59 protein-coding genes, 3 tRNA genes, 1 rRNA gene and 2 pseudogenes are annotated in these 55,190 nt (G+C 36.9%); 36 read left to right on the top strand and 29 right to left on the bottom strand.

From position 1 onward, the window contains the following. The 5 genes from G611_RS0109200 to G611_RS0109180 all read left to right on the top strand — a co-directional run. Nucleotides 1-288, top strand: a 23S ribosomal RNA gene (locus G611_RS0109200); the annotation flags it as partial. 128 nt (nucleotides 289-416) lie between these two features. Further along, nucleotides 417-488, top strand: a tRNA-Glu gene (locus G611_RS0109195). A gap of 9 nt (nucleotides 489-497) precedes the next feature. Next, a tRNA-Ser gene (locus G611_RS0109190) sits at nucleotides 498-583 on the top strand. Nucleotides 584-593: 10 nt separating this feature from the next. Continuing rightward, nucleotides 594-667, top strand: a tRNA-Arg gene (locus G611_RS0109185). Between the two features lie 297 nt (nucleotides 668-964). After that, entirely contained in the window at nucleotides 965-1,432 is a 468-nt protein-coding gene (locus tag G611_RS0109180) for a methylglyoxal synthase (RefSeq protein WP_028243372.1), read from the top strand. A gap of 124 nt (nucleotides 1,433-1,556) precedes the next feature. Here G611_RS0109180 and G611_RS0109175 read toward each other — a convergent pair whose 3' ends face one another. Continuing rightward, nucleotides 1,557-2,966 (bottom strand): hypothetical protein, encoded by a 1,410-nt coding sequence (locus G611_RS0109175; protein WP_028243371.1) that lies wholly within the window; start codon nucleotides 2,964-2,966, stop codon nucleotides 1,557-1,559. A gap of 276 nt (nucleotides 2,967-3,242) precedes the next feature. Here G611_RS0109175 and G611_RS0109170 point away from each other — a divergent pair, with 276 nt between their 5' ends. From G611_RS0109170 to G611_RS0109135, 8 genes are all read left to right on the top strand, one after another. Then, nucleotides 3,243-3,830 (top strand): 50S ribosomal protein L25, encoded by a 588-nt coding sequence (locus G611_RS0109170; RefSeq protein ID WP_036948894.1) that lies wholly within the window; start codon nucleotides 3,243-3,245, stop codon nucleotides 3,828-3,830. Between the two features lie 327 nt (nucleotides 3,831-4,157). After that, on the top strand, nucleotides 4,158-4,991 hold the full coding sequence (licT, locus tag G611_RS0109165) for a BglG family transcription antiterminator LicT (RefSeq protein WP_028243369.1): 834 nt from the start codon (nucleotides 4,158-4,160) through the stop codon (nucleotides 4,989-4,991). A 171-nt stretch (nucleotides 4,992-5,162) separates the two neighbouring features. Further along, complete coding sequence (locus tag G611_RS0109160; protein WP_028243368.1) at nucleotides 5,163-7,088, top strand: beta-glucoside-specific PTS transporter subunit IIABC; 1,926 nt, start codon at nucleotides 5,163-5,165, stop codon at nucleotides 7,086-7,088. Between the two features lie 31 nt (nucleotides 7,089-7,119). Continuing rightward, a complete protein-coding gene (locus G611_RS0109155; protein WP_028243367.1) occupies nucleotides 7,120-8,556 on the top strand; it encodes a glycoside hydrolase family 1 protein in 1,437 nt (478 codons plus the stop codon). A gap of 66 nt (nucleotides 8,557-8,622) precedes the next feature. Beyond that, on the top strand, nucleotides 8,623-9,558 hold the full coding sequence (locus G611_RS0109150; protein ID WP_028243366.1) for a DNA/RNA non-specific endonuclease: 936 nt from the start codon (nucleotides 8,623-8,625) through the stop codon (nucleotides 9,556-9,558). Nucleotides 9,559-9,709: 151 nt separating this feature from the next. After that, nucleotides 9,710-11,869, top strand: a complete 2,160-nt coding sequence (locus G611_RS0109145) for an EAL domain-containing protein (RefSeq protein ID WP_028243365.1) — start codon at nucleotides 9,710-9,712, stop codon at nucleotides 11,867-11,869. Between the two features lie 780 nt (nucleotides 11,870-12,649). Further along, on the top strand, nucleotides 12,650-13,270 hold the full coding sequence (locus G611_RS0109140; protein ID WP_028243364.1) for a class I SAM-dependent methyltransferase: 621 nt from the start codon (nucleotides 12,650-12,652) through the stop codon (nucleotides 13,268-13,270). Between the two features lie 14 nt (nucleotides 13,271-13,284). Beyond that, the gene (locus tag G611_RS0109135; protein ID WP_028243363.1) at nucleotides 13,285-14,028 is read left to right on the top strand and encodes an alpha/beta fold hydrolase; all 744 of its coding nucleotides are present in this window, start codon (nucleotides 13,285-13,287) and stop codon (nucleotides 14,026-14,028) included. 43 nt (nucleotides 14,029-14,071) lie between these two features. Here the strand turns inward: G611_RS0109135 and G611_RS0109130 are convergent, their stop codons facing one another. Further along, nucleotides 14,072-14,650 carry a GDSL-type esterase/lipase family protein gene (locus G611_RS0109130; protein ID WP_028243362.1) on the bottom strand — a complete coding sequence of 193 codons (579 nt, stop codon included), beginning with the start codon at nucleotides 14,648-14,650 and terminating at the stop codon, nucleotides 14,072-14,074. 197 nt (nucleotides 14,651-14,847) lie between these two features. Between G611_RS0109130 and G611_RS15745 the strand changes: the two genes are divergently transcribed. From G611_RS15745 to G611_RS0109115, 3 genes are all read left to right on the top strand, one after another. Beyond that, nucleotides 14,848-14,985, top strand: a complete 138-nt coding sequence (locus tag G611_RS15745; protein WP_155942276.1) for a hypothetical protein — start codon at nucleotides 14,848-14,850, stop codon at nucleotides 14,983-14,985. Continuing rightward, entirely contained in the window at nucleotides 14,975-15,481 is a 507-nt protein-coding gene (locus G611_RS0109120) for a nitroreductase family protein (protein ID WP_028243361.1), read from the top strand. The genes G611_RS15745 and G611_RS0109120 overlap by 11 nt, the downstream gene beginning before the upstream one ends. A 254-nt stretch (nucleotides 15,482-15,735) precedes the next feature. Next, nucleotides 15,736-15,942, top strand: coding sequence for a hypothetical protein (locus G611_RS0109115; protein ID WP_028243360.1), 207 nt, complete (start codon nucleotides 15,736-15,738; stop codon nucleotides 15,940-15,942). A gap of 162 nt (nucleotides 15,943-16,104) precedes the next feature. Here the strand turns inward: G611_RS0109115 and G611_RS14515 are convergent, their stop codons facing one another. Further along, nucleotides 16,105-18,351 carry an EAL domain-containing protein gene (locus G611_RS14515; RefSeq protein ID WP_051195189.1) on the bottom strand — a complete coding sequence of 749 codons (2,247 nt, stop codon included), beginning with the start codon at nucleotides 18,349-18,351 and terminating at the stop codon, nucleotides 16,105-16,107. Between the two features lie 477 nt (nucleotides 18,352-18,828). Here G611_RS14515 and G611_RS0109105 point away from each other — a divergent pair, with 477 nt between their 5' ends. Next, nucleotides 18,829-19,416: a nuclease-related domain-containing protein gene (locus G611_RS0109105; RefSeq protein ID WP_028243359.1), complete on the top strand. Its 588-nt coding sequence runs from the start codon at nucleotides 18,829-18,831 to the stop codon at nucleotides 19,414-19,416. A gap of 414 nt (nucleotides 19,417-19,830) precedes the next feature. Here G611_RS0109105 and G611_RS15385 read toward each other — a convergent pair whose 3' ends face one another. Beyond that, the gene (locus tag G611_RS15385; protein WP_051195188.1) at nucleotides 19,831-20,409 is read right to left on the bottom strand and encodes a GDSL-type esterase/lipase family protein; all 579 of its coding nucleotides are present in this window, start codon (nucleotides 20,407-20,409) and stop codon (nucleotides 19,831-19,833) included. A 51-nt stretch (nucleotides 20,410-20,460) separates the two neighbouring features. On the opposite strand from G611_RS15385, the gene G611_RS14505 reads away from it, so the two are divergent. The 10 genes from G611_RS14505 to G611_RS0109050 all read left to right on the top strand — a co-directional run bounded on the left by G611_RS14505 (nucleotide 20,461) and on the right by G611_RS0109050 (nucleotide 28,666). Continuing rightward, the gene (locus G611_RS14505) at nucleotides 20,461-20,865 is read left to right on the top strand and encodes a nitroreductase family protein (RefSeq protein ID WP_242824274.1); all 405 of its coding nucleotides are present in this window, start codon (nucleotides 20,461-20,463) and stop codon (nucleotides 20,863-20,865) included. Between the two features lie 103 nt (nucleotides 20,866-20,968). Further along, nucleotides 20,969-21,967 carry a helix-turn-helix transcriptional regulator gene (locus tag G611_RS0109090; protein ID WP_028243357.1) on the top strand — a complete coding sequence of 333 codons (999 nt, stop codon included), beginning with the start codon at nucleotides 20,969-20,971 and terminating at the stop codon, nucleotides 21,965-21,967. Nucleotides 21,968-21,971: 4 nt separating this feature from the next. Then, entirely contained in the window at nucleotides 21,972-22,562 is a 591-nt protein-coding gene (locus tag G611_RS0109085) for an HD domain-containing protein (protein ID WP_028243356.1), read from the top strand. Between the two features lie 24 nt (nucleotides 22,563-22,586). Beyond that, a complete protein-coding gene (locus G611_RS0109080; RefSeq protein ID WP_028243355.1) occupies nucleotides 22,587-22,796 on the top strand; it encodes a hypothetical protein in 210 nt (69 codons plus the stop codon). Between the two features lie 2 nt (nucleotides 22,797-22,798). Then, on the top strand, nucleotides 22,799-23,122 hold the full coding sequence (locus G611_RS0109075) for a thioredoxin family protein (RefSeq protein ID WP_028243354.1): 324 nt from the start codon (nucleotides 22,799-22,801) through the stop codon (nucleotides 23,120-23,122). 15 nt (nucleotides 23,123-23,137) lie between these two features. Then, nucleotides 23,138-23,467, top strand: coding sequence for a rhodanese-like domain-containing protein (locus G611_RS0109070; RefSeq protein WP_028243353.1), 330 nt, complete (start codon nucleotides 23,138-23,140; stop codon nucleotides 23,465-23,467). A gap of 497 nt (nucleotides 23,468-23,964) precedes the next feature. Continuing rightward, on the top strand, nucleotides 23,965-27,066 hold the full coding sequence (locus G611_RS0109065) for an EAL domain-containing protein (RefSeq protein ID WP_028243352.1): 3,102 nt from the start codon (nucleotides 23,965-23,967) through the stop codon (nucleotides 27,064-27,066). 239 nt (nucleotides 27,067-27,305) lie between these two features. Next, complete coding sequence (locus tag G611_RS0109060; protein WP_028243351.1) at nucleotides 27,306-27,785, top strand: flavodoxin family protein; 480 nt, start codon at nucleotides 27,306-27,308, stop codon at nucleotides 27,783-27,785. A 2-nt stretch (nucleotides 27,786-27,787) separates the two neighbouring features. After that, entirely contained in the window at nucleotides 27,788-28,207 is a 420-nt protein-coding gene (locus tag G611_RS0109055; RefSeq protein WP_028243350.1) for a DUF523 domain-containing protein, read from the top strand. Between the two features lie 6 nt (nucleotides 28,208-28,213). Then, on the top strand, nucleotides 28,214-28,666 hold the full coding sequence (locus tag G611_RS0109050) for an isochorismatase family protein (RefSeq protein WP_028243349.1): 453 nt from the start codon (nucleotides 28,214-28,216) through the stop codon (nucleotides 28,664-28,666). A 20-nt stretch (nucleotides 28,667-28,686) separates the two neighbouring features. Here G611_RS0109050 and G611_RS0109045 read toward each other — a convergent pair whose 3' ends face one another. From G611_RS0109045 to G611_RS0109025, 5 genes are read right to left on the bottom strand one after another with little or no spacing between them, the layout of a single operon-like run. Further along, a complete protein-coding gene (locus G611_RS0109045; protein ID WP_028243348.1) occupies nucleotides 28,687-29,226 on the bottom strand; it encodes a 3'-5' exonuclease in 540 nt (179 codons plus the stop codon). 28 nt (nucleotides 29,227-29,254) lie between these two features. Then, the gene (locus G611_RS0109040) at nucleotides 29,255-29,542 is read right to left on the bottom strand and encodes a hypothetical protein (protein WP_155942275.1); all 288 of its coding nucleotides are present in this window, start codon (nucleotides 29,540-29,542) and stop codon (nucleotides 29,255-29,257) included. A gap of 10 nt (nucleotides 29,543-29,552) precedes the next feature. After that, a complete protein-coding gene (locus G611_RS0109035; RefSeq protein WP_028243346.1) occupies nucleotides 29,553-30,179 on the bottom strand; it encodes an SOS response-associated peptidase in 627 nt (208 codons plus the stop codon). Between the two features lie 10 nt (nucleotides 30,180-30,189). Beyond that, the gene (locus tag G611_RS14500) at nucleotides 30,190-30,417 is read right to left on the bottom strand and encodes a hypothetical protein (RefSeq protein ID WP_036948886.1); all 228 of its coding nucleotides are present in this window, start codon (nucleotides 30,415-30,417) and stop codon (nucleotides 30,190-30,192) included. A 40-nt stretch (nucleotides 30,418-30,457) separates the two neighbouring features. Then, nucleotides 30,458-31,873: a hypothetical protein gene (locus G611_RS0109025; protein ID WP_028243345.1), complete on the bottom strand. Its 1,416-nt coding sequence runs from the start codon at nucleotides 31,871-31,873 to the stop codon at nucleotides 30,458-30,460. A gap of 301 nt (nucleotides 31,874-32,174) precedes the next feature. On the opposite strand from G611_RS0109025, the gene G611_RS0109020 reads away from it, so the two are divergent. From G611_RS0109020 to G611_RS15980, 5 genes and pseudogenes are all read left to right on the top strand, one after another. Next, complete coding sequence (locus G611_RS0109020) at nucleotides 32,175-32,498, top strand: helix-turn-helix domain-containing protein (protein WP_028243344.1); 324 nt, start codon at nucleotides 32,175-32,177, stop codon at nucleotides 32,496-32,498. After that, complete coding sequence (locus G611_RS14495) at nucleotides 32,498-33,088, top strand: ImmA/IrrE family metallo-endopeptidase (protein ID WP_051195187.1); 591 nt, start codon at nucleotides 32,498-32,500, stop codon at nucleotides 33,086-33,088. The genes G611_RS0109020 and G611_RS14495 overlap by 1 nt, the downstream gene beginning before the upstream one ends. Before the next feature lie 225 nt (nucleotides 33,089-33,313). Further along, entirely contained in the window at nucleotides 33,314-33,802 is a 489-nt protein-coding gene (locus tag G611_RS0109010) for an EndoU domain-containing protein (RefSeq protein ID WP_028243343.1), read from the top strand. Next, the gene (locus tag G611_RS0109005; RefSeq protein ID WP_028243342.1) at nucleotides 33,799-34,158 is read left to right on the top strand and encodes a hypothetical protein; all 360 of its coding nucleotides are present in this window, start codon (nucleotides 33,799-33,801) and stop codon (nucleotides 34,156-34,158) included. The genes G611_RS0109010 and G611_RS0109005 overlap by 4 nt, the downstream gene beginning before the upstream one ends. After that, a pseudogene (locus tag G611_RS15980) lies at nucleotides 34,109-34,816 on the top strand (DUF4417 domain-containing protein). The gene G611_RS0109005 and the pseudogene G611_RS15980 overlap by 50 nt, the downstream one beginning before the upstream one ends. Before the next feature lie 104 nt (nucleotides 34,817-34,920). On the opposite strand, the gene G611_RS0108995 reads toward G611_RS15980, so the two are convergent. The 6 genes from G611_RS0108995 to G611_RS0108970 form a co-directional block, all read right to left on the bottom strand. Next, nucleotides 34,921-35,190 carry a Txe/YoeB family addiction module toxin gene (locus G611_RS0108995; RefSeq protein ID WP_028243341.1) on the bottom strand — a complete coding sequence of 90 codons (270 nt, stop codon included), beginning with the start codon at nucleotides 35,188-35,190 and terminating at the stop codon, nucleotides 34,921-34,923. Then, the gene (locus G611_RS0108990) at nucleotides 35,183-35,449 is read right to left on the bottom strand and encodes a type II toxin-antitoxin system RelB/DinJ family antitoxin (RefSeq protein WP_028243340.1); all 267 of its coding nucleotides are present in this window, start codon (nucleotides 35,447-35,449) and stop codon (nucleotides 35,183-35,185) included. The genes G611_RS0108995 and G611_RS0108990 overlap by 8 nt, the downstream gene beginning before the upstream one ends. Nucleotides 35,450-35,574: 125 nt before the next feature. Then, the gene (locus G611_RS0108985; RefSeq protein WP_028243339.1) at nucleotides 35,575-36,534 is read right to left on the bottom strand and encodes a tyrosine-type recombinase/integrase; all 960 of its coding nucleotides are present in this window, start codon (nucleotides 36,532-36,534) and stop codon (nucleotides 35,575-35,577) included. 104 nt (nucleotides 36,535-36,638) lie between these two features. Then, a complete protein-coding gene (locus tag G611_RS0108980; RefSeq protein WP_028243338.1) occupies nucleotides 36,639-37,052 on the bottom strand; it encodes an SseB family protein in 414 nt (137 codons plus the stop codon). 283 nt (nucleotides 37,053-37,335) lie between these two features. Continuing rightward, entirely contained in the window at nucleotides 37,336-37,764 is a 429-nt protein-coding gene (locus G611_RS0108975) for a hypothetical protein (RefSeq protein WP_028243337.1), read from the bottom strand. Nucleotides 37,765-38,032: 268 nt separating this feature from the next. Beyond that, complete coding sequence (locus G611_RS0108970) at nucleotides 38,033-38,770, bottom strand: NifB/NifX family molybdenum-iron cluster-binding protein (protein WP_028243336.1); 738 nt, start codon at nucleotides 38,768-38,770, stop codon at nucleotides 38,033-38,035. A 215-nt stretch (nucleotides 38,771-38,985) separates the two neighbouring features. Here G611_RS0108970 and G611_RS15910 point away from each other — a divergent pair, with 215 nt between their 5' ends. Next, nucleotides 38,986-39,216: a hypothetical protein gene (locus tag G611_RS15910; protein WP_207636293.1), complete on the top strand. Its 231-nt coding sequence runs from the start codon at nucleotides 38,986-38,988 to the stop codon at nucleotides 39,214-39,216. Here the strand turns inward: G611_RS15910 and G611_RS0108965 are convergent. Continuing rightward, nucleotides 39,192-39,782, bottom strand: coding sequence for a hypothetical protein (locus G611_RS0108965; RefSeq protein WP_028243335.1), 591 nt, complete (start codon nucleotides 39,780-39,782; stop codon nucleotides 39,192-39,194). The genes G611_RS15910 and G611_RS0108965 overlap by 25 nt on opposite strands. An 11-nt stretch (nucleotides 39,783-39,793) precedes the next feature. Beyond that, nucleotides 39,794-41,434, bottom strand: coding sequence for a hydroxylamine reductase (hcp, locus tag G611_RS0108960; protein WP_028243334.1), 1,641 nt, complete (start codon nucleotides 41,432-41,434; stop codon nucleotides 39,794-39,796). 133 nt (nucleotides 41,435-41,567) lie between these two features. On the opposite strand from hcp, the gene G611_RS0108955 reads away from it, so the two are divergent. Next, entirely contained in the window at nucleotides 41,568-42,257 is a 690-nt protein-coding gene (locus G611_RS0108955; RefSeq protein ID WP_028243333.1) for a Crp/Fnr family transcriptional regulator, read from the top strand. Between the two features lie 23 nt (nucleotides 42,258-42,280). Here G611_RS0108955 and G611_RS0108950 read toward each other — a convergent pair whose 3' ends face one another. The 8 genes from G611_RS0108950 to G611_RS0108915 form a co-directional block, all read right to left on the bottom strand. Then, nucleotides 42,281-43,042, bottom strand: coding sequence for a formate/nitrite transporter family protein (locus tag G611_RS0108950; RefSeq protein WP_028243332.1), 762 nt, complete (start codon nucleotides 43,040-43,042; stop codon nucleotides 42,281-42,283). Between the two features lie 18 nt (nucleotides 43,043-43,060). After that, nucleotides 43,061-44,047 (bottom strand): sulfite reductase subunit C, encoded by a 987-nt coding sequence (gene asrC, locus G611_RS0108945; protein WP_028243331.1) that lies wholly within the window; start codon nucleotides 44,045-44,047, stop codon nucleotides 43,061-43,063. 18 nt (nucleotides 44,048-44,065) lie between these two features. Further along, nucleotides 44,066-44,857, bottom strand: a complete 792-nt coding sequence (asrB, locus tag G611_RS0108940; protein ID WP_028243330.1) for an anaerobic sulfite reductase subunit AsrB — start codon at nucleotides 44,855-44,857, stop codon at nucleotides 44,066-44,068. A 1-nt stretch (nucleotide 44,858) separates the two neighbouring features. Next, on the bottom strand, nucleotides 44,859-45,851 hold the full coding sequence (asrA, locus tag G611_RS0108935) for an anaerobic sulfite reductase subunit AsrA (RefSeq protein ID WP_028243329.1): 993 nt from the start codon (nucleotides 45,849-45,851) through the stop codon (nucleotides 44,859-44,861). Nucleotides 45,852-45,981: 130 nt separating this feature from the next. Beyond that, the gene (locus G611_RS14485) at nucleotides 45,982-46,659 is read right to left on the bottom strand and encodes a Crp/Fnr family transcriptional regulator (RefSeq protein ID WP_036948883.1); all 678 of its coding nucleotides are present in this window, start codon (nucleotides 46,657-46,659) and stop codon (nucleotides 45,982-45,984) included. Beyond that, a complete protein-coding gene (gene cobA, locus G611_RS14480; RefSeq protein ID WP_036948880.1) occupies nucleotides 46,656-48,167 on the bottom strand; it encodes a uroporphyrinogen-III C-methyltransferase in 1,512 nt (503 codons plus the stop codon). Before cobA ends, G611_RS14485 begins: the two co-directional genes overlap by 4 nt. Next, complete coding sequence (gene hemC / locus G611_RS0108920; protein ID WP_028243328.1) at nucleotides 48,167-49,075, bottom strand: hydroxymethylbilane synthase; 909 nt, start codon at nucleotides 49,073-49,075, stop codon at nucleotides 48,167-48,169. The genes cobA and hemC overlap by 1 nt, the downstream gene beginning before the upstream one ends. A 4-nt stretch (nucleotides 49,076-49,079) precedes the next feature. Continuing rightward, complete coding sequence (locus G611_RS0108915; protein WP_028243327.1) at nucleotides 49,080-49,652, bottom strand: biotin transporter BioY; 573 nt, start codon at nucleotides 49,650-49,652, stop codon at nucleotides 49,080-49,082. A gap of 138 nt (nucleotides 49,653-49,790) precedes the next feature. On the opposite strand from G611_RS0108915, the gene G611_RS14475 reads away from it, so the two are divergent. Together G611_RS14475 and G611_RS0108900 are read left to right on the top strand one after the other, a co-directional pair. Further along, the gene (locus tag G611_RS14475) at nucleotides 49,791-50,420 is read left to right on the top strand and encodes a precorrin-2 dehydrogenase/sirohydrochlorin ferrochelatase family protein (RefSeq protein ID WP_081657023.1); all 630 of its coding nucleotides are present in this window, start codon (nucleotides 49,791-49,793) and stop codon (nucleotides 50,418-50,420) included. A 92-nt stretch (nucleotides 50,421-50,512) separates the two neighbouring features. Then, the gene (locus G611_RS0108900; protein WP_028243326.1) at nucleotides 50,513-52,078 is read left to right on the top strand and encodes a DUF438 domain-containing protein; all 1,566 of its coding nucleotides are present in this window, start codon (nucleotides 50,513-50,515) and stop codon (nucleotides 52,076-52,078) included. A 156-nt stretch (nucleotides 52,079-52,234) separates the two neighbouring features. Here G611_RS0108900 and G611_RS15735 read toward each other — a convergent pair. From G611_RS15735 to G611_RS14470, 4 genes and pseudogenes are all read right to left on the bottom strand, one after another. Continuing rightward, a pseudogene (locus G611_RS15735) lies at nucleotides 52,235-52,333 on the bottom strand (EamA family transporter); the annotation flags it as partial. A 41-nt stretch (nucleotides 52,334-52,374) separates the two neighbouring features. After that, on the bottom strand, nucleotides 52,375-52,833 hold the full coding sequence (locus G611_RS0108890) for an HD domain-containing protein (RefSeq protein WP_028243325.1): 459 nt from the start codon (nucleotides 52,831-52,833) through the stop codon (nucleotides 52,375-52,377). A gap of 32 nt (nucleotides 52,834-52,865) precedes the next feature. Next, nucleotides 52,866-54,251 carry an ATP-binding protein gene (locus G611_RS0108885; RefSeq protein WP_028243324.1) on the bottom strand — a complete coding sequence of 462 codons (1,386 nt, stop codon included), beginning with the start codon at nucleotides 54,249-54,251 and terminating at the stop codon, nucleotides 52,866-52,868. Between the two features lie 726 nt (nucleotides 54,252-54,977). Next, nucleotides 54,978-55,190, bottom strand: a 213-nt coding sequence (locus tag G611_RS14470; protein WP_242824273.1) for a transposase, incomplete at its 5' end; no start/stop codon positions are given.

Genomic DNA, 55,190 nt, shown 5'->3' with positions numbered 1-55,190 from the left:
CTATCCGGCGCGGGCGTAGGATATTTGAGAGGAGCTGCCCCTAGTACGAGAGGACCGGGGTGGACGGACCACTGGTGTATCAGCTGTCGACCAACGGCATAGCTGAGTAGCCAAGTCTGGACGGGATAAACGCTGAAGGCATCTAAGCGTGAAGCCCCCCTCAAGATGAGATATCCCCTTCCTTCAAGGAAATAAGATCCCTTATAGACGATAAGGTAGATAGGTTCAAGGTGTAAGTGCGGTAACGCATTCAGCTGATGAATACTAATAGATCGAAGGTTTATTCTAAAGAAAAGAATGTAGCGAATAATCGGAAGAATAAGTCTTACTGTGTGAAGTTTTGAGGTTGCTTTTATAATTAGCAAGCACCACCGGGATTTGCTTGCTTTTTTATTAAAAGATAGTTGTATTGATTTGGCTCCGTGGTCAAGCGGTTAAGACATCGCCCTTTCACGGCGGTAACACGGGTTCAATTCCCGTCGGAGTCATTTATATATGCAGAGGTATCGAAGTGGTCATAACGAGGCGGTCTTGAAAACCGTTTGTCCGCAAGGGCGCGTGGGTTCGAATCCCACCCTCTGCGTTTATAATATGTGTGTGTAGCTCAGCTGGATAGAGCACTTGGCTACGGACCAAGGTGTCGGGAGTTCGAATCTTCTCACGCACGCTAAGAGGCATTGAATCTTCGTGGTTCAATGCCTTTATTGTATAAAGAAATTCGATTATTTTAAAATTTTGTACTTTTTGTTGTGAATGTGGTATTGGTGTATAAAATGCATCATAGGTTTATTATTGTATACACATGCTATATTGTATACCATAATTACTTGAATTTTTCATATATTTTGGGCAATTATTGATATTGCCATTAGTAGTTATAAGATGATATTATCTTTAACGCTGCAAAAAAAGAATATATTTTAGCATATGATTATAAACAGAACCGTTTTATTTAGGAGGAAATATGGATAACGATGTACTACTGACAATTGGTCGTACAAAAACTATTGCACTTATTGCTCATGATCAGAAGAAGCCTCTTCTCATCGAATGGTGCAAACAGAATAAAGAATTATTAGAGAAACACAATCTTTGTGGAACAGGAACAACTGCAAGGATGATTTCAGATAAAACCGGACTTAATGTAATGGGATATAACTCAGGTCCTCTTGGGGGTGACCAGCAGATTGGCGCAAAAGTCGTTGAAGGAAAGATCGATTTAATTATTTTCTTTTCGGATCCTTTAACACCTCAGCCACATGATCCTGATGTTAAGGCTCTTATGAGAATTGCTCAAGTATATGATATTCCAATCGCTGTTAACAAAGCGACAGCAGATTTTCTTATTACTTCTAAATTCATGGTTAAGGACTATAATCATACTGTTATTGATTTCAATCATAATATAGAGGAGCGTTCAAAAGCATTGTAATAAAAAGAGACAGCAAAACTTATTTCAGTCGTGCAAGGTGCAGAAGATGTTGAGCGAATGGATGCTTCGCTCTCACTTGCTGTAACTGGCGGCGATTATAATTGGATGTAGGAGGACTGTGACACTAAGCTCGGTGTCCTCCTATCTGCAAATTTCTTTCTTTGGTAGTAGCGCCATCTTGAAAATTAAGCCCTTTCAAGATGGCGTTTGAACCATATTTAATTCTAACATCTAATAGGGCAGAGTGAATCTGCGTTTCTTTATTAATAGCATCATAGTCTGTGAAAAGATTAAGCTGAAAATATCCACCATTACTTTGAATATTACAAGCGCAGATGCCAAGTTTGCGAAATAAAATTCTATGATCAGCTTTCTTAGTTATATCATCCATAATAGCATTAGTAATTAGTTTCGATGTGTTAGTGGCAGTGCGAAGATTTACAGTGCCGCCTGAATGGGCAGGATGTAGTCTTCCATACCAATCGATAGCGAGAGGCCCATCATATTGTGGGAAGTATTCCAAGCTTTTATGATCATAGCTTACCCACCAAGTGAATTTTGATGAAACTATATTTTTCTTGTACATATCGCAGCACAGGATATCAATCATTTCTTTCAGTACAATGCAGGCTTCATCGTATTTGTAGGGACGAGGGAGAACTTGACCGTTGGACAGGGAGTGATTGTCAGATTTGTAGTTTTTGATATCATGCATTGTTACAGGCTCGATGCCCCATGCATGATCAATTAGGATTTCAGCATCTATGCCGAAATTTTTATAAAACCATTCTTCATCTATCTGCGAGCGTTCTGCAATATCTCCCATTGTAAACATCATGTTGCGTTCTAAACGACGAGCTTTACCGTTTCCTATTTGCCAAAAATCAGTGAGTGGCCTGTGTGGCCATAGGATTTTCTTGTATGAATCTTCGGTAAGGGCAGCAATACGAACTCCATCTTCATCGGCTGGAGCCTTTTTGGCTACGATATCCATTGCTACCTTTGCGAGATACAGATTAGTCCCAATTCCAACTGTAGCAGTGATGCCGGTTTGCTTCAGGACGTCTTTTATCATGGTGAGAGCCATGATATGGGCGGGGCTTTGACCAGTTCGGATGGCAGCAGTTTCATATAGGTGCAAGTAAGGGGTGCAGTCAATGAAGCTTTCATCGATACTGTATACATGAATGTCTTCTGGCGCTACATATTTTAGAAAAATCCCGTAAATCTGTGCAGAGACCTGTTCGTATTTCAGCATTCGTGGCACAGCTGTTATATAAAAAATCTTAGTGTGGTGCATCCGTTCATATCTTGCTATGGCTTGTTTTGCCTCGAAAAGTCTAGGTCGGCTTGGTACGCCGATGGCTTTAAGGGCCGGCGATACGGCAAGACAAATGGTCTGGTCACTTCGGGTGGAATCGGCAACGAGCAGATTGGCCTTGAGGGGATCAAGCCCTCTTGATACACATTCAACAGAAGCATAAAAGGATTTCATATCTATGGCAATATAGCATTTAGAATTTTTTAGTTGCATAGGCATACCTCCTTGCAAGCAGAACATATATTCCGAAACTACGTTTGCTTGCAATAAGATAATACACCAGAACACTCATTCGTGTAAAGCGAACAAATTCTAAAATTTTGTACAAAATCGTTTCATCACATTACCTATAGTAAAAATATAGCTTGACTATTTTGCAAAAGAGGACTATAACAGAACCGAACACGAGAAAATACGAAACGCCAATTGAATATCGACATTCCGCAAATTTCCCTGCTCAAATATTTGTATTTTAGGAGGAAGAGACAAATGGATACTTACAGAGTACAAAGACGTGACATGGAAAAGAAGGCAAAGAGGTTGAGAAGAGAAGGCTACGTAACAGGTAACCTGTTCGGTAAAGAAATCGAACGATCAATCCCACTCCAGTTCGAGGTTAAAGAGGCTGAGGCTCTTAGAAAGAGCGGACATACTCAGATGACTCTTGATTTGGAAGGAAAGAAGTACAATGTGTTACTTAAGGAACTACACTATGATGCGGCTAAGCATCAGATTGTAGAGATGGATTTCCAGGAGCTTGTAAAGGGCGAGATAATCCACGCAACAGCAGAGGTTGTTCTTGAGAACAAAGATGCTGTTACAGAAGGTGTTTTAGATCAGTTATTATCTGAGGTCGCTTACAAGGCAAAGGCTGAGGATGTAGTTGAGAAAATTGAAATAGACTGCAGCACACTTAGGCTTGGTGATTCCATCACAGTTGCAGACCTTGATATTTCAAAGAATAAGAAGGTTGAAGTAACCACACGTGCCGACCAGGTAGTTGTTGAGGTTATTGCAGCAAAGAATAACGTTGCCGATGCTGATGAGGAAGAGGATTCTACTCAGGCAGCTTCATAACAAAAATATCAACGTGATATTATGCCTGATTCTGCAAAAGGGTCAGGCTTTTTTTATGTCAGAGATATTGTGAATATTTTGTGAAATGTATACAAAATGCACAAAGTCAAATTAAGCTAAAAGGCGAAAATGTACACAACATATTTACAAATGGTGCATTTAATTGTAAAGTATCACTTGTAAACAAAACAAGTTCGGATTGTTACTGCAAGGCAGGCAAGACTGAATCGCCCAATTTATTTATAATCTCTTTAGATTATGGTATTATTTTGCGTGGGCTGATTCGGTCATTTTTTTATTTTAAAATTGTAGAGAGAACTATCAACCATGAAGATAAGAAAGATTTTAAATAATAATGCAGCCTTGGCGATTGATGACAAGGGGAACGAAATAGTATATACGGGCTGTGGTCTCTGCTTTCAAAAGAAGAGCGGAGAGGAGCTGGACGAAAGTAAAATAGAAAAGACTTTCGTTATGGAAAAGTCAAGTGAGCAGTTCATGAAGCTGGTATCTGAAATGCCATACGAGCAGATTCAGGTGGCTGATGAAATCATCACATACGCTGCTAAAAATCTTGGCAAACGACTTTGCAACAATATTTATATCACTCTTACAGATCACCTTGGCTTTGCTATTGAGCGAAGCAAAACAGGGACAGTTCTTAAGAACAAGCTTCTTTGGGAGATAAAGAATTATTACAAGACAGAATATCTCATGGGCTTACATGCACTTGAGATTATCAAAGACAAATTGGGAATTGAGCTTCCCGAGGACGAGGCAGGGTTCTTTGCACTGCATATCGTAAATGCGGAGTTAGATGGTAATATGCATCATACCATGGAGGCTCCAGAAATTATTGATGATATAGTTAGCATCGTTAAATTCACATATAACTCGGAGTTGGATGAAGGTACCTTTTCGTATGAGAGATTTATCACTCATCTAAAGTATTTTCTACAGAGGGCAGAGCGTAGTGCTTATTACGAGGCTCAGGATGAAGAGCTATATGAAAGCATAAAAAGAAGATTCCCAGACGCTTATAAGTGCGCTGAGCGCATCAAAAGCTACATGGAATCCAGATATCCACAAAAAATTACGGACGAAGAGATGTTATATCTTACAGTCCACATATCAAGAATCACAGAAAGAGCGAAAGCTTAATCTTAGGATAGTTACGGCTGTAGAGTCGGCTAAACCTGTACATTAGTTGTAAAAGTATGTCTATGTATAGACACTTAACTAAGGTGCAGGTTTTTTTATTTGAATTTGACAGGCCAGTGTGCAGGGCCTGAAGAAGATAAATATATTATATGGGAACAAGGAGAAGAAAAAATGGCAAGCAAATATGATGGATTAGCTCGCATTATCATCCAGAATGTGGGTGGAAAAAGCAATATTAAAAGCATTACACATTGTATAACAAGATTAAGATTTAAGCTTAAGGATGAAAGCAAGGCAAACACAGATATCCTTAAGAGCACAGACGGAATCGTAACAGTTATCCAGTCTGGTGGACAGTATCAGGTAGTTATCGGAAATCATGTACCAGATGTTTATGACGTAGTATGTGAGCACGCAGGAATCACAGGTTCAGCCCCTGTAGATGATGGCCCAGCAGAGAAGATGAGTGTTGGTGCGGCTCTTATCGATATTATTTCTGGTGTATTCCAGCCACTTCTTTCAGTATTATGTGCAGCTGGTATCATCAAAGGTTTACTTGCAGTTTGGTCATTCGTGGCTAGCAGCTCATTTGGTATCGATGTAACAACAAGCGGTGCTTATGAGATATGGAACGCAGTTGGAGATGGATTCTTCTATTTCCTTCCAATTATATTAGGTTATACAGCAGCTAAGAAATTTAAATGTAACGAATTCATTGGTATGGCTCTTGGTGTAGGTCTTACTTATCCAAATATGGTTGCTCTTAAGAGCGCTGAGGTTCTTGGAACAGTATTCGCCGGAACATCATTCAGCATGGATTACATGACAAAGTTCTTTGGAATTCCAGTAATCATGCCTGCTTCTGGCTACACACAGTCAGTAGTTCCTGTAGTTTTAGCTGTTTACATTGCAGCAAAGCTTGAGAAGTTCTTCAAGAAGCACATTCCAGATGTAATCAAAACATTCATCGTTCCACTTTGTGTTCTTGGAATTATGATGCCACTTACATATCTTGTAATTGGACCAATCGCAACAGTTATATGTAACGTACTTACACTTGTATTCGGTGGATTATACAACATCCCAGTTGTTGGTGGTATTATCGCTGGTGCACTTATTGGTGCTTTATGGCAGGTACTTGTTATCTTCGGTTTACATTGGGGACTTGTTCCACTTGCTATGATTAACTATGGAACACTTGGATATGACTTTATCCTTTCTCCATACTTCTGTGTATCATTCGCACAGTCAGCAGTAGTTCTTGCTATGATTCTTAAGACAAAGGATAAGAAGCTTAAGGACATCGCTATTCCAGCATTTATTTCAGGTTTGTTTGGTGTAACTGAGCCATGTATCTATGGTATTACACTTCCAAAGAAGAAGCCATTCGTTATCTCTTGTATCGGTGGCGCAGCTGGTGGTATTATCACAGCATTAGCAGGTGTTAAGTCATACACAATGGGTGGTCTTGGTTTATTCGGACTTCCATGCTACATTGATCCAAATACAAACAGCCTTTACAGCATGATTTGGGTAATCATCTCAATCCTTGTAGCTGTAGCAGCTTCATTCATCCTTACAATGATTATTTACAAGGATGATGCTCCAGTAGCAAAGAAGGAGCTTAATTCTTCTGCAACAGTAAACGGTGAAGTTCTTTTAGCTCCAGTAAAGGGCGAAGTTAAGCCATTAACAGAGGTTTCTGATGCAGCATTCTCTTCAGAGGCTATGGGTAAGGGTATTGCAATCGTTCCAGTAGAAGGCAAGGTATACGCTCCAGCTGATGGAACAATCACAGCATTCTTCTCAACAGGTCACGCTATCGGTATCACAACAGATAAGGGTGCAGAAGTTATCATCCACGTTGGTATGGACACAGTTCAGCTTGAAGGCAAGGGCTTCAACCCAGTAGTTAAGCAGGGCGACAAGGTTAAGAGAGGAGACCTTCTTCTTGAATTTGACCTTGACCTTATTAAGGCTGCAGGTTATTCAACAGAGACACCTATTGTAATTACAAATTCTGGTAAGTACACTGATATCATTCCTACAGATTCTATATCAGTAGACAATGGTAACGAGTTAATCACATTATTGTAATTAAAAAAATAAATTTAGAAAGGCACTTATAATGAGAACATTTAAGACAGATTTTTTATGGGGTGGAGCAGTAGCTGCTAATCAGTTAGAGGGAGCATGGAATGTTGATGGTAAGGGCGCATCAGTATCTGATATGTGCACAAATGGTAGTCACACAACTCCAAAGAGACTGACAACAACTATCGAGGAGGGGACACTTTACCCATCCCACGAGGCTATAGATTTTTATCATCACTATGAAGAGGATATCGCACTTTTTGCAGAGATGGGCTTCAAGGTGTTCAGAACATCAATCAACTGGACTAGAATTTTCCCAACAGGCATGGAATCTGAGCCAAATGAGGCAGGTCTTGCTTTCTACGACAAGGTATTTGATTGCTGCAAGAAGCACGGTATCGAGCCACTTGTTACAATTTCTCATTATGAGCTTCCTTATGCTCTTGTAGAAAAGTACAACGGCTGGGAAGGTAGAGAGCTTATCGACTATTTCATGAACTACTGCAAGGCTATTTTTGCCAGATATCAGGGAAAGGTTAAATATTGGTTAACCTTCAACGAAATCAATGCTGGTACAATGCCATTTGGTGCAATTCTTTCAACTGGTACAGTTAAGGGTTATTCAGGTCCTGTAAATCAGGTGCCTGACAAGCCACAGGAGAGATTCCAGGCTCTTCATCATCAGTTTGTTGCATCTGCACTTGCAGTAAAATATGCTCATGACAACTATCCTGAGTACAAGATGGGAAATATGATTTGCTTCGTAACATCATATCCTGCAACCTGCAACCCAGCTGATTTGATTGAAAATCAGGAACACATGAGAGAGGTAAACTGGTATTGCTCAGATGTTATGGTTCGCGGTGCATACCCAGCTTATGCTCAGAGCATTTGGGACAAGCATGGAATCACTATTAAGATGGAGCCAGGTGATGAGGAAATCTTAAAGAACGGTACTGTAGACTTCTATACATTTAGCTACTACATGTCAAACGTTATCAGTGCTAACAAGGATACAAATAATGGGGCTGGAAATCTTATCGCTGGTGGTAAGAATCCTTACCTTGAGGCTTCTGATTGGGGATGGCAAATCGATCCAATGGGACTTAGATATTCGCTTAACGAGATTTATGACAGATATCAGATTCCACTTATGGTTGTTGAAAATGGACTTGGCGCTAGAGACGAAATTGAAGCTGATGGTTCAATTAATGACGACTACAGAATCGATTATCTTAGAAAGCACATTGCTGAAATGAAGCTTGCAGTAAATGATGGCGTTGACCTTATGGGTTACACTCCATGGGGATGTATCGACCTTGTTAGTGCATCAACAGGTGAGATGGCAAAGCGTTATGGTTTTATCTACGTTGAAAAATATGACGATGGAACAGGTACACTTGCAAGAAGAAAGAAGAAATCTTTCGATTGGTACAAACAGGTTATTGCCTCAAACGGTGAGAATTTATAAAATAGTAAGAGCTGGCACATTTATATTGTGCCAGTTCTTTTTGATTTTATATTTAAGGAGTACAACATGGACGAGACAAAAATCAAGTTTAAGAGAGGGCTTGTAAGCTTGGTGCTTGCATTTGCATTAGCCGTAAGCTGTTTTGGATTTAGCAATGAAACAGCAGTGGCAGCAAATGAGCAGGTTGTTTCAAGCAAAACTCTTACATATGAGTCTATCCCTTCATTTGCAGGGAAGGCCAGTACACCGATAAATGGCAATGTTCCATTTTTCACAACAAAGGAGAAGAAGAACACCAAATCCTTTGAATCTTACTCAAGGCTGGATAATCTTAAAAGATGCGGCGTAGCCTATGCTAATCTTTCCAAAGAGCTGATGCCCACAGAAAAGCGTGGCGCCATTGGAAAGGTTAAGCCTACAGGATGGCACACATACAAATTCGCCGATATTATCCAGGACAGATATCTATACAATAGATGTCATTTAATTGCCTTTTGTTTAGCGGGCGAAAATGCTAACAAGAAGAATCTTATTACAGGTACACGCTACATGAATGTGGATGGCATGCTTCCTTATGAGGAGAAGGTTGCCCAATATATTGATAAGACCGACAATCATGTGCTATATCGCTGCACACCAATATTTGTAGATGATGAATTGGTATGTCGCGGTGTAATGATGGAGGCCTATTCAGTAGAGGACCATGGCAGAGGAATATCATTTAATGTATTTTGCCATAATGTGCAGCCTAATATCGATATCGATTATCAGACTGGTGTAGCAAAAGTGGCAGAGACCCCAGCACCACAGCCTGAGGTTACTGAAGAGACCCCAGTTCAGGCGACAGCAGATTATGTATTGAACACTAATACAAAGAAGATTCATCTGCCGGGCTGCAGGTCTGTTTCCACAATAAAACCTGAAAATAGACAGGATGTAAATTGCTCAATTTCTGATTTAGAAGCGCAGGGCTATACCCGCTGTGGCAATTGTCATCCATAAAATTATTAAAATTAAATTATTTAGAGACTGGTTTTGGCCAGTCTTTTTTTTTAAATTGTTATATATGATAACAAATTGTACACATAATTTTTGTATTATGTAATAACTGAGAGTGTGTAGTGATGTGAATAGATGAATAGGGTTGAGGGTTATGACAGCAAAAGTGAGCGAAAACTACATAATCAATAATTTGGACAAAGCGCTTGATAATGGCTGGATAAAGGTTATGCATCAGCCAGTAATTCGCGTGTACAATGAACAAATCTGCAATGATGAAGCATTGGCACGTTGGGAAGACCCAGAGAATGGAAATATTTCTCCGGATATTTTCGTGCGTATTTTGGAAGGACATAATCTTGCCTACAAGCTGGATTTATATGTACTTCAGAAGGTTATTAAGAAGATGGAGCATATTAATGACATAGGAAGAGGCACGGTTCCTGAGTCTATTAATATCTCTAAATCCGATTTTTATTCATGTGATTTTATATCTGAAATTAAACGTATTGTTGATTCATCAGGCATTGACAGAAGTAATATAGTTTTCGAACTGGCTGAAGAATCATTCTATGAAGATAAAGAATTTATTAAATCAAAGCTAAATGAGCTGCGTGACCTGGGATTCAAGATTTGGCTTGATAATTATGGAAGCAGTTATTCTTCCATAGATGTATTGCGCTCATTTGATTTTGATGCAGTTAAATTTGATAGAAACTACCTGGAAAAGGTGGTGTCTGATAACAATTGCAAAATAGTAGTTACCGAATTGATAAGGACAGCTAGAGCCTTAGGCAGTGAAACTATTGCTGAAGGTGTTGAAAATAAGGAGCAGTTTGATGCTCTAAAAGAAATAGGCTGTGGCAAAATCCAGGGATTTTATTATTCAAAACCTCTTTCTTTTGAGGACATACTAAAAAGATACGAGACTAATTCCGCCATTGGATTCGAAAATCAAAATGATGCACAGTACTACGATGCTTTGGACAAGGTAAACCTTTATGATATGTCTTCTTATATGGAAGAAGATATAGATTTAAAGGACTATTTTGACTGCTTGCCAATGGTGGTTTTGGAAGTGGGTGCAAATTCCATTACTGAAATTAACAGTAATGCATCTTACCGTAAATTCATGAAAAAGCATGAAGTGCCATGCAGTGGTTGTAGAAAGCTATCATATTTCGATTTGGCTGATAAGTTAGGCAAAAATATAGCGTTGACATTCATCGATGGAATTACAAGACGTACGAATTTCATTATCGATGAAAATCTGGAAAACGGAAATAGAGTACATCTTATTATCCAAAAAATTGCAGAAAACAAAGATAAAGGAACCATTGCGGCAAAGGTTGTTTTGCTGGGATACATTAATAATCAGGCAGAGCTAAAGCATCTGGAAGAATTGGAAAGAATAAAACATGAACGCAAGGCCTATGCCCGTTTGGCAGCCCTTTCGGGAGATTATATCTGCATGTATTCAATCAATCCAGAGACAAATGCCTTTACTGAGTATGATTCGGCAGAGAAATACTCAAGGCTGAATATTGTTAAGCAGGGAGATGACTTCTTTAAACAGCCTTTTACAGACGGAGCTGAGTTGATTTATGCTGGCGATCGTGAAATGTTTAAGGCACTTTTCTGCAAGGCAGAAGTGATGAAACAGATAGCTCAAAAGGGCATGTATAATTTGGAATATAGGGCTATGCTAGAAGGTCGCCCACATTATGTGTGCCTAAAGGTTGCAATGTTATCTGAAGATGGTGAGAAGCGATTGATTGCAGGTATCATCGATATTGATTCCCAGAAAAGAAAAGAGCAGGAGTATTATAAGCATCTTGAGGAAGCAAGAGAAAGAGCAAACAAGGATGGTTTGACAGGAGTTAAGAATAACTCTGCATATTCCGAATATGAAAATAAACTCAATCTTCATATTAATGGAGGTAAGGCGCCTGAATTTGCGATAGCAATGTTTGATATTAATAATTTGAAGTATGTTAACGATACTTACGGACACAAAGCAGGTGATGATTACATCAAAAAAGGCTGCAAGATTATATGCCAGACCTTTAAGCGCAGTCCTGTTTTCAGAGTAGGTGGAGATGAGTTCGTGGCTATCCTTCAAGACGAGGATTTGACCGATCGTGAAAACATCATTAACGAATTCAGAAGGGAAAACGAAAAGCGCGCAGACGATGGCGATATCGTAATAGCGTCAGGCATAGCTGTATATAACGGGGATACAAATGTATCTGCTGTTTTTGAAAAGGCGGATGCCGAGATGTACAAAAATAAAAAGCAGCTAAAGGGAAGATAAAAACATGTTAAGGATGGAAAGAAAATAATGCTCACAGCAATGTGGGCTTAATAATTTACATAGGGCGGTTATTTCGAAAGAGATAGCTGTCCTTTTTTGTGAATTGTTTTGTGGGGTCAGGCAGTGCTAGAGAAGAAAATGTTTCCAGTACTGCCCTGAAGAGGAGAATTACCCCTGTGAAATTAGAATGGTAGGATACAGTGGTAAAAGATAGTAGGAGATTACTTAGGAGATATGGCTTATTACGTGAAAATAGTGAGAATATGAATTTGTGATGTAATATCTTCAGGTAGTGTGGCGTAATTTGGCAACATATTTGAAATATGGCGAAATACACTTTAATAAACAAAAGTAAACTAAAATAAGTAATAGAAAATCAGTCCAATCTCAGCGAAATTTTACGGTAAGAAGTAACTATTCATAGCATATTACCGTAGCATCACAAATCCCAAAGCCACAAAGCCCATTCGAGAGAAGAGAAATGAGCAGTGCTAGAAAGAAAAATGAGGTTAGTACTGCTTGGGAGGAGAAAAAATATCACTTTTGAATTGAAAATAGATAAAGCAATTAGACTGGCTTCGGCTGGTCTTTTTGTGTTTTAGGCTTGAAAAAAATCCTTATAAGATTTGATATTTATAACCATGGTTAGCAATATCTAACCCGATGTGATATTATTAGTTAAGAGATAGATAAATAGTATAAGGTGCATAGATAGAATGAAATTCTGCACTTTTAGCTTGGATATGTTTATTGTTTTAATTAGGGTCAGGAGGCTTAGTAATGGGATTATTCAGGAATTTTGTAAATCAAACTAGAAAGCCTGATGGTTTTCTGGGAAAAATGATGGTTAATGGAATTAACGATGGTCATGCAAAGATGGCTGACTGGGGGATGTCACATCTTTCTATAATGGCTCCCGATGAGATATTGGAGGTAGGCTGCGGAGGAGGAAGAAATGCCTTTGAATTGATGCAGAAATATCCAGCTGCTAAGCTTACAGCTATTGATTATTCCAATGTGTCGCTCGAAAAAGCCAAAGTATACAATGCAGATATGATTAGAAATGGAAGATGCGAGGTAGAGAAAGGAGATGTGTCTCAGCTTAAATATAATGAACAATATGATTTGGCAACTGCATTTGAAACTATCTATTTTTGGCCAGGATTAGAAAAATGCTTTGCTGAGGTTAATAAGGCATTAAAGCCTGGCGGAACATTTATGATTTGCAATGAATCAGATGGTCGAGATAAAGCTAGTCTACATTTTGAAAGCATAATAGATGGAATGAAATGCCATACTATTGAAGAAATAGAAGATGCACTTATTAAAGCTGGTTTTTCAAGGGTGAGTGCTGACCATCATGAAAGTAAGCCATGGATTACAGTAATTGCAGAAAAGTAGGTTGAATAAGAGCTATGACAATACATGAATTTGGTAAGGAAAATGATAAAATGATGATATTACTTCATCCTGCAGTTGTGATGTGGGATTTCTTTGAGTATGTTATTCCAGTGCTTAAAAAAGATTATCATCTCATTGTTCCTGCAATTCCAGGTTATGACCCAGATGTAAAAAGTGATTTTACAAGTGTAGAAGATATAGCAGAAGAGCTAGAAATATGGCTCACTGCGAATGGGATAACGCAGGTTGATTGTATTTATGGTTGCTCTATGGGAGGAGCCTTTATTACAAAACTATTATCAAATGGAGTGATTCATTTTGATAGAGCGGTGATTGATGGGGGAATTACGCCGTATCAGTTGCCATGGGTAGTTACTAGATTAATCCTAATTAGAGATTTTTTGATGATATCTATAGGTAAACTTGGTGGAGTGAAGCTTTTAGAAAAGGCATTTGCTACAGAGAATCTTTCTGAGGAAGATATACAGTATGAAGCGAAGGTTTTAGAAATGATAAGCTACAAGACTATCTGGAGAACCTTTGATTCTACAGATAATTATTCTATGCCAAAAATTGTAACTACAGATTGTAACAATATAGAGTACTGGTATGGTGATGGTGAAGAGAAGCAAAGAAAGTGGGATATAGATTATATCAGAAAGGTATTTCCAAATACCGTATTTAAGAAGTTTGATAATGCTGGTCATGCAAGTTTGGCTCCATTTCAGCCAGAAAGATTTGTTGAAGCTATTATTTAAATTGTTGTAGTTGGGAGGGCGAGGGATTGTGTCAATGTTAACATCATAGTATTCCAGATAAAACTTCCATTAGAGATTTGGCAAACTTTTTATGCCCATCAATTGAAAAATGAACTTCGTCGTAACCCATCTCTATATTCCATTTTCCAGCATCGATAGCATTTATGTTATGCTCTTTTGCTAGTTTCATATAGCCTTCATTCATTTTTTTGCTACAGTCATGATAAAGCTGCAGTTCATGATCAGGAGTACTGATATATGGTGGTGCAATCAGGATAAATCTAGCAAGGCAGTTTTGATTAACATAATCAAGAATGCCATCAAGTCTTTGAATTGTAGCTTCAACATCGGGATGATTTGTAAGTAGAATATCATTGGTACCAAGCATCATTACAAAGACATCATCTTTGGTTAGACTTTGAATGGTTGTTGTGAAATAGCCAGAGCTTAACTCTGGCAACATTCGTCCATTCATTCCTTCCTCAATGACATCATACTTATCTTTTAGGGCTTCTTTTACATGTGTAGTCCAACGTATTTCTGCTGGATATCTACCACCAATGAAGCCTCTTGGATCATAGCCATATGTATTTGAGTCTCCAAATAGAATTAGTTTTTTCATAGAGTTAACCTCATTTGATACTAGGCAACATTGCCGTGAACTGATTCACTTATGCCTTCATTTACAAATCCAAATTTAGAATACCAGCGTTGTACTTGTTGTAATAATGATAGCAGATATTTAAAGCTTTGGCTGGTCTTTTTGTGTTATGAAAAAATTTTACTGACATTTTAAAAAATTAGCCCGTATAATGAATTATGATTCAAATGAAGGAGGAAACCATTTATGAAATTTGCTATGTTATGTTGGACCTTTGGGTTCTTTGGGGAATTTCTATATCTGTTATAGGAGTTGTATTAACAAAGCAAAAAAGGAGATTTATAGATGGAATTTAAGATAGTTATAGAAATGAGAGAGTCTGTTCGTAAGTACAGTAATCAGAAACCAAATGAAGAACAGGTTAAATATATTTTAGAAGCGGGACGTATGGCGCCAACTGCTTTCAATAAACAGCCACAACGCATATATATATTAAAAAGTGAAGAAGCACTTCAAAAAATGGATAGTGTTCATCCTTGCCGTTATGGAGCACCTATGGTTATATTGGTATGTGCTGACAAGGATGCTGCTAGTAATTTTCAGGGTGGAAACAGTTATTTAATGGATGGAACAATTGTTGCAACACATATGATGCTTGCTGCTACTGATATTGGATTAGATACTTGTTGGGCTGGAGTCAATGATGTTGAGCAAACACAAAAAGTCTTTAATTTGCAGGAAAATATCTATCCTATCTGTTTTTTGGATTTAGGATATCGCTCTGATGATTTTAAAAGTCCTTTAGGCAATAAGAAAAGAAATTCCTTAGATTCAATGATTAATATTTTATAGGCACGGAATAATATGTAATCAATACGTAATCAATCTATTTGATATTGGTGGAATCTTATTTGGATAACCACACTAATCCCTCACGATTAACCTGCTAACATAGTATGCTTTAGTAGAGGGTAGGGTAATACCGAGGAGGCCAGGATATGAGCGAAAGCGGTAAAAAGCAGGACTCTGTACACGAAAGTGACAGAGTCCTGTTAGTTTATTAAATCTATAAAGAGTCACCAATTAGAGAAGCAGTACCTATTCCTATGCATGATACAAAAAGAATCGTAATGACAATAAGAATAATGCTTAGAATAAATTGTGCAATCGCCCAGTTTTTGCGAGAACGCTTTTCAGAGGAACTACTGACAGCCCAGACAATTAAGCATATAAAACCAACAAATGGTATGCAGGTAAGAATAAGTGTAATTAGCCAGTCACCTACAGACATGTCAGTGTCTGGTGTTGAATAGGTATAAGATGGTTCGTAATTATTCTGATTATCCATAAAAATCCTTTCATAATAAATGGTATGTACAAGTTCCTTTATATAGAAAGATTAACAAAAAAATGTGTTTATTTTATAAATGAACATGTTCTCCCTTTCTAAGATATGTAAACTTTATAAAGGATATTTAAGTAATGTAAGCTCTATTGGCGGTTTTATTATTTATGTCATCGAAATCTAATAATTCAAAATCAGTTACAGGCATAGGTTTATAAAAATAATATCCTTGCATTCGTTCGCAATCTATATTTAAAAGAAATTGAGCCTGTTCTTTGGTTTCGACACCTTCAGCAATAAAGTTGAATTTAAGCTGCAAAAGCATTTGGATTATATAGTTAATAATGATTTTGCTTTTTTCTTTGTTCTTCTCGTCCTTTAAAAAGATGTAATCTAGCTTTATTCCGTCAACAGGAACCTCTTTAAGCATATTTAATGAAGAATAGCCACTACCAAAATCATCCATTTCAACAATAAAACCATATTTTTGAAGGGCAGTAGTTGTTTTTAGTAGAACCTCAGTATCTTCAACATATGCGCTTTCAGTAATTTCAATCCTTAGCTGCGACGGTGCGATATCATACTTTCGTATTAGATTGTTGAAATAGTCTGCAATGTTGTTATTTTTTTCAATGTCATAACGTGATAAGTTTATCGAAATGGAATGTTGGATACCCTTTTCATTCCATCTATGGAGGTCCTGACATACTTTATCCCATATTAAGCAATCTAAATCATAGATAAGCCCTGCTTGTTCTAACATAGGTATAAATATGCCAGGACTTATCCAGCCTAACTTTTCGTGGTTCCATCTACATAAGGCCTCGGCACCAACTATTTTGCCTGTCTTATAATTAACTTGTGGTTGGTACCATACTTGTATTTCATTATTCTTTACAGCCGTTGAAAAATGACCACAGATGTCGGCAACCATTTTAGCTTTTTCCCATTGGTCAGTATTGTATATTTCATATCCCCCACCTGAGACAGAATTGCGAGCTTTCTTTTCTGCTAAATGGGCATAATCTAACATCTTATCAACATTAATATCTGAGTAATCATCACTTGTTAGAACGTATACACCACTGCATAACTGGACTGTATAGTCGATACCCTGATTTATATAATAGTTTTTTACAGGTTCAAATACAGTCTTTTCTTGATTGAAAAGATTATTGTCATCTGGAACTAGAGCTAAAACTGCAAAATGATCAGCCCCTATTCTTGCAACAGCTTCTTTTTCAGACAGGTAATTCATGGTTTTATCAGCCCAAAAAACTAAAAGATCATTACCTGAATTCATACCCATTTTATCGTTTATAAATTTAAAGTTTTTAATATTGTTATAAGATATTAAATACGTTAAAGTTGGGTTCTCCCTTAATAGCGTTTTAACTTTTTTACGGAAACCATCAAGACTTAAGGCTCCAGTAAGAGCATCATACTCAATTAATTGGCGGATTTGCTCATCTTGTTCTTTTCTTATTGCATATTGTTTTGAAACGAAATGCAGAATAATAAAAACCAATAATAATCCAAATATAATGATTAGATTGCCATAGATATATAAGTAGTCAAAGAAATCATTTTTATACAGATGCCGAGATGTATAATCCAATATAATCGCCTGACGTTGATTATCATTAATCTTAGAAATGCCCACATTAATCTGGTTTATTAGCTCCTGATTTTGAGGGGTATCTAAAGCGCCAACTCTAAAATCCATTGAGAACATTGTTGTTGGTTGAACTTCTAAATCTGAATATGATGGTTTTTGAAGCACATAACTCCATACATAAGAGTTGTAAAGTAATGCGTCAACATCACCTTTTCGAAGAGCATTCACACAATCAGGCATAGTTTTATACAAAACAAGATTCATACTTGGATACAAAGTGTGAACAGTATCAGCAACACCTGCCATTGATTGTAGCATTCCAACCTTTATTTGTTCTAAAGATTGAATGTAACCGCTACTCAAAGTGACAAGCGTAAAAGGTGTTGTCATAAGATTATCTGATACGATTGAAGGTTGTCCTGAGGTGCTTTTTATAGAACTGCCAAAAGGCATTACCAAATCATAATTAGGGTTGTCTAGTGCGTCTTTAAGTGATGATTCTTCTATAATCTTAAAATTAACATTATAACCAGCATTTTCTGCCGCAAGACTCATTAAATCAATTCCAATACCTACAATATCGTTATCTTTGGATGAATTATCAATATAAAATAGAGGGCATCTATCCGAAGGCACACCAACTATTATAGTTTCGTTAGCAGATAAATCTGTAGCCAAAACTGCCCCATTAAACAGGTAAGCAATCATTAATGAAATAAGTAGAAGTACTATTATATTAATTTTTGGAAATGTCTTCATATTAAACCAATCCTTGTAAAAATAATATTTTTTAAAAAGTAGTTTTTACATGGTTCAAAACAATTCACCCACGATATGCTGTATTTACGTAAGTATAGCAAATATTTATGAATACTTTGTTAATTACAAGGCTGATTAATTCATCCCATGAAGAATTGAGAATAGATTGAAAGGTATCAATATTAACGTGTTGACTTCTTTACGCAATCTGCCTCAGAAAATTCAAGACCATAATACTGGATAACAGATGTACTCTTAACGGCATTCTTTGTTATAATATATGTGATTTTAGGAAAGGAGGATATTGCTTATGTTCAATACCTCAAAATACCTTCACGAGGTGGAGGCCTAATTTCAAACCCGGGCTTAAGCTAAGCTTGCCCGTTTATTTATATTTGCTGCATGGCTTCGGCTGTGCAGCTTTTCGATTAAAATTCTTTTGGGGTGGCAAGAGTACAGTTATGGGAGCTTTAATCAATGAGTGAAATCTATTTAATATCACTTATAGTAGGCATAGTTGCTGTCTTTATACTGATATTTTGGCTAGGTATAAATATTGAGGATCCAGTTGAACGTGCTGGCAAAAGAGGAGAAGAGGTAGCAACTGACATAATTAGTCGAGTATTAAAAGATGATGATATCTTGCTTACAAATGTAAAGATATCGTTTGAGGGAAGCCGCTCTGAAATAGATAATTTAATTATTAATTCTCATGGTGTTTTTATCATCGAGGTTAAGAATTACGTTGGCGAGTTGGTTGGCGGCTTGGACGATTATGAGTGGAAGAAGTATAAGACCACTCCAGGTGGAGATATCTACTGCAAGACAGTAAAGAATCCTATTAAACAAGTTAAAAGACAGATTTACATACTATCCCATATTTTGAGACAGCACAAACTTGATGTGTGGGTAGATGGATATGTCATTTTACTTGAGAAAAACAGTCCTGTAGATGACGATATGATTCTTGAAAGCTTATCAGATATAGATAAAGCTATTCATGGGCTAGGAAGCAATCATCTTTCTGATAGGGAGATAGATATAATTGCAGATATTTTTGATTGATAATTAAGTAATAGGGCGTATAGACAGTAATATAGCATTATCAAATGGATTAATAGTTATTTACAAATAATATGATTGTCTATATAATGTAGATAAGAAAAGGTGCTACCGATAGACGGTCGCCCTAGCTTATATGGTTATTTAGAACCGCAAAGTTTGGACGCTTGGGCGGTTCTATTTTTTTGTCTTGCTATTTCGACCTACGGAATAGCCAAGACTAAAGCAAGTAATACATAAACTAGTAACAGCTATAAAATCCGATAAAGTCAACATGACATTGTCCTCCTACGAAGATTCCCCTACGGGGTTATGTAAACGAAGTTCACAGTACTCCGAAATTGGACGACCGCCTACCCGAGAATGGTAGCACCGATGTATAGTTTAGCAAATCATACATTCATTTACAATCGAACATCACAATATTTTTTCTAGAGCTTCTATCAGTGATTTGGCAAAGTGTTTATGTCCCTCAATTGAAAAATGAACTCCATCGTAACCCATCTCTATATTCCAGCATCCAGCATCGATAGCTTTTATGTTGTGAGCCTTGGCCAGTTTCATATAGCCTTCATTCATTTCTACACTACAATCATGATAAAGCTGCATTTCATGGTCTAAGGCACTTATGTATGGTGGTGCTATAAGGATAAATGTAGCCAGGCAGTTCTTAGATACATAGCTTAGGATACTATCAAGTCTTTGAAGCGTAGCGTCCACGTTTGGATGATTGGTTAGCAAGATATCATTAGTTCCAAGCATCATTACAAATACATCTTCCCTAGATAGACCTTGGATTACTGTTGTAAAAAGTCCATAGCCAAGTTCTGGAAGCATTCTGCCGTTCATACCTTCCTCAACTATTTCATAACTATCTTTTAGGGCTTCTTTTACATGAGTAGTCCAGCGAACTTCTTCAGGATATCTACCTCCAAGAAAGCCTCTTGGGTCATAGCCGTATGTATTCGAATCTCCAAATAGAATTAGTTTTTTCATAGTTTCAACCTCATTTGATACCAAGTAACATTACCATGTACTGATTCAGTTATGCCTTCATTTACAAATCCAAATTTAGAATACCAGCGTTGTACTTGTTGTAATAATGATAGCAGATATTTAAAGCTTTGGCTGGTCCTTTTGTGTTATGGAGCACCTATGGTTATATTGGTATGTGCTGACAAGGATGCTGCTAGTAATTTTCAGGGTGGAAACAGTTATTTAATGGATGGAACAATTGTTGCAACACATATGATGCTGGCTGCTACTGATATTGGATTAGATACTTGTTGGGCTGGAGTCAATGATGTTGAGCAAACACAAAAAGTCTTTAATTTGCAGGAAAATATCTATCCTATCTGTTTTTTGGATTTAGGATATCGCTCTGATGATTTTAAAAGTCTTTTAGGCAATAAGAAAAGAAATTCCTTAGATTCAATGATTAATATTTTATAGGCACGGAATAATACGTAATCAATTCAATCATATAACTTTGTCCAATAAGTTACCCTTCTGTGGTATACTCAAATTAGTTGAGTATATGCGGGAGGGTATTTTTATGCCAAAAGGGTCAAATCAAAAATTAAAGCTTAGTTATCTTTGTAAAATCATGCAGGAGAAGACTGATGATGAGCATAGCCTTACACTACAACAAATAATGCATGAACTTGAAGAAGAAGGAATTACTGCAGAAAGAAAGAGTCTCTATGATGACTTTGCAGTTATGAATGACAAGCTTGGAATTGAAGTCATCAAAGAGCAGATAGGCAGAGAAACCTTTTATCATGTGGGAAGCAGAGAGTTTGAGCTTGCTGAGGTTAAGCTTTTAATAGAAGCTATTCAGTCATCGAAGTTCATCACTAAGAATAAGTCTGCTCAGCTAATCAAGAAGATGAAGACTTTTGTCAGTGAATACCAGGCTAAGCAGTTGCAGCGCCAAGTATATGTAAACGATCGTATCAAAAATATGAATGAGTCTATCTACTACACTGTAGATGGAATTCATACAGCTATAGAGCAGAACAAGCAGATTAAATTTCAATATTGTGTATGGAATACTAATAAGGAACTAGTGCCAAAGAAGGATGGAGCATTCTACAAGGTAAGTCCTTGGTTCCTTGCAATGGAAGATGAGAACTATTACTTAGTTGCCTATGATAGTGAGGCTGGAAAGATTAAGCATTACAGAGTAGATAAGATGCTTAAGATTGGTATCACTGAGGATCTTCGTGAAGGTAAAGAGCTATTTAATAATTTTGATATGGGCGAGTATGTGGTAGAAAACTTCTCAATGTTCCATGGAGAAAAGAGAAGAGTACACATTGAATTTCCAGATGACAAAGTAAGTATCTTTATAGATAGATTCGGAAAAGATGTAACTATAAGACCTGCAGAAAATGGAAGAAGTTTTGTCGCAGTTGATGTAGCTGTTTCTCAGCAGTTTTTTGGATGGGTCTTTGGACTTGGTGCTGACGTTAAGATTACAAGTCCTGAAGATGTAGTTGCTGATTATAAGAAACAGATAGAAGAACAGTTAAAGGGTTATTGCGGAGAATAGATATATGTATCCAACTAGAAATGAGGCAATGAGACTTCTTGAAGAAGCAGAAAAGATGAACCCAGGGCCATGGGGTGATCACAGTAGAACTGTTGCTCATTGTGCTGAATGTATTGCTGCTAAAAGTGGGCTTGATGCGGAAAAAGCATATGTAGTAGGTTTGTTACATGACATAGGGAGAAGATTTGGAAAACGTCATCTTGGGCATGTTTCTGATGGATATTCTTATATGATGTCTTTAGGCTATGACGAACCATCCAGAGTATGTCTTACACATTCATTCAATGGCAAAAGCATTGATGGTTATGTTGGCAACTTTGATACAACGGCTGACGAGACCGAATTAATAAAAACAGAATTAGCCAAGATAGAACTTGATGAATATGATAAGTTAATTCAGCTTTGTGATTCCATCGGTGGAGCTGAAGGTGTTATGGATATCATAGATAGAATGTCTGATGTTAAAAGAAGATACGGTTACTATGATCCTGAAAAATGGGATACTAATTTGGCGCTAAAAGATTATTTTGAGCAGAAGATGGGTGAAGATATCTATATTGTGGTTGATAAAAATAACTACAAGCCTAGTAAATAACGTGAATAGTAGGGGGATTTTACTATGGAAAGAGAATTTCTAGAGGAAAGACAATTCACAAAGCTTTTAGCTGGAAAGACATATAAGATTTTCTTTGAAGGAAAAGACTGTGTCATTGCTGAAACAGAGCGTGGGGATGTTGTTATAGCTTTTAGTGAATATGAGTATTACTCTTTGTCTAATGATGAGATAGAGCAGAAAATCTATGATGGTATAAAGAGTAGAGAAAAGTAAGTATGATTGATATTAAAGCAGGAGAGACTATACAAGAATTAGTCTGTAAACACTCAATAGTATTGTTTCAATTTAGTTCCAAGTCTTGCACACCATGTGTAGCCATACGGCAACGCATAGAAGCTTGGTTATCTAATCATGAGCAGATTGAAGCAAGACATATATCTATTGATGAGCAACCAGAGCTTGCGGCACAAAATGATGTTTTGTCATTTCCTACTGTTGTTGTATATGTAGAAGGGCAAGTGGCTATCTGCGGATCTGGATATTTTAGTTTGGATGAAATCTTTGCAAAGTTAGAGCGGTTGATTGAATTAATGTCGTAGGATTGAGGGGTGAATATGGGATTATTTAATCTTTTCAAACATGTAGATATTAATGCCGAAGTAGAAGCCATGAAGGCTATAGAAAACGCAGTGCTTCTTGATGTGCGTTATAAGGAAGAATATTTAGGTGGACACATTCCAGGAAGTAAAAATGTGCCAGTTGAGAATATAGAAAAGGTAGTGGATGTCATTGCAGATAAAAATACTCCAGTTTTTGTATATTGCCTTCGAGGTTCTAGAAGTGCATCTGCAGTAAGTGCTATGGAAAAGATGGGATATACAAATGCTAAAAGTATCGGTGGCATAGTATCTTACAAAGGAAAAACAGTAATAGGAAGTAATTAATTTTTGGACATCTATATATGCAAGTTCGAGAAAAACCCTGATATTGCAAAAGAATTTGAATATGGATAAAGGATAATAAATATGTTTCAGAAGGGGCTGTTGAGGTAGAGGGTTATACTGCAAGGAAATTAGCAGAGATTTCCGAGTATCTTAATGGTGAAGGAGCCTTTTTGCTGCTAATTGAATTGCGAGATAATCCTCAAAGGGCAAAAGCGTGAATAAAGGAAGGTTTTAAACATAAGTAAATATTAGCTTTAACACCAATTGCAGTAGGTGAATATATATATATTTGAAGCTCATCCTATTTAAATTTTTGTTTAAAAGTCTCAAATATTACCGCGTTTGATCCTGACCTCTCATCACTAGTAATCATCTTTTGGAGCAGTAAATTGAGAACAATGAAACTTTTGTGAATAAAGAGAAATGATATTACCCAAAAGGTATAATATGGATGTATATGTTATCTGCTGTAATCTGCGATTTTGTGGGGATTAGACATGGAAAGATATAAATATGATGAAAAAGAACTGAAATTAATTGAAAGCAGTAGTATACCACTTGCTGTTTATCAGTTTATAGATAAGCGTGTTGCTACAATAGCACTGTCTGAGGGATTTGTGAAGTTAATCGGCCTTGATTCGATGGAAGAGGCTTATTATCTCATGGATAATGATATGTATAGAGATGTTCATCCTGATGATGTTGCCGAATTGGCAGATGCTGCTGTACGTTTTGCAGTAGATGGCGGAGAGTACAATCAGGTATATCGTTCCAAACTTGGTGATAAATATATCATTCTTCACTCTATAGGAAAGCATATATACAAGGAAAATGGTGTAAGACTTGCAGTTGTAAACTACGTAAACGAAGGTGTTTACAATGCAGATAACAGAGACATCGCTATGGGATTTAATCTAATCCATAAAAAGCATTTTCAGAGCAAAAAGGCTGCAACAGGCTTGAGCTATGATTATTTGACTGGATTACCAACTATGGATTACTTTTTTGAATTGGCAGAAGCCACAAGAAGCAAGGCTGTGAATGAGTGGAGAGAATTAGTAATGATGTTCTTTGATTTAAGCGGTATGCAGGCATTTAATCAAAGATATGGTTATGAAGCTGGTGATATATTAATAAAAGAGAGTGCTAAATTACTGGTTAAGTTTTTTGGAAATTATAATTGCTGCAGAACAACAGCTGATCATTTTGTTGTATGCACAGACAGGGAAGGGATTGATGATAAGCTTAAATGTTTGGTTAAAGATTTTAAGCTTATTAATAATGGTAAGAATTTGCCTGTTAAAATAGGCGTTTATGACACCAGATTTGGGTATGTAGGTTCTGCTACAGCTACGGATAGAGCTAAGATTGCCTGTGATAGCTGTGGGCAGATTTACGATTCGAAAATTGTGTATTTTGATGAAAAGATGTTGAAAAAGTTTGAAGACAGACGATACATCTTTGAAAATTTGGATAATGCTATAGAAGATGGTTGGATAAAGGTATGTTATCAACCTATTATCCGCACATCTAATGGCAAGGTTTGTAATGAAGAAGCTCTTGTTAGATGGAAGGATCCTAAGAAGGGGGAAATGGGTCCTAATGATTTTATACCTATTCTTGAGGATGCAAAGATAACGTATAAGCTTGACTTATATGTTGCGGAGCAGGTAATCATAAAGCTTAAGCAGCAGGCAGAGGCAGGTTTGAATGTTGTGCCTAATTCCATCAATTTATCAAAAACGGATTTTTATTCCTGTGACATTGTAGAAGAGATAAGAAAACGTGTGGACGAGGCAGGGATAGATAGAAGTAGAATAGTAATCGAGTTGACTGAAAGTGTAGTTACAGATGATGTAGATTACATGATTATCCAGATAAAACGCTTCAGAGAATTGGGCTTTAGCGTTTGGTTGGATGATTTTGGTCGTGGATATTCCTCTCCTGATTTACTGCAGAGGATACATTTTGATGTAATAAAGCTTGATAAGGCTTTCGTAGATGAAATTCATGAGAGTGAAGACAGTAAGGTTATTGTCTCTGAAATTGTCCGTTTAGCCAGGGGTTTAGGAAGCGATACAGTAGCTGAAGGTGTTGAAGATGAGAATCCAATAGATTTCCTCAATGAGGTGGGGTGCACAAAACTTCAGGGCTATTATTATAGTAAGGCAGTTCCATTTGATGCTATTCTAGATAGATATAAAAACGGAGTTCAGATAGGTTTTGAGAATCCTAAAGAGGCTGAGTATTACGCAACTGTTGGTAATGTAAATATGTATGATATGTCTTTCTCAGCTGATGATAGCATTATTTCTGGTGATTACTTTGACACAATGCCTATGTTTATCGTAGAAGTAAAAGGCGATGAGATTAGACATATGAAAGGTAACAAATCCTATAAGATATTTATGGAGAAATATTATCCAAAGTTTTCTGTAAGTGAGAATTATTCGGATGGTAGAGCAGACCAAAATTTCTTCAATGCATTGATACAGTGCAAAAAAGATGGAAAGCCTGTTATCGTTGATATTAGAGGCAAGAACAACGATGTAATTCACTTGTTTATTCGTAAAGTTGCTACAAACGAAGAAAACGATGCTGTAGCGTTGTCTGTTGTAATGCTGGGGTATATTGATAATGATGCTGAACTGCGACATAAAGAGGAAATTGAACGAATTAAAAGGGAGCGTATGACTTATAACAGAGTCACTGCGCTTACAGGTGATTTTATTTGTATCTATGCAATTGATCCTGAGAATGAACATTTTGTTAGATATACCTTAGATGAAGATTATAGATACTTGGGCTTGGATAATGAAGGGGACAATTTCTTTGAAAAGTTCAGAGAGAAAGGTCTGAAAAATGTTTTTATAGAAGATATCGACCATTTCCTTACGTTGTTTTCAAAAGAAAATATTTGTAAGACAATTGAAAGTAATGGTGTTTATTCTATAAACATAAGATTAATGTATCAGGGGGCACCAAAATATGTATGTATTAAGGCTACCTATATTATTGAAGACCAAAAACAAATTCTAATACTAGGTATTGTCGATGTAGATGATCAGGTTAGAAAAGACCAGAATTATTATAAGAATCTTGCAGAGATGAGTAAGATAGCGAATCTTGATTCTCTTACTGGAGTTAAGAATAAACATGCATACATTGACGCAGAGGCTAAACTTAACCGTCTCATTGAAGAAAAAGAGGACTTAGAGTTTGCAACCATAGTTTTTGATATAAATGGTCTTAAAGAAATTAATGATTCTTTGGGACATCAGGCAGGAGACGAGTTTATTAAATCTGGATGTTCTATAATTTGTAACTTATTTAAGCACAGCCCAATATATAGAATTGGCGGAGATGAGTTTGCTGTTATTGCTCAAGGTATGGATTATCAGAATATTGACCTTATAATGGCAGAACTTGAAAAGATTAATTTGGAGAATCAAAAAACTGATAATGTTGTAATTGCTTGTGGGGCAGCAAGATACAATGGTGAGCGAAATGTAGCAGGAGTATTTGATAAGGCTGATAAAAGAATGTATGAGAATAAACGACAATTGAAAAATTATCAATTACCTGTTATACATAGTTGACAATACCACTTTTTCAGTATTTTCATGGCTAAGAATCAATCCGAGTCTCAACAGCCTCAGCACTTAATCCTAGGACTTTGGTTGAATGGGGGTCACTTTTGTGACCCCCATATTTGAATAAAAAGATTATTTCGAGCAAAAGATGGGTGAAGATATCTATATTGTGGTTGATAAAGATAATTACAAACCAAGTATATAACAAAATTGAAATGAGCCGTTCATATGGGAGGGAATTTTTCATGAAAACACTTATTGTTTATTATTCACATGAGGGAAATACGGATTTTGTTGTTAAGAAAATTGCAGAGAAGACAGGTGCGGATACACTAAGATTAGTTCCTGTTAAAAAGTATCCAGAAAAAGGATTTGCAAAATTCTTTTGGGGTGGAAAGAGTGCTGTTATGGCAGAAACTCCTGAGTTAGAACCATATTCAGTAGATTTAGATTCTTATGAGCAGATAGTATTTGGTTTTCCAGTATGGGCTAGCAATATTACTCCACCGCTTAGAACATTTATCAAAGAAAATCCTGATATTAAGGAAAAGAGAATTGCAGCATTTGCTTGCCAAAGTGGAAAAGGTGCTGAGAATGCTTTTGAAAAATTAAAAGACAGCATTGGCATAGTTACATTGACATCTAAACTTATTCTTATTGATCCAAAGGATAAGCCTAGCGATGACAATGATAGAAAAATAGAGGAGTTTTGTAAGGAAATATAAAAATGGTAATAGGTGTTAGTGCTTGCTTATTAGGCGAAAACTGTAAATACAATGGTGGTAACAACATCAATGAAAAAGTCATAAATTATATCAAGGGACATGAGGTTATTCCAGTATGTCCAGAGGTTCTTGGTGGGCTTCCTATTCCAAGAGACCCTGCGGAAATAGTGGATGGTGTGGTTAAACATAAAGATGGTAGTTCTGTAGATAAAGAATTTAGAACTGGTGCACAAAAAGCTTTAGAAATTCTAAACGATAGAGGCGCTGAGCTTGTAATTTTAAAATCGAGAAGTCCTTCTTGTGGTGTTAACACTGTTTATGATGGTACATTTTCTGGGAAACTAGTACATGGTAATGGTGTGTTTGTAGAGTTACTCAAAGAATATGGAATAAATGTATTAGATGTAGAAAATCTAGGATAATACTATATGGAAATACTTCTTGTAATTGATATACAACAAAAATATATGAATAGCTACGAACCAAACTTACTTGAGAGAGTTAACGTGCGTATTCATGAGGCTGTTGCTTCAGATATACCGGTAGCCTATGTGCGAAATGTAGGCAAGCTTGAGAATGAGGATAAGTATATACTGGCAGAAGGTCTTGACGTAGTATCTGAATTTGTATTTGCTAAAAGATGGCCAAGTGCTTTTTCTTCGGAACAGTTTGTTCAGTTCATAGAACGACTTAAAGTAGATACTATCAATATGGTTGGTGTGGATGGAAGATGTTGCGTGGCACGCACTGCGCTTGAAGCAGTTAAGAGAGGGTATAAAGTCAGAATATATCTTGATTCTGTAGCAGCCAAGAATGACAATTTTTATCTTAAAGAACTTCCTGAAATGAGAGATGCTGGAGTTGAGATTATAGCGGACTAGTAGTTCACTGTAAGACGAGCCTATTTTTTCTTAAAGGAACAGGTTCTAATTGCTCCTTTTATATCACCACCATCTTGAAAGTATCTTAAAAGTATTTCGGCGCAAGCGTGACTATCGCTATCTGCCTGATGGTGGTCTAGGGCTATTCCATAATAGTAGCATAAATCATTAAGTTTATGGCTGATGTTAGGAAGTAGTTGTCTTCCCATTAGGACAGTACAGACATACCTAGCATATGGCTTCCATTCAATACAGTAATCATTTAGGCATTTCTTTAAAACATTCATATCAAAAGATGCATTGTGAGCCACAAGCATTCCACTGCTCATAATAGGCTCGATTTGTTTCCATAGTTCTGGAAAGGTTGGAGCATTAGTAACTTTTTCTTCATTAATTCCTGTAAGCTTAACATTAAAATAGTCAAAATGAGTCTCTGGATTTACTAATGAGTAGAACTCGTCGATGATTTTGTCATCCTCGATAACGCTGATTCCGATAGCACTCATACGATTGTTATATCTATTTGGGGTTTCCACATCAAAAACAATAAATCTAGACATCGATAAAACCTTTCTGTACCTTAAACTATTAATCTATTCCAAGTAGCCAAATATGGCCTTCTGGTTGAAAGTAGAGCCTCACAATACTGAGTTTATCTTGTACATTGACTTGGCATTCAAAAACAATGGTTGTGCTTATGACTAAGATGTCATCTACACTTTTATATGGGGTTTTATGTCTTATTCGTTTGTAACCTTTTATAGTGTAGGCTTCAGGTTTTCCATCTTCATTTATTAGCTGAAATCGCAGGGGTATGATTTCACCATCGTACTTGAATTGAGCTATAACATCTACTTCTTGTATTACTTTTCCCATAAATATGTTTTTATCTTTCTGCTTTTTCTGTAACCATATCAAGTAAGGCATATGGTATCAATTCTTCGGGATTTTTGGAAGGATTAATCCAGTCTTCAATTTTATCTTTCGGTATCATCATAGGCATCCGATCATGAATTTTACTAAGCTCTATGGTGGGTTCTTTTGTAAGAATCACAAATACAGGATAGCCTTCTTCGATACGATATAGGCCACAGAGCCAGGTTATAGTGCAACCAGCTGGCTGAATGGCATATTTATCTCCTGTTTTTACTTTTCCATCAGGACTTTTAAAGTGCTCCCATTCATAGTAATAAGCAGCTGGGATAATGCATCTATGAGATTGAAATGCATCCTTGAATGTAGGCTTTTCACCAGCAGTTTCAAGTCTGGCATTGAACAATGATCTCTTATTATCCCGAGCAGTGAATCCCCATTGCATTGGAAATACACATTTTTCTCCTTTAGAATTAGGAGCTATTACTGGAACAATATCAGTAGGGCGGACTTCGCCATCAGTGATTAGTGGTCTTGCGTGAGTGTCCAAAAACTTAGTGGTGAGACGTGAGCTTTTTGCAATATCTATGATTTCTTTCAATTCAGGTTGAGTTATATCAAGTGCATATCTGGTACACATAGTGAATCTCCTATGGATATTCTTCTGCAGGTACGTGTTCTAAGTCAGAGTAATTTGCTTCAAAAGTGAGCTCTGTATTTGCGATTTCTTCATTAAATCCTTTCAGTGCATCGAAAGGGCTAAATATTTTGGCACGTCTGGATAAATCCATAGCCGGATGTTTAATTGAAAAATCATCAAAAGGCGTGTGCTTTGGTTTACCTCTTTCGTACACTTTTCTGTATCTATCTGTAATCATATCATTTCCTCAGTTACATTAATAGAAATAGGTGGCGATGCTATCGTTTGTGTCCACCGATCTGTTCATTTCTTTCTCTGGTTGTGGCTCCTTCCAGTAGATTAATACCTTTTAATATGGCGTTAGCTCCATACCTGGTTCTTACTTGTAAAAGGGCAGAATGAATGAGCTGCTCTTTGTTAAGCGCTTCATAGTCAGTGAATAAATCCATTTGAAAATAGCCACCATCGTTTTGAACATTACAAGCACATATGCCAAGTCGGCGGAATAGTATTCTATGGTCAGTTTTCTTTATCACATCATTCATGATTGCTTCAATTACAAGCTTAGAAGTGTTTGTCGCATTACGAAGGTTTACTGTGCCATTTGAATGAGCTGGGTGGAGTCTTCCATACCAATCTATAGCAAGTGGACCATCGTAGTGAGGGCAGTATTCAAGACTTTTATAGTCGTAGCTTACCCACCAGGTGAATTTTGAAGATACCAGATTCTTCTTGTACATGTCGCAACATAGGATATCAATCATTTCTTTTAAGACAATACATGCCTCTTCGTACTTATATGGTCTAGGCAGTACTTGTCCATTGGAAAGAGAGTGGTTATCGGATTTATAGTTTTTAATATCATGCATTGTAACAGGTTCGATTCCCCAGGCATGATCTATTAATATCTCAGCATCAATGCCAAAGGTTTTATAAAACCATTCTTCATCTATTTGAGAGCGTTCGGCAACATCTCCCATGGTGTACATCATATTTTTTTCCAAGCGACGAGCCTTACCATTTCCTATTTGCCAAAAGTCTGTGAGTGGCTTATGTGGCCATAGTAAAGTCTTATATGAATCTTCTGTTAGAGCAGCAATACGTACACCGTCTTTATCTGCAGGAGCTTTTTTAGCTACGATATCCATGGCTACTTTTGCAAGATATAGATTAGTTCCAATGCCAACTGTGGCTGTAATGCCAGTTTGCTTGAGTACATCTCTAATCATTGTCATAGCCATGATGTGAGCCGGGCTTTGGCCAGATTTTATAGATGCGGGTTCATATAGATGCAAGTATGGTGTGCAATCAATGAAACTCTCATCGATGCTGTAAACATGGATGTCCTCAGGGGCTACATATTTCAGGAAAATACCGTAGATTTTTGCTGATACTTTTTCATATTCAAGCATACGAGGAACTGCTGTTATATAGAGTATCTTGGTATGGTGAGCTCGTTCGTATTTTTCTATGGCTTGTTTTGCTTCAAATAGTCTAGGTCTACTTGGAACCCCTATAGCTTTAAGGGCAGGAGAGACTGCTAAGCAGATGGTTTGGTCGGTTCTACTTCCATCAGCGACTAGAAGATTAGCTTTAAGAGGATCAAGACCTCTGGCAACGCATTCTACAGATGCATAGAATGACTTCATATCTATAGCTATGTAGCATTTGGGGATTAGTAAATTCCTAGACATATCCAGTTGTCTTACCTCCTTTATAAATTGCGAACATATTTTCCGAAAATATGTTTGCTTTTGTAAGTAGATAATACACCCTAACACGATTTTTTGTAAACCCGAACAAATTATAAAATTTAAGTCAGTGATATAAACTTATTATTATTATTGGAATTATTATTGGACTGTGAAGCATAAATGTCTGAGCATTCCAGAAGAATATAATTAATTTCAGAAAATAAACTTGACGAAGTGATAATTTGGATGTATTATAATTATCGAAATGTGATATCATTATTTCAAAATAGGAGGGAATGAAATGGCAAGAGGTATAACCGAAAGGCTTAGCGAGCTTTTAAGTAGTAGAGGAATGAGCCAAAAGGATTTATCAACTAAAACAGGCATAACAGAATCTGCGATATCTCATTATGTTAAAGGTGACCGAATTCCGAGGGGAGCTAATTTATCTAAAATTGCAGATGCACTTGGAACGACAACGGATTATCTGTTAGATGGAAAGAGTGCAAATAAAGAAGACGATCTTGCAACGGCAAGGCTTCTTATAGCACGTAATGCAAATGATATGACGCAAGAGGAGCGTATGGAGTTAATGAAAATTTTGATACAGGGGGATAGTGATTGATGGCAACGAGATTATCGGACGAAGAATATGAGGAAATAAAAGAACAAATAGTTTCACTGTTTTCTGAATATGACATTAAATGTGTGCCTATAAGCTCGTTCGAAATTGCTACAAAACTGGGGATAGCAATTTGGCCATACTCTGCACTTGGGAAAGAGCGACGTAGAGCTGCTAGACGAATTAGTGAAGATGGTTTTTCTGTAGAAACAGAAAAACATGAGTGGGTAATATTCTATAATGATTCTAAATGTTATGGAAGAATCAACAACACTATAATGCATGAAATAGCACATTTTTGGCTTGGACATATTGAAGAGACTGTAAAGGAAGAGGCAGAAGCAAAATTTTTTGCAAAGTATGCGTTGGCTCCCCCACCATTGATTCATAATATGAGTGGAGAAATAAATGCAGAGACTATACATGATACATTTGATATCAGTTATGAGGCAGCATTAAATGCTTATAAATACTATCTTAAATGGAAGCGTAAAAAATGTAATGATAATGTCATAGATTATGCTATTTATGAGAAAAGAATGCTGAAGTGTTTTGATATTGAAGTGGGAGGTGGTCAAGTTGAATGTTCATAAATTGAAAAAACGCTTATATAATTGCTGGTAACAATTTAATAAGCGTTTCCTCATAAAGATGCGTTAAAAGCACCTTAAACTGTAAAAGCATTTTAACACATCTAAAACATGAGGACAATAGTAACTAATAATCATGTTTGACTGGTAAACAGTAGAAAGGTAAGGTTAAAATGCATATAAGAATTGTATTAGTTTCTTGCCTGTCATTGACAGGAGGGAACTATTATGGGAACAACTAAGACAGGAAGAACATTAAATACTAAAGGAGCAGCAGGTGTAGCAAGTCAATATTCTGTAGTTCATTCTAATGAGGGTGGATATACGAAACCGCTTAAAGGCAATCAAATACGACTAAAAAGTGGCGGGCATGGTCAAGCAGGACTGAATGAACTGAATAGATATGGAATAAAGTACAATATTGTAAAGACATATTCTAACGGTGTTCGTGTGGGAAATATTTCAAGTCACAAGAATCCTAAAAAGCAAACCGGTACGGGACAAGCATGGTTTCCTAAAAACTGGACTAGTAAAGATATTAAGCATGCTGGTGAACATGTAGCAAATCTTAAATCGAATCGTCATAGTAAAGACGGAGTAGCTGTTTTCGGGATGTGGAAGGGTGTAAGAGTTGGTGTAATTCGAACTCATGGACAAATAGGAACTATCTTTCCAGATTCAAAGCAACCTACAAGTATAGGGAGGAAAAGGAAATGAATATAGAGAAATTTAGAGAAGTAATTGCCCGTAGAAGATATGTTGAAGAAATAAGTCAAGGTGAATGGGCTGATGGTATTGAAGAATGCCAGAAAAAAGAAATTGAACTTCTTACAGAAGATATTCCAACAACAATTGATTTTCTTAGAAATGAATGTACGGCAGATGAGTATTCATGGATAAGCGAAGTTATTGATGATGTCGTAAATCTTGTTCCAAGCAAAGAATTTGTTCAGTGCTATAAGGATCTCATGATAAAGTTTCCAGAAGAATGCACTAAGTATAATATTGCTGGAAGTATTGAAAATGCAGAGGCAATACTTAGATGGGAGGCTGAACATGGGGAAGAAAGTTGATAATTTAGTGGATGAAGGATTCAGAGTTGCACTTGTTGAAACAGCTTTTTTTGATGGTAAATTTGAAATTCCCCACATTGATGCTCCAAAGGAGATAATTATTCCTAATGGGCTAGTGCCATTTTCACTAAGAAATCGTAGCGAAAACAATATGGATTTTGTATGCTGCTATGAACATGACGTCAATTTCAGAGAATTGATTACGAACACTGAGTCTTTGGTAGATGATTTAAAAAGATTTCCAGGAATTATATCTCCAGATTGCTCTCTGTATTTGGACGCTCCTTTATGTGTACAAATTGCAGATATTTACTTGAATAGGGCAGTTGGACATTATTTACAAAAAATGTGATTATATGTTATCCCTAACATTCGTTGGGGTGACGAAAGAACATATACAGATGAATTTTTGGGAGAAAAAGTTGCTTTTCAAGGAGTAGATAAAAAAAGTATTGTTTCAATAGGTACTTATGGGCAGATCAAAAGTGCAGAGTCTAAAAGGTATTTTCGAGAAGGTTTGATAGCAATGCTTGAAGAGTTGGAACCTAAGGTGGTACTTGTATATGGTGCTATGCCTGATAAAATATTTGGTGACTTACAATCTAAGACTCAATTTATACAATACCCTGATTGGACAACAAGAATGAAAAGCAAATAATCTTTAGATAAAAATCCCCTTTAGGGCGACTAAATACTAAAGGGGAAAAACATTTGATGATACGAATACATTCTTTTATGAGTCTACTAAGAATTCTAGATTATCTATTTATCTCCATAATGTCCACGGCAGTGGGAGATGTATATACGGCCGTCTTCGAGGTGATAAACGAGACGGTCTTTTTCATTGATTCTTCGGCTAAATTCGCCTTGTAAATCGCCTTTAAGAGCTTCAGGCTCACCTATGCCATGCATAGCACCATTTCTTTCGATGTCTTTTACAAGTTGATTGATACGTTTCAGAGTTTTTTTATCCTGTGTCTGCCAGTACAAGTAATCCTCCCATGCATCATCAGACCAGATTTTTTCACTCATCTTCAACCTCAATCAATTCGTGAACCGTGCCTTTGCCTTCTCGTAATTCGTTGACAGACTTCAAAATATAAGCTTGATTCTCAGGACTATAGAATGGATCATCTTGTTTAATTTCAAATGGAATTCTATGTTCTCTGAGAACCGCTTTTACAAACATATTTATAGCAGCTGATGAAGTTAATCCTACAGATGTGCAGAATGCATCAAAATTGGTCTTATCAACATCACTTACGCGTGCTGTGATAGTAGAAAGTGCCATATGTATTACCTCCTTTTTCTTAATTATATAACGAGAGTAGTACTATGGCAAGTAGAACATATCTATTGTGCGACGATAGTCATCTGTCGGATAAATATCTACTCGTTGGATAATTGCAATATCTATTATTTAAAGAATAATCTTGCAGCTTCAGCAGCCGCATCGATTCTAGCTTCTTTATCAGAAATATAATGTTTAGAAGTATCAATATTGCTATGATGGAGAGCATCTTTGATTGCATAGATGTCCTTTGTTTCTGCATAGACTTTGGTAGCAAAAGTAGCTCTCATCTTGTGAGGAGAGTACTTATCAGATAGGCCGGCAGCCTTACAGTATTTCTTAAGCATTTTTTGTACCGCATTTACGGATATTCTTTTACCCTGGGTCGAAATGAACAGTGCGTTCTCATCAGCAGAAGAGAGCAGTAGAGGGCGAGAAAACTCGATGTAATCAGCCACGGCATTGTATACAGGAGTGATTACACGTACCTTATCATAATCTCCACCTTTTCTGATAATACTGAAATATACTTTGTGCTCTTCGGTAGTATCAATATCTGAAAGATTAAGTCCCACAAGCTCTGAGACACGCATGCCAGTGCCAAGCAACACCATGATAATGGCCATATCTCTATCAACCATGCGTTTATTGTATGCCTTAGCGTGCTCTGAAATTTTATCCTGATTTTGTATACAATTTAATAAAGCTGAAACCTCTGAATCGCTGAGCTTTACTACGTCACGTTCATGAAGTTTTGGACCTTCCACGAGAAGTGTAGGATTGTTTTTGATTGCACCAATAGCCAGGTAATATTTATACATGGTCTTAAGCACAGAAAGCTTTCTGCGGCGTGCAGTTTCACTAAGCTTGATTCCATCCTCAGATTCAGCAATGTATTTTTCAATCTGGGTCATTCTGATTTTATCCAAATCAGTAACCTGGATATCCTTGATACTTTCTTTTTTTAGAACTACAGCCATAAATCTTAGGAATACATTGATTTCGTACATATACCCGAGGATTGTGTTTGTAGAACGATTTCTTGAATCCAAATGGGTATGAAAATCCTCTAAGAACTCTGGCATATTGTTTAGGAGCTCATTTATTTTTGTGTTATTTCTAATGTCTTGTTCGTTGCGATATTCGTTACTCATGACTTTATGGTCTTATTTGTTAAAATATTATCAAACTATAAAAATTGATTTATATCAAGAATTTTTTGGTAGGGTGTTCCAGGGCAAACTACGATACCGTCAAGGTTATCCGATTTGCAAAATTTAAGGGCTGTATCAAAGCATGTCATGCATAATCGAATGTTTTTGCCAAAAATTCTTGTTGTAACATCATATGAATCAAAAAGCGGAAAAAATGTTTTCCCATCAGGACTTTTAATAGTTTCATAATGCATTGTTTTAGTTGAGGCTGTAGGACTTGTATCAAAGCCTTCTGGTAAATCTTTCATAGCAAAATAATAACCACCTGCATCGATAATATCAGCCTCAGCTTGGCCACCATGTAAGAACATATCAGGTTCACTTAGTGGGCCTTCTTGATCATAGCCAAAAGGTGTAATAAAAATTGCTTTTCTAATGTCGATTTCCATAATTATAATTATTCTCCCAATTTTGCGATAAATGTAAGTTTAGCAAGTATGATCCGTTTACTGTTAACGAAAAAGTCTCATCTAAGTCTCATCTCTCATCTCATCTCATCTATATTATATATTAAACCATATCAATACGCAAAACGATTATTTAATGGAAAGATAGGCGCATGTGAATAACACCGCCCTAAGACGGTGTATTGTCATTCGACACATAAAATATAAAAAACTTCTGAATGCTTATTCGAAATAATCACTTGCATTAATAGTTAATTATTACTACCTACCGTACTAAATAGTATCCAACAACAGGTCCCATAAATATTGCCAAATATATTAGTGTAATCCATGGCTGATAATCAATATAAAACTCTCTAAATGTAAGTCTCCATGGGTGTTTAATCAGTACCCAGCCAACTAAATCAAAAATTATGCAGATACCAGCCCAGATTGCACCAGTAATTAATGCTGCTGACAGTGTAGGAGCTGAAATGCTATTAATATAAATGAATCCGAATAGTGAAAACAAGATAATATTGTAGAGCGGATGCCAAGGTTTAGTTTTCTCGTATCCTTCACCCATTCCTGGGCTCTCCTTCATGGACTTCATATGCAAAACCTTTATATTAAAAATAGTGTGTGCAATTCCAATCCATGTAACTAAAATATAGCAAACCCAAAAGCAAATCATTGATATCCCGAAACGTTCCATAATCATTACATCCCCTTCATTAAGATACAATAATTGTATCTAACCTAAACGGGAAATACTATTGATTTATGTCATTTTCTAAATGATAAATGTCATGTATTGGCCCACAGTGTATCTAGATTTAATAAATATACGAATATAACTTAAATTATACGCATAGATAAATATTTAAGTCCGAGGCCTCACCCCGTTCCTTTGCCGACACTCTCATAAATAAAAGGAGCTGGAATATATAATGTCTCCAACTCCTTTACTACTTTATATGTATTTAATTGTGGCAACTTCCATGACCGTGTCCATGGCAGCTATGTCCGTCACCATGTTCTTCATCATGATGTGAACAGTTTGCTTCACCTGAAGCTGCAAGTGTACCGGCTAAGAATGCATTTACGACTTCATCAGTGTTCCCGCTTGCACCTGCGTATAACTGAATGCCTGCCTCTTGAAGAGCCATTACAGCGCCACCGCCGATACCACCACAGATAAGAACATCTACTTCAGCAAGATTAAGAACACCTGCAAGAGCGCCACAGCCCTCACCATTAGTACTTACAACCTCAGAGTTAACAACCTTGCCATCTTCGATATCGTATACTTTGAACTGCTCTGTTCTTCCAAAGTGTCCAAACACATTTCCATTATCATAAGTTACTGCTACTCTCATTGTATTTACTCCTTTTGATTTCAAGTTATTATCAAAAAAAGCTTGGTTTCTATCCATCTCTACATTACCACCGGATATACGAAGTCGCTTTCCCTCTACAAGTGCAATTGCTATTTTTCTTCTGGCACTCTCATACATAGCCGTAACAGTTGTTCTTGCAACACCCATGCTGTTTGCACAATCCTCTTGATTCATACCTTCAGCATCTAAAAGTTTCAAAGTCTCATACTCATCTAGAGTAAGGGTGATTGTCTCCAACTGAGGATTCTCCGAATTCTCTGGAACAAAGCTATAGTAATCTGGAAATACACGTATTTTTCTACATTTTGGTAATCTAGGCACAATAGAACCCTCCTACTTTTTTGACATATGTCAGCTATAATTTATCATCATTACTGACATATGTCAAATTAATTATGTACTTTAATGTTATCGCAAGAAATCCTGCAAACTGCATGTCAAAACATTATAAATATTGATAATTCTTATTCTGTGATAATAATAAAATCCACGAAACAAAAAATGCTGCCATTTCAGCAACGGCAACTGCACACCATATGCCATTTATTCCTAAAATTAGTGGTAGGATTAAAAATGCTAGTAACTCAAACACCATACTTCTTAGTACGGAGATTATTGCTGCAAATTTAATAGGTGTAAGTGAAAATCTAAGCAATCTGTCATTAGGCTTTATGAAATACGCAAGTGGTATAAGACCTCCAATTGATGCACTCAAACCAGTAGCAATTGCAGCATCAGCTTTCTATTTGCTAATTACAATATTATGAATAAAATCACCTGAGATATTTACTGCCTTTTGCGATAATAATCCTGTGACAAATGCTTTGAGTAAAAGGTAATACAACTCCCCATCGAGACCGACTTCCTCAAAATAACTTGAATGAAGATCCATAGTTCTAAGAATTTCGATACTTCCATCTGAATTATAATTTACCATAGTTGCTCTGTCACAAGGCATTCCATCTAATAAAATCTCCTGCAATTGGCTACAAACTTCTTCTGGGCTGTTAACACCCTCAATTATCATTGACTCTCCAGTTGATCTAACAACGGCTTCAATTTTCTCAAGTCGTTCAGAATTATTTTTTGAAATTGCCGAAATGATATCAGCAAATCTCTTTTCTGCTCCATCTACCATCCCAAATAAGGACGCATGAATGTTACTCAAATCTACCGCCTCTTCTATAGGTGGAAATTCCTTTATAACAAAGGCATTCACGTCAACATTCCAGCCCTCTGCCTCAGTTAATTCAGCAATGGCATTGATAACCTGTTGCATAATAATAATTCTATTGTACATCAGCGAATGAATTGGTCCTAAAAATGCACTCATCTTCTCCCCTCCTATCCAATTAAAGTCTTGATATCATCTTCTACTGTTGTAATTCCAGCAATACCAAAGTTTTCAACTAATACATTAGCAACATTAGGTGAGAGGAATGCTGGAAGTGTTGGTCCAATGTGAATATTCTTAACTCCAAGGTAAAGAAGTGCAAGAAGCACAATTACAGCCTTCTGCTCATACCATGAGATGTTGTAAACGATTGGAAGGTCGTTCACATCATCAAGCTCAAATACTTCCTTAAGCTTAAGCGCGATAAGTGCTAGTGAATAAGAGTCATTACACTGACCAGCGTCTAACACTCTTGGAATTCCTCCGATATCCCCTAAATCCAGCTTGTTGTACTTATACTTGGCACAGCCTGCTGTAAGAATTACTGTATCCTTTGGGAGAGCCTGAGCAAACTCTGAATAATAGCTTCTGCTCTTTGCACGTCCATCACAGCCTGCCATAACAACAAACTTCTTAATTGCACCAGACTTAACAGCATCTACTACTGTATCAGCAAGGGCGAATACTTGCTCGTGAGCGAAACCACCTGTGATTGTTCCTGTCTCGATTTCTGTTGGAGCCTGACATTTCTTAGCCATCTCAATGATTTCAGAGAAATCTTTGGTCTCACCATATTTTCCATCTATGTGTTTGCAACCTGGATAACCACATGCTCCTGTTGTGAACAATCTATCCTTGTAAGAATCTGCTGGGGGAACGATACAGTTTGTAGTCATAAGAATTGGGCCATTGAAGCTTGCAAACTCCTCCTTCTGCTTCCACCATGCATTTCCATAGTTGCCTGCAAAGTTATCATACTTCTTAAAGAATGGATAATAGTGAGCTGGAAGCATCTCTGAATGAGTATATACATCAACGCCAGTTCCCTTTGTCTGCTCTAAGAGCATTTCCAAGTCCTTAAGATCATGACCAGAAATAAGGATACCGGGATTATTTCTTACACCTATATTTACTTGAGTAATTTCTGGATTTCCATAAGCAGATGTGTTGGCCTCGTCAAGAAGCGCCATTCCATCCACACCAAATTTTCCAGTTTCTAATGTAAGAGCTACCAAATCATCTACAGAAAGACTATCATCTAATGTTGCCGCAAGTGCCTTCTGTAAAAATGCATCAACTTCTACATTATCCTTAAGCAGTGCGTTGGCATGCTTAGAGTAAGCAGCAAGTCCCTTAAGACCGTAAGTGATAAGCTCTCTAAGTGAACGGATATCTTCATTTTCAGTAGAAAGAACACCTACTGTCTTTGCCTTTGAATCAAATTCAACTTCTGCCCCTGCCCAAAGAGCTGCCTCTGGGAGGTTAGCTTTTGAACCTTCACTAAGCTGACCTAACAATTGTTCCTTAACGAAAATAGTCTCTCTGATTTTTTCGAAAATCGCATCATAATCAAAGTTTGCATTTGTAATAGTAGAAAACAGATTAACAGACACAAGATGGTTTATACTTTCTGGAACTTCCCTGCCTTCTTTACGAAGCGCTGTTGTTACAGCAGAAAGTCCCTTTGTAACGTATACTAATAAATCCTGAAGATTTGCAACCTCTGGCTTCTTTCCACATACACCAGACATTGTGCAACCACTGCATCCAGCAGTCTCCTGACACTGATAACAAAACATCTTATTTTCCATTTGTTTGACTCCTTTTAAACCTGTTGTTTGTTCATAGCTAGAACTATAACCCTAAACCGCAGGCAAAATAGTTGCAAATGCAACTCTTCTCATCGTATTATTTAGATAGTATATGGATAGGCAGGTGAAGGCTATGAATAATGAAATTAGTTTTAACGACGTTGCTCTTTTTGAAAATATTAAAGAGGCAGATTTAGACAAACTGTTAGTTTGCATCCGTTCTTTCAAAAAGGAGTTCAAGAAGGGTCAGACCATCTATATGGAAACAGATAATATCCCCTACGTAGGAATTGTTTTATATGGAAGTGTTCATATGTTAAAAAATGACATTTGGGGAAATAATACTCTATTTACATTCTTCGGCCCTGGGGAATTGTTTGGAGAAAGCTTTGCGGTTCAGAAAGATGTTTCTTCCTCGGTGATATTTAAAGCTGCTGAGAATACCAAGGTCTTATTCCTTGCTGCATCCAACATAATTCATTCATGCCCTAATGCCTGTGGATTTCATGCTCAGATTGCAACAAACCTCTTTCACCTACTTGGAACCAAGAATCAAAAGTTCCTTAATAAAATAGAGGTTCTCTCAAAAGGAAGCATTCGAGAAAAGCTTTTAGCCTATATTTCTCAACTAGCCCAGGAACAGAACACAAAATATGTTAATTCCCCTCTTTCAAGAGTAGCTCTTGCAGAGTACTTATCAGTGAATCGTAGCGCAATGATACGAGAGCTCTCAAAAATGAGAGATGATGGAATTATAGACTTTGACAAAGATACTTTTATCGTAAAGGAACTTAATAAATCTAAAGTTCCGAGTCTGCCTTAATACAAGACAGACTCTTCTTTTATTTATTCCTTTGCTGACACTGCATATGGCACTGCTATAAACAGAATTCCGCCAATCATATTGCCAAGAGTAACCCATAACAGATTATGCATATAGCCACCCATTGTTACAGCAACTCCACAAGGATTTAATAATGCTTCTGTAAGAAGCGTCATATTTGCAATGCTGTGTTCAAAGCCAGTAGTAATAAATGCGAATAGACACCAGAAAATCATAATCAGCTTTCCTGCATCTGACTTAGCTCTGAAACCACACCAGGTAGCAAGACAAACCAGCATATTACAAAGAATTCCTCTTGCTACAAGTTGAGGTGCTGTGGCAGACATTTTACCAAGTGCACCATTTGCCATAAACTCTCCTACTGGTCCATTTGCAAGACCAGTAAAATTATAAATAACAGCTAAAAGAATAGAACCAACCCAGTTGCCAAGATAGCATACAATCCAAAGCTTGATTCCATCTGCAACTGTAATCTTCTTCTTTTTTAGCATTCCTGCAGTCATAACAAGGTTATTTCCAGTAAATAACTCGGCTCCTGCGATAACTACCAAAGAAAGTGCTATGCCAAAGGAAACACCCATTGCCATCTTAGTTACAGGAGCTCCAGCAAGCTGTCCTCCAATTGTAAAAATCAAAAGAATTCCAAACCCAATGTAAGCACCTGCAAGCATGGAGAGTAAAAAGTATCCAATTGGATTCTTCTTTAAAAACGTCACCTTACCAGCCGCACCATTGGCAGCGGCCTCAAATTCATCTTTAAACATATTTTTTCTCCTCTTTAATTAGTGTTGGTTATCAAAGTGAATTCCATCCCAGTAAACAGTGTTATTCATTATTGTTTCTGGCATAAGTTCCACATCCTTTAGTGCATATTCTTTGAACTTTTCAAAGCCCACTCTATCGATAATGTAGCCAATATGCTCTTTTCTAGCTGGTGCATTTGGAGAAATATATTCTTCAACAAATGCGTATGTATTCTTGATGATTTTTACGATGTTGTCTTCATCAGCCCAGATGAGCCAATCCTTGCCTAAACGAGGATTCTTTTTGCCAGTACGTCCCATAATTGTAAGCTTATAGTACTTCTTTTCTGAACGAGTCCAAGCTCTTGTAGGACACTTTGTAACGCAGACACCACAGCCGATACACTTTTCTGTATCGCGGACAATTTTATAATTCTCCATACGAAGTGCACCAACAGAAAGTGACTGGCAGCCCTTTACGCAAGCATTACAACTAACACAGCGCATTGGATCATACTGTGGCATTGTCTGACCGATAATACCAAAGTCGTGCATTCTAACCTTTGCACAATCGTTAGAACATCCTGTACAAGCTACCTTGAAGTGCAAATCATTAGGGAAGATTTCCTTATCAATTCTTCTAGCTAAATTTGATGTATTGTAGTTTGCAAAAGGACATACATTATTGCCTATGCATGCTGATACATTTCTTGTACCTGAAGCACTATAGCCCTTATCTTTATCCTCACCGTTCTGGTTGATTCCCACCTTCTCGATAATAGGCTGAAGCTTTTTGTTAACTTCCTCCATATCCTCAAGATGGATTCCTTCAATTTCGAATCCCTGACGTGTAGTCAAATGAACATAACCATTTCCATATGTCTGGGCGATTTCCTGAACCATGCCAAGGACTTCTGCATCACAGTATCCGCCTGGAACTCTGATTCTAGAAGCACCGATGCCACGTTCTTTGGTTATTCGCCAAGCATTTTTCTTAGCTTTTTTTGTATTAATATCTAATGACATACCTTATACTCCTTTCTCTTAATCAAAAAGTTCCTTGGCCTCAGTATAGTTAAATACTGGACCATCAAGGCAAACATATTTATCATCCATCTTGCAATGTCCACACTTACCTAGTCCGCAGCACATTTTACGCTCATAACTTGTCCAAATCTGTTCATCAGCAACACCGAGTTTTTGGATTTCCATGATAGTAAACTTAATCATGATTGGTGGTCCAACACAGATAAACACTGCATTTTTAATATCTTGAAATTTAAGATCAGGAATATATTTTGTAACCATACCAGTTGGTCCATCATATTCTTCTGGAGCATTATCAACGGTCTTGATAACATTGATAGTCTTTGACCATTCCTCAAAATCTTTCTTGAAAAGAACATCATCAGGAGATTTGAAACCAGCAATAACAGTAGTGCTTACAACATCAGTAGGATTCTTTGCAAAATGCTGGATAACTCCTCGCATAGGCGATACACCAGTTCCACCACCAATGATTACTATTTCCTTGCCCTTATAATTATTGATGTCAAAACCATTACCATATGGTCCACGGATGAAAAGCTTATCTCCAACATAATTCTCAAATACTTCGTCGGTAACCTTTCCTACACGGCGGATTGTAAAGTCTACAAGACCATCTCCAATTCCGGAAACAGAAATAGGTGCCTCGCCGTATTTTGGAATAGAAATCTCAAAGAACTGTCCTGGCTTGACCTCGCCGTCAAACGCCATCCTGAAGGTATACTCTAAATCTGTATGCTTAATTACTTCTTTTATCTCGGAAAGCTGTGGTATATATTCATTCTTCATTTTATTCACACTCCTTTCCAAGACGATTAACTAAATTAGAATATGAAATGTACTCTGGGCATACGTCGTCACAACGTCCACAGCCTACGCACATATGATATCCAAATCGTTTCTCAAAATCGTGAATCTTGTGCATGACCTTGAATCGCATTCTATCTGCATTATCACTTCTAAAGCCATGTCCACCGGCGATTTCTGTATATCCATCTACCTGGCAGCTAGCCCAAACTCTTCTACGCTCTCCGTTTTTCTCATTATCCTTATAGAAAATATCTTGCATTGTAAAGCATGTGCAGGTTGGGCACACGAAGTTGCAACGACCACAGTTAATGCAACGGTTGCCGTATTCCTTGAACAACTCAGACTTCATGGTCTCTGGAGTGATGTTCTTAGGAAGTGTAACCTTTGTTGGATTCTCAGAAACAAAATCTGGAGAAACTGCTTCTTCGTTGCCTGACTTAAATGCCTCTGCTAGTTTCTCATCCTTGGCTTCTACATAGGCATTATCACCATCAAGCTTAAGATACAGATCGTATTCGTCAGTAGTATTTGTTCCCATGCTTACACAGAATCCTGAAGTGCAAGACTCCTTGCACCCCATAAGAACAAACTTAGTCATCTCTCGGGTTCTCTTGTAATAAAAATCTTCAAAACCATTCTTTAAATAAATCTGATCCAGTCTTTTTACTGCATTTAAATCACATGCACGTAAGAATACCAATCGCTCCTTTGCAGATCCCTTTGGAACTGTTGTTTCGTCCTCAGTAAAATAAAAAATAGTCTCATTGATTGGCAAAAGCGCCTCTTTAAATGAATAATCGGATTTTTTCTCAAACTCGATTTCATCTAAACTTGAAACCTTGTCGTATCGCACCACATCTACGTCAGAAAAGGTACCATCCCCTTTTTTAACTACAGGTGCAAATACATCGTAATCCACTGCCAGTTTTGAAAAAATGGATGCCATTTCTTCTTTGGAAAACTTGTATCCCATATTTTTCTCCTTTTACAATAATTGCTGATTGAAAGTGCGTTAATTTTTTGACAATCCATGATGTAAAAAAGCCCTTCTTGATATTTATTATCAAGTAGGGCTGTTACATTGTCTGTGATATATATCACACTTATTGTGAAATTTCTTTTAAACTTTTCATATCAATTACAGTAAGAAAGCCGTTCTCATGAATAACAATCTCATCTTTTTTCCATGATGAAATAATCCTAGAGACCGTCTCTCGCTTAGCACCAAGCATATTTGCAAGAAATGTTACCGTTAACTCAAAGCTAATCTGCACACCTTCTGGAGTGAAATTGCCATAGTCACGAGCAAGCTTCCATATTTTAGCTGCCAAACGTTTCTCAATAGGGTATGTTCCGTTGGCATTTCCAACCTGGTGATAAAGTCTTCTTGTTTTTCTAGCCAAGGAATCAAAAATTTCTCGAGACAACTCTGTATTATCTGCCATAAGCTTATAGAGCTCGCTTCGATGCACACATAGTAATTGGGTATCTGCAAGGGCCTTCGTACAGATGCTGGTCTTCTTGTCTTGCAGAACAACCTCATTTAAAACCTCACCGTTGGTACAAATAAAAATTATCTTGATTTCACCATATCTACTGTTGCGGTATAGCGCCACAAATCCATCAAGGATAATATACATGCACTTGACTTCTTCCCTCTCTGCAAATAAGATTTCGCCTTTTCTCAAAGTTATAACCTTACCCACATCAAGAAGTTCTTTTCTGCTCTTCTCACTAAGAAGATTTAATAATCCTCTCTCTACTCTTTTCTCTGAATTCATAGTAAAAGCTCCATTATTCCATCGTAGGATGAAATCTCTGCCTCTTTATAAACTTCATATCCCAAATTAATAATTGTCTTGCTGCAAGCTGGACCAATTGAAATGATTTTCTTTGGCACATTATTTCCAAATTGTTCAATAGCAAAAGTTGCATTACTACCGCTTGTAAATATAGCCATTTCACAAGTTGAGATTTTTTCTTTCATATCTTCAGAGTTATCGTACTCAAGCTGCTTATTTTCATAGCATACAATCTTATTCAGCTTTATTTTGCTGTCTATGTTCTTCTCAAATAGTTCAGAAGTATTCTTCTGGCAGAACCAATAAGTCTCTGAGGAAGAATCAAGTATACCATTTAAAGCCAATGCCAAATCCTCACCAGTTTGCTTTTCAGAAATAATATCTGAATTAAATCCAAATTCCTTAAGTGTCGATGCGGTCTTTTGTCCAATGCAGGCGAATTTCACGTTTGATATCGCTCTCGAATCAAGATTGTTTACTTCAAATAGATTCCAGAAGAATGCCTTAACTCCATTGGCGCTAGTAAATACTATAAAAGCATTCTCCTTAAGTTCAGTCAGAAATTTCAAATCGCATTCTATTGGCTTAATAGCGCCAGAACAAGCGGTGATAACCTCAGCTCCAAATTCAATTAATTTTGATTCTAGTTCGTTTTCGAAAAAACTCTTTCTCGGATTACCAAGGGTGTAGTCGAACCCCCTAATAACAGGCAAGAATATTTTTTTGCCAAATAAAGGTCGTTGCTCAAAAAAATTAAGTTCTTTTTCTAATTTGGCAACTTCTCCTACCACAATAATCGCAGGGGAATCGATGCGTGCAACAGCAACTGCTTCATCTATGTCATTTAATGTTGCTACTACCTTCTTTTGATGATTAGTAGTTCCATTAGATATAACAGCTACTTTGGTTTCGGCGTCTCTGCCGGCAGCGATTAATCCCCTTGCAATTTCACCTACATGAGAAAGTCCCATCAAAAATATATAAGTCACTGTCTCATCAGTAAGCTTCAAGTAATCAATATCGGCTAGCGCATCTTTCTTACTATGGGCGGTGATAACCTGAAAGCCTTTTGAAACACCTCTATGAGTAACAGGAATACCTGCGGCGGCAAGAGCAGCTATGGAAGAACTTACGCCTGGAACGACGTCCACTTGAACGCCTTTATCAATCAAGTAAAGGGCTTCTTCACCACCTCGTCCAAAGACATAAGGATCTCCACCCTTAAGACGAACAACCAATTTGTACTTGCAGGCTTTTTCATACAAAAGCTCGTTGATTTTGTCCTGTGGGACAGTATGTAAATGGTTTGCCTTACCAACAAATATCTTTTCACAGTTTGCTGGTGCAATTGAAAGTAACCTCGGGTTTAGTAACCTGTCATATATGATGCAATCAGCTTTCTCAAGATATTCCTGCCCCCTGATTGTCATAAGTCCCATGTCTCCAGGACCTGCGCCAACAAGAACAACCTTTCCTAAAGAATTCATTATAAATCCTCCAACTGTCTTCTAATATCGATGACAGCTTTCTCTATCAAATCTATTTCGGCTTTTGCACCCGAAACTTCGGAAAAAGCAAGCTTTTCACCTGTCTCATTTCCAAAAACCGTTTTTAACACGAAGTTCCCATTTTCCTTGTATGCGTAGGCACCTATAGGAAGATGGCAGTCACCTCCAATCCTATCAAGAAAGCCTCTCTCCAAAAATGTAACTTTCTCTGCATCTTCGTCGCTCAAAGCATTTACCATTTCTAACAATTCATGGTTATTTGCATTAAGTTCGATACCCAATGTCCCTTGGGCAGGAGCTGGAATCATTTCATCTGGAGTAAAATAATAGCAAGTATCGGTGTTTATATTTAACCTATGAAGACCGGCAGCTGCCAAAACTATTCCATCCAATTGAGTTCCATCTTCAAGTCCCTCATGAAGCTTTCTGATTCTAGTATCAATATTTCCCCTAATAGGAAAGATGTGTAAGTCTGGCCTAAGTTTTAACAATTGATAGGAACGTCTCTTGCTGCCAGTAGCAATATTTGAGCCTATTGGTAAATCTGATAATTTATGACAACATTTTAGAATAAGAACATCTCTAGGATCTTCTCTTAACCAAGACTTTGCGAATACCAATCCCTCAGATGGTTTAGCGGGCATATCCTTCATCGAATGTACCGCAAGCTGTATTTCATTGTTCAAAAGAGCCTTTTCAATTTCATCTACAAATAAACCTTTAGAACCAATTTGATCCAAAGGCTTAGTTAAATCCATATCGCCTGTTGTCTTAATAACAACAATTTCATATTGATGCTCAGGGAATGCTTTTTTCAATGTATCGCAAACATAATTAGTCTGCACTAAGGCAAGCTTTGATCCCCTGGTACCAATTTTAATCAGCATTTGATTACCCCCTTGCCAAACCGATTCGACCAAAAACAGGTCGCAGTTGTACAGCAAATCCAGCCGCAAGAACACAAAGAATAAAATCTGGAATTATGGTGATTAAGCAGTATTGAACAACCACTACAGTGAACGATACTGTTTCACCTACATACAAATTCTTCATAAAATAAAAATATATTGCGCCAACTCCATAATAGACAAATAATCCAACAGTTGCAGGGATAATGTATTGCCAGCGTTTTGAATTATTCATTCTCTCCGTCATATAGCCAATCACATAGGCTGCAAATACAAATCCCAACAAGAAACCAAATGTTGGTCGCAATATATATCCAATTCCTCCACCTGATGCAAATACAGGAAGTCCGCAGAGACCTAATAGTAAATACACTACTACACTGAGCCCTCCAAGTCTCGATCCAAGCAAAAAGCCCGCCATCATAACGAAAAACCACTGTAATGTGAAATGCATGGTATAAAGTGGTAATGGTATGTCAATCTTTAGAAACGCTCCAATTATAATAAGAGCTGCAAATAATCCTGTAATTGTCAGCTCTCTGGTATTCAATTTCATATTACAATCCTCCTGCGGTGTGACTTAAATCACACTTAAAATAACACATAATTCTTTCACCCGCAACCTCCATTGTCATTGAACAACAAATCAAAATTAGCTAAAATGATTTCATAAATCTCGCGAGGAGGGGAAAATATGGCGTATTTTCCAATGTTTGTAAATCTAACGGACAGTAAATGCTTAGTTGTAGGTGGTGGCAATGTTGCATATAGAAAAATTAAAGTATTATTAGATTTTGAGGCATACGTATATGTAGTGGCCAAAGACATAAATGATGAAATCAGAGCCCTTGCAAAGAGCGTGGACCGTATATTTTTAGAGGAAAGAGAGTTTTCACCAACTGATTTAAAAGATAAGACGCTTGTAGTAGCAGCTACTTCAGATAATACTCTAAATTCACAGATATCCTCCTTGTGCAAGACAGAGAAAATACCTGTAAACGTTGTGGATTGTAGCCAACTCTGCAGCTTTATTTTCCCATCCTATTTAAAGGAACAAAATCTTGTTGGAGCTTTCTCAAGTTCAGGAAATAGCCCAGTCCTTACACAGATGCTAAGAGATCACGAGAAGAAGCTTTTAACACCAAAACTTGGAGAAATAAACGAGCAACTTGGAAAGCTTCGCCCACAACTAATAGAAAAATTTCCTATAGAAGCTGGTAGGAAACAAGTAATCAAGCACCTGATAGATTTTGCACTAACAGCTGATGAATTTCCCACAGATAAGGAATTTCAAATGGAAATTGACCATGATAGTGCTAAATAGTTGCAAATGCAACTTCTCCATAAGTCTTATTCAATTATTATATGGATTAGAACCACTCGAGAAAGATATGTTTATCGTAAAGGAAGGAAAACATGGAGAAGAGAATTGATTTAAAAAAAAGTGTATATGAGCTATGTACAGAATATCCAGAACTTGTACAGATTATGGATAATCTAGGTTTTAAAGATATTACAAATAAGACAAAGCTAAATACTATTGGACGTGTAATGACCATCCCAAAGGGTGCCATTGTTAAAGGCATTGATATGATTGATGTTGTGCTGGCCCTTAAAAATAATGGTTTTGTTTTAGAAGGAAAAATGCCAGTTTTCGTCCAGAAATCCCTTAATAAGAAACTAGCGGATAGACAAGCTGATACGGGAGACACCCTTGATGATAGAACAGCTTTACTCAAATCATACATTGAAAGACTTAGCAATGGTGAAGATTTAGAATCTGTTAAGAAAGATTTCGTAAAGAATTTTTCTGAGGTTGAAGCTGGAGAAATTGCAAAAGCTGAACAGGCTCTCATAAGCAGCGGAACTCCTGTGACAGAGGTTCAAAAGCTTTGTGATGTCCATTCTGCTCTTTTCCATGGTGCCACTAAGGCTGAAAAAATTGCTAATGCTGAAAAAGCTGTAGCTGAAACTTTAAAAAACGAAAGCTATGGTATGGGTATCGGGTCAAAGGTAAAGGCAGCTCCATTAAAGAGACAAGATGGTGCTGATGAACAGTATAATGTCCTCAAAAAAATTGAAAACCACCCTTTAAATGTATTTTCACTTGAAAATGAGGCTATTTCAGATGCTCTTAAAGAATTAAGAAGTGCTATGGAAAGTCGCGAAAATCTTATCGAAACATTGGATAAAGCCAGAGAATTAGCTATTCATTATGCAGAAAAGGGTGACTTGCTCTATCCTCTTCTTAAGCTTAAGTATCATTTTGTTGGACCTTCAGATGTAATGTGGTCAGTAGATGATGAAATTCGTGATGAAATGAAAGTTCTCTCTAATAGTGCAAAAGATTTCCCTTCACTTTTAGAGGATACTGATTGGAATAATCGACTTGATGCAGTTGTGACAAGAGCAGAAGAAATGATTTATAAGGAAGAAAACATACTCTTCCCACTTTGCGCTAAGAATTTTTCTGAAGAAGAATGGTCTGATATTGCTAGAGATTTCAACGACTATAAGCCTTGCCTTATTGGAAAACGCCCTCTGTGGGGGAAAGCTACTCCAAAGAAAAATGTTAGAGACTTACCTCAGACTGGGGATATGATTAACCTCCCATCAGGTCAGCTTACTCCATACCAATTGGATGCGATGCTTAACACTATTCCTATTGAGCTTACATTTGTTGATGAAAATGATGTTAATAAATATTTTAATGACGGTGATGATATGAAACTTTTCAAGCGTCCCCTCACAGCTCTTGATAGAGAAGTTTATACCTGTCATCCTCCTAAATTTGATCCAATGGTTCGCTCTATCATTGCTGATTTCAAAGCCGGCACCAGAGATTGCATCGAGATTTGGAGCAGCCGCGACGACCAGGCCGTACTAATACGATACATGGCCGTCCGCGATAAGGACCATAATTATGTTGGCACCCTTGAATGTGTCCAACCTATGGGCTTTGCAGAAAAGCACTTTAGCTAATTTTCTCAATTTGCGCAAGTGCTTCGTTAATAATAGCACTTGCGTCAACTTCATAAATATCTAATCCCACAGCTTTAATAAGCTCTACATCCTCTACTCCATAGAAGTTTTCTGCAAGGGTCTTTATGTAGCCGAAGCCATATTCTTCCGGAACATAGATGCATCACCAAGCTGTAAAGCCTTGTAGTAGCATAGCCATGATGAACCAGTAGCCAAGCCCGATAATATTAGGAAAATCCAGTTCTTTTTGCTTATAGCAAATACAAACCACATGTTAGACCTCCCCAATATCGTTTCTACAAATCCAATTCTTTACAAAGGTTTTCATATCGCTTATGCTCTTTTTCTTTTATAGGTTTAGAGGAATCTTTAAAGCAATGGTCGATTACATCAGCATCCTTAAGTAGCTCATCCATTGGTGAATCTATTACTAATTTGTCATCATGATGATATATTGCAGAGCAAATGGTATCTGTTTCTTCTACAGAAGTTATAGCTAATTCATCAAGAATCTTTCTAGCTAAATCTGCACCTAAATGAGCGTGATCATCATATGAGCCACTCTTATATGCATGCATATCGTGAAGCATTGCTGCCATTGCTGCAAGTTCTTCATTTAGCCCACGCTTCTTTGCTAGAATTGTGGCTGCAAGAGATACACCGTAAAGATGTGCTGTAGCACTGGTGCGCTTCTCTTCTTCCAATAGACTTAGTTCTTTATCTACGTATTCACGAAGTGTTTTTAATCTGCTCATTTGCTATCCTCCCCTAGATTAGAAAAATATGTTTAAAGTTGTCTTAAATAAATATTGTTGTGTCTTTTTGCATATTCAATTAACTCATCGGAAAAGCCACTCTTAGAATATAATACATAGTGTTCATTTCGATTATCTTTATTCCAGTTAACGACTTTAGTTTTTTCCTGAAGGCTAGTCAGGACATCCATTCCTTTTTTATTCTTTGAATATTTGCATTCTCCAAAAACAATATCATTTCCAGTGGAATCATATGCAACAATATCAATTTCTACATTTTTTGAGCCCCACCATCTGCCAACACGATTAAAAGCTATGCCTTCCGACAATAGATCCCAAACATCATTGCGACAAATATCTTCATACACATATGAAACATGATTATCGATAAAATTTTTCTTGATCTTATCTTCTACATATTCAGAATGACCAGACTCTAGCATGCCACGATTTGGATATACAAATTTAAACCAAAAAGATATGAAATTATCCTTAATTTGGTATAATCCCATCTTACTCTTTTCAGGATTTTCTTCTGTAATAGGCACTTCTCTTTCAACAATATCTAAATCTATTAGTGTCTTTAGATAATTAGTCAAATTAGATTGAGATACGCCAAGTGCTGATGCTATCTTGCTAAGCTTATGATTACCTGCAGCAATGGTCTTCAAGATAGAGAAATAACTACCAATCTCAGACACCTCCTTTTGTAGCAGAAACTCAGGCTCTGCATACAAAAATGAGCCAGTTGATAATATATTCTCTTTTATGGATCTATAAATATCTTTTTTCTTATCAAAAAGTTCAATGTACTTTGGAACACCACCTGTTACAGCATACTGTAAAAGCTGTTTATCAAAAGATAAGCTTTCATCAAACTCGTGATAATATGAAAAATTAATTTGCTTTAATTTTATTTGTGCAGTTCTACGTCCATATAATGGCGAATCATAATTAAGGACCTGGGAAGTCATCATATTTATAAGTGAACCACATAAAATCAGCATAATATTTGACTTTGATAGTATTTCATCCCATACTTTTTGCATTACGGATGGAAATGCTTTGTTGGCTTTGCCTAGATTTTGGAACTCATCCATAACAAGAACAATACGGCCTTTTTTTGATTCATCAGCTATTATATTAAATATTGGAGCCCAAGAATCAAAGGTTGCATTTGCCAATAATGTGTTATCAAAGGTTTCCGCAACTAGATTTTTAAAAGCATTTCTGTTTTCAGACTCGTTTTCTTCTGTTGCTAAGAAATATATGGCATCCTTATTTTTACAAAAATGATTTATAAGCGTAGTTTTACCTACTCTTCGTCTTCCATATATAACAACAAAGGAAGCTGCGTCTCTAGCATATTCATTTTCCAATGTTGCAATCTCATCTATCCTATCTATAAATGCTGCCATGGCGCCTCCTGCAATAGTTATATTTGAGATTATTATAATTCAGATTATTATAATTGTAAATATATATATAGAGATTAATGATCAGCATCATGACTGGTTTCATTGATTTCTAAGCTTTACATCGTTCAAAAATCTCTTCCTTTGATGGAACTTCTAGACCCTCTGTTGGCGCTTTGTGAAGTAGTTGACATAAAATGTAGTTGGAACACGCTTAAGTCTAGCAGATAAATATTAATTTTACCGAATGATTGTTCGAATGGTTTGGCCAAGTGGATTCATCAAAGCAACAATAAACAAGGCAACAATAAACAATAAACAATAATAAATGCCTTAACAAGTTCTGGCTCAATTAGTGTTGAACGATAGTCACATTTGTGCCCCTGTATTTGAATATCTTGAAAACTATCACGTGATAATCATCTCTAGCCATATGTGCCTCCCTTTTTTCATTTATAACCACCTTGATTTAAGATAAAAGCATACTATAATGAAACTAAGAAGAGGTTGTCCTCTGCTATGTTGGCGGGGGGGGACCTCATTCTTTATGTCTATATCTATATACTCTATATTCTCCTTTTGCACCGGTGCAAAAATTGCATAATAAAAGCACTTACCTAAGTAAGTGCTCAGACTGTAGACAAAGAGGATGCTGCAAAACACCGTTTTGCAGCATCCTTTTCTTTTTTCTAAGATTAATTTTTGGTTTTTAGTTCAAAAGACCTATTTCTAGGCCATTTTCAATTCCCATTCTTGCTGTATTTTTGCAAGCTTCTTTAAATTCATACATGCAAAAGTAAGCGCAACCTTCATTCTCATGCGCGCCTTGCCATACATCTGTGTATATCTGAAACCATGATTCTCTTTAGCTGTTCCAAATATTCTTTCTATGGTTTCTTTTCTATGGGAATATAATTCTTTCATTCCCTCAGTGTGTCTTAT

This window comes from Pseudobutyrivibrio ruminis AD2017, assembly GCF_000424305.1.
GTDB lineage: Bacteria > Bacillota > Clostridia > Lachnospirales > Lachnospiraceae > Pseudobutyrivibrio > Pseudobutyrivibrio ruminis_B.
This window is presented reverse-complemented; position numbering and strand designations above follow the sequence as displayed.

Coding starts and splice junctions, on each gene's coding strand:
- asrC (WP_028243331.1), bottom strand. CDS start 44,047: ATGTCATTAGATATTAATACAAAAAAAGCTAAGAAAAATGCTTGGCGA.
- G611_RS0109085 (WP_028243356.1), top strand. CDS start 21,972: ATGTATCCAACTAGAAATGAGGCAATGAGACTTCTTGAAGAAGCAGAA.
- G611_RS14500 (WP_036948886.1), bottom strand. CDS start 30,417: ATGATTACAGATAGATACAGAAAAGTGTACGAAAGAGGTAAACCAAAG.
- G611_RS14495 (WP_051195187.1), top strand. CDS start 32,498: ATGGCAACGAGATTATCGGACGAAGAATATGAGGAAATAAAAGAACAA.
- G611_RS0109035 (WP_028243346.1), bottom strand. CDS start 30,179: ATGTGTACCAGATATGCACTTGATATAACTCAACCTGAATTGAAAGAA.
- G611_RS0108890 (WP_028243325.1), bottom strand. CDS start 52,833: ATGAGCAGATTAAAAACACTTCGTGAATACGTAGATAAAGAACTAAGT.
- hemC (WP_028243328.1), bottom strand. CDS start 49,075: ATGCTGATTAAAATTGGTACCAGGGGATCAAAGCTTGCCTTAGTGCAG.
- G611_RS0109180 (WP_028243372.1), top strand. CDS start 965: ATGGATAACGATGTACTACTGACAATTGGTCGTACAAAAACTATTGCA.
- G611_RS0109050 (WP_028243349.1), top strand. CDS start 28,214: ATGGAAATACTTCTTGTAATTGATATACAACAAAAATATATGAATAGC.
- G611_RS0108950 (WP_028243332.1), bottom strand. CDS start 43,042: ATGTTTAAAGATGAATTTGAGGCCGCTGCCAATGGTGCGGCTGGTAAG.
- G611_RS0109070 (WP_028243353.1), top strand. CDS start 23,138: ATGGGATTATTTAATCTTTTCAAACATGTAGATATTAATGCCGAAGTA.
- G611_RS0109025 (WP_028243345.1), bottom strand. CDS start 31,873: ATGTCTAGGAATTTACTAATCCCCAAATGCTACATAGCTATAGATATG.
- G611_RS0109175 (WP_028243371.1), bottom strand. CDS start 2,966: ATGCAACTAAAAAATTCTAAATGCTATATTGCCATAGATATGAAATCC.
- G611_RS14515 (WP_051195189.1), bottom strand. CDS start 18,351: ATGAAGACATTTCCAAAAATTAATATAATAGTACTTCTACTTATTTCA.
- G611_RS0108985 (WP_028243339.1), bottom strand. CDS start 36,534: ATGCCAGAGTTCTTAGAGGATTTTCATACCCATTTGGATTCAAGAAAT.
- G611_RS0109075 (WP_028243354.1), top strand. CDS start 22,799: ATGATTGATATTAAAGCAGGAGAGACTATACAAGAATTAGTCTGTAAA.
- G611_RS0109045 (WP_028243348.1), bottom strand. CDS start 29,226: ATGTCTAGATTTATTGTTTTTGATGTGGAAACCCCAAATAGATATAAC.
- G611_RS0109065 (WP_028243352.1), top strand. CDS start 23,965: ATGGAAAGATATAAATATGATGAAAAAGAACTGAAATTAATTGAAAGC.
- G611_RS15385 (WP_051195188.1), bottom strand. CDS start 20,409: ATGAAAAAACTAATTCTATTTGGAGATTCGAATACATACGGCTATGAC.
- G611_RS0108955 (WP_028243333.1), top strand. CDS start 41,568: ATGAATAATGAAATTAGTTTTAACGACGTTGCTCTTTTTGAAAATATT.
- G611_RS0109140 (WP_028243364.1), top strand. CDS start 12,650: ATGGGATTATTCAGGAATTTTGTAAATCAAACTAGAAAGCCTGATGGT.
- G611_RS14475 (WP_081657023.1), top strand. CDS start 49,791: ATGGCGTATTTTCCAATGTTTGTAAATCTAACGGACAGTAAATGCTTA.
- G611_RS0108975 (WP_028243337.1), bottom strand. CDS start 37,764: ATGGAACGTTTCGGGATATCAATGATTTGCTTTTGGGTTTGCTATATT.
- G611_RS15910 (WP_207636293.1), top strand. CDS start 38,986: ATGCCATTTATTCCTAAAATTAGTGGTAGGATTAAAAATGCTAGTAAC.
- G611_RS0108995 (WP_028243341.1), bottom strand. CDS start 35,190: ATGAGTGAAAAAATCTGGTCTGATGATGCATGGGAGGATTACTTGTAC.
- G611_RS0108990 (WP_028243340.1), bottom strand. CDS start 35,449: ATGGCACTTTCTACTATCACAGCACGCGTAAGTGATGTTGATAAGACC.
- asrB (WP_028243330.1), bottom strand. CDS start 44,857: ATGAAGAATGAATATATACCACAGCTTTCCGAGATAAAAGAAGTAATT.
- G611_RS0109150 (WP_028243366.1), top strand. CDS start 8,623: ATGGACGAGACAAAAATCAAGTTTAAGAGAGGGCTTGTAAGCTTGGTG.
- G611_RS0109160 (WP_028243368.1), top strand. CDS start 5,163: ATGGCAAGCAAATATGATGGATTAGCTCGCATTATCATCCAGAATGTG.
- G611_RS0108980 (WP_028243338.1), bottom strand. CDS start 37,052: ATGGAAATCGACATTAGAAAAGCAATTTTTATTACACCTTTTGGCTAT.
- G611_RS0109010 (WP_028243343.1), top strand. CDS start 33,314: ATGGGAACAACTAAGACAGGAAGAACATTAAATACTAAAGGAGCAGCA.
- G611_RS0108915 (WP_028243327.1), bottom strand. CDS start 49,652: ATGAAATTGAATACCAGAGAGCTGACAATTACAGGATTATTTGCAGCT.
- G611_RS0108900 (WP_028243326.1), top strand. CDS start 50,513: ATGGAGAAGAGAATTGATTTAAAAAAAAGTGTATATGAGCTATGTACA.
- G611_RS0109090 (WP_028243357.1), top strand. CDS start 20,969: ATGCCAAAAGGGTCAAATCAAAAATTAAAGCTTAGTTATCTTTGTAAA.
- G611_RS0109145 (WP_028243365.1), top strand. CDS start 9,710: ATGACAGCAAAAGTGAGCGAAAACTACATAATCAATAATTTGGACAAA.
- G611_RS15745 (WP_155942276.1), top strand. CDS start 14,848: ATGATTCAAATGAAGGAGGAAACCATTTATGAAATTTGCTATGTTATG.
- licT (WP_028243369.1), top strand. CDS start 4,158: ATGAAGATAAGAAAGATTTTAAATAATAATGCAGCCTTGGCGATTGAT.
- G611_RS0109155 (WP_028243367.1), top strand. CDS start 7,120: ATGAGAACATTTAAGACAGATTTTTTATGGGGTGGAGCAGTAGCTGCT.
- G611_RS0109105 (WP_028243359.1), top strand. CDS start 18,829: ATGAGTGAAATCTATTTAATATCACTTATAGTAGGCATAGTTGCTGTC.
- G611_RS14505 (WP_242824274.1), top strand. CDS start 20,461: ATGCCTTCATTTACAAATCCAAATTTAGAATACCAGCGTTGTACTTGT.
- hcp (WP_028243334.1), bottom strand. CDS start 41,434: ATGGAAAATAAGATGTTTTGTTATCAGTGTCAGGAGACTGCTGGATGC.
- G611_RS0109055 (WP_028243350.1), top strand. CDS start 27,788: ATGGTAATAGGTGTTAGTGCTTGCTTATTAGGCGAAAACTGTAAATAC.
- G611_RS0108885 (WP_028243324.1), bottom strand. CDS start 54,251: ATGGCAGCATTTATAGATAGGATAGATGAGATTGCAACATTGGAAAAT.
- G611_RS0109080 (WP_028243355.1), top strand. CDS start 22,587: ATGGAAAGAGAATTTCTAGAGGAAAGACAATTCACAAAGCTTTTAGCT.
- G611_RS0109115 (WP_028243360.1), top strand. CDS start 15,736: ATGCATGATACAAAAAGAATCGTAATGACAATAAGAATAATGCTTAGA.
- G611_RS0109170 (WP_036948894.1), top strand. CDS start 3,243: ATGGATACTTACAGAGTACAAAGACGTGACATGGAAAAGAAGGCAAAG.
- G611_RS0109120 (WP_028243361.1), top strand. CDS start 14,975: ATGGAATTTAAGATAGTTATAGAAATGAGAGAGTCTGTTCGTAAGTAC.
- G611_RS0109130 (WP_028243362.1), bottom strand. CDS start 14,650: ATGAAAAAACTAATTCTATTTGGAGACTCAAATACATATGGCTATGAT.
- G611_RS0109135 (WP_028243363.1), top strand. CDS start 13,285: ATGACAATACATGAATTTGGTAAGGAAAATGATAAAATGATGATATTA.
- G611_RS0109005 (WP_028243342.1), top strand. CDS start 33,799: ATGAATATAGAGAAATTTAGAGAAGTAATTGCCCGTAGAAGATATGTT.
- G611_RS0109060 (WP_028243351.1), top strand. CDS start 27,306: ATGAAAACACTTATTGTTTATTATTCACATGAGGGAAATACGGATTTT.
- G611_RS14485 (WP_036948883.1), bottom strand. CDS start 46,659: ATGAATTCAGAGAAAAGAGTAGAGAGAGGATTATTAAATCTTCTTAGT.
- G611_RS0109040 (WP_155942275.1), bottom strand. CDS start 29,542: ATGGGAAAAGTAATACAAGAAGTAGATGTTATAGCTCAATTCAAGTAC.
- cobA (WP_036948880.1), bottom strand. CDS start 48,167: ATGAATTCTTTAGGAAAGGTTGTTCTTGTTGGCGCAGGTCCTGGAGAC.
- asrA (WP_028243329.1), bottom strand. CDS start 45,851: ATGGGATACAAGTTTTCCAAAGAAGAAATGGCATCCATTTTTTCAAAA.
- G611_RS0108965 (WP_028243335.1), bottom strand. CDS start 39,782: ATGAGTGCATTTTTAGGACCAATTCATTCGCTGATGTACAATAGAATT.
- G611_RS0109020 (WP_028243344.1), top strand. CDS start 32,175: ATGGCAAGAGGTATAACCGAAAGGCTTAGCGAGCTTTTAAGTAGTAGA.